A 56782-nucleotide genomic window follows, 5' to 3' on the forward strand; every position below is an offset into this window, starting at 1 on the left:
AGCATAGCAGCGGGGCCCTCCGGAGAGCTCCGAAACTAGGGGGGAAACCCGGCTCTATTCAACCAATCGGGTTAGCCGGCCCTGCGGATAATTTCAATGGTGAAAGTTTCTGTCTTTACACACGCCGGTCCTCGGCGCGCTACCGGCAGAAACGCAAAGGCATCCCGGAGATACCCGACGCATGGATTCGTCAGCCAACTCTTTGATCAACCCCGACGCCCGCATGGGCCTTGCCGGCGCGCAGCCCGGTGCGGGCGCGCCCGGCGCCGGCCAGCCCGGCGGCGCGGCGGACCTCGGCGCCCTTGGCGGCCTCGGGGGCAACGCCGGCGGCAATTTCGGCCAGCGCCTGTCCGGCCTCGCGCAGATGCGCGGCAACCCGCGCGCGCCGCTGATTTTCGCGGTCGCGCTGCTGGTCGCCGTGGTGGCGGGTCTGTTCCTGTGGTCGCGCCAGCCTGACTACAAGGTGCTGTACAGCAACCTGTCGGATCGCGACGGCGGCGCCATCATCACCGCGCTGCAGCAGGCCAACATTCCGTACAAGTTCTCCGACGCTGGCGGCGCGATCCTCGTACCGGCCGAACAGGTGCATGAAATGCGTCTGCGTCTGGCCTCGCAAGGTCTGCCCAAGAGCGGTTCGGTCGGTTTCGAACTGATGGACAACCAGAAGTTCGGCATCAGCCAGTTCGCCGAGCAGATCAATTATCAGCGCGCGCTGGAAGGCGAGCTGGAGCGCACCATCGAATCGATTTCGACGGTGAAATCGGCGCGTGTGCATCTGGCTATCCCGAAGCCTTCGGTGTTCGTACGCGACAAGGAAGCGCCGTCCGCGTCCGTGCTGGTCAACCTGCTGCCGGGCCGCGTACTCGACGAAGGCCAGGTCGTCGCGATTACGCATATGGTGTCGTCGGCGGTGCCGGACATGCCGGTCAAGGGCGTGACCATTCTCGATCAGGACGGCAACCTGCTCACGCAGCCGTCCAGCGGCAGCGGTCTCGATGCGTCGCAACTGAAGTATCGCCAGCAGATCGAACGCAATACCCAGCAACGCATCGACGCGATCCTCGCGCCGCTGTTCGGCTCGGGCAATGCACACTCGCAGGTGAGCGCGGACATCGACTTCTCGCGCAGCGAACAGACGTCCGAGAACTACGGCCCGAACGGCAATCCGCAGCAGGCGGCCATCCGCAGCCAGCAGTCGAGCACCGCCACCGAGTCGTCGCAGAGCACCGCGTCGGGCGTGCCGGGCGCGCTGTCGAACCAGCCGCCGCAACCGGCCTCGGCGCCTGTCAATGCACCGAACGGCGCAAGCGGCGGTGTTGCCAGCACGCCGCTCAGCGATCGCAAGGATTCGACCACCAACTACGAACTCGACAAGACCGTGCGCCATCTCGAGCAGCCGATGGGCGGCATCAAGCGCCTCTCGGTGGCCGTGGTGGTCAACTATCTGCGCGTGGTCGACGCCAAGGGTCACGTGACCATGCAGCCCGTCACCGCCGACAAGCTCGTCCAGGTCAATCAGCTGGTCAAGGACGCGATGGGTTTCGACGCGTCGCGCGGCGACACGGTCAACGTGGTCAACAGCGCGTTCACCACCGACGTCGATCCGAACGCGGATACGCCGTGGTGGCGCACGCCGGACATGCTCGCGCTGGCCAAGCAGATCGCGACCTATGTCGGCATCGGCATCGTCGCTCTGGTCCTCTATTTCGTGATGGTGAAGCCGGCCATGCGCCGCGCTTTCCCGCCGCCCGAGCCGGTCGCCGCAGCGCTGCCGTCGCCGGACGAGCCGATCCTGCTGGACGGCATTCCGACCGCCGAGCGCGCGGGCGGTACCGCCGCCGCCGACGCGGAAGCCGACAACGAATTGCTCGCGCTCGAAAACGCGAAACACAAATATGAGCGGAATCTGGAGTTTGCACGCAGCATCGCGCGCCAGGATCCGAAGATCGTTGCAACCGTCGTGAAAAATTGGGTGACCGATGAGCGCTGAAGGCGTAATGAAGAGCGCGCTCCTGCTGATGTCGATCGGCGAGGAAGAAGCCGCGCAGGTGTTCAAGTTTCTCGGACCGCGCGAAGTCCAGAAGATCGGCGTCGCCATGGCGGCAATGAAAAGCGTGACCCGCGAACAGATCGACGAGGTCCTGCAGGAGTTCGTGCGCGAAGCGGAACGGCACACCGGCATGTCGCTGGATTCGAACGAGTACATCCGTTCGGTGCTGACCAAGGCGCTCGGCGACGACAAGGCCGGCGTGATCATCGACCGGATTCTGCAGGGCAGCGACACGAGCGGTATCGAAGGCCTGAAGTGGATGGATTCCGCGGCCGTCGCCGAACTGATCAAGAACGAACATCCGCAGATCATCGCGACGATCCTCGTTCACCTGGACCGCGATCAGGCGTCGGAAATCGTCGCCTGTTTCACCGACCGGTTGCGCAACGACGTACTGCTGCGCATCGCGACGCTCGACGGCATCCAGCCCGCCGCCTTGCGCGAACTCGACGACGTGCTGACGGGCCTGCTGTCCGGCAGCGACAACCTGAAGCGCAGCCCGATGGGCGGCATCCGCACGGCGGCGGAAATTCTCAACTTCATGTCCAGCAACCATGAAGAAGGTGTCATCGAGAACGTTCGTCAATACGACGCGGAACTCGCGCAGAAGATCATCGACCAGATGTTCGTGTTCGAGAACCTGCTCGACCTGGAAGACCGCGCGATCCAGCTGTTGCTGAAGGAAGTCGAGTCCGAGGCGCTGATCATTTCGCTGAAGGGCGCGCCGCCCGCGCTGCGTCAGAAGTTCCTGTCGAACATGTCGCAGCGTGCAGCCGAACTGCTCGCCGAAGACCTCGACGCACGCGGCCCGGTGCGCGTCTCCGAAGTGGAAACGCAGCAACGCCGCATTCTGCAGATCGTGCGCAATCTGGCCGAAGGCGGTCAGATCGTGCTAGGCGGCAAGGCGGAAGATGCTTATGTCTGATCGGAACGTTACGGCGAAGGCGGGTCTGTCGGCGTATCAGCGCTGGGAGATGGCGTCGTTCGACCCCGTGCCGCCTGCCCCGCCCGAGCCCGAGATCGACACCGGCGCGCTGGAGGCCGAACTGGAACGTCTGCGCGACGCCGCGCATGCGCAGGGCATCGCGTCCGGTCACGTGGCCGGACAGGCCCTCGGTTATCAGGCGGGTTACGAGCAGGGTCACGCGCAAGGTTTCGAACAGGGCAGGATCGAAGCACGCGAAGAAGCCATGCGGCTCGTCGCGCTCGCCGAAACGTTCAAAGCCGCGCTCGACGGCGCGCAAGGCGCGATCTCCGAAACGCTCGTATCGCTCGCGCTCGATATCGCGCAACAGGTGGTGCGCCAGCACGTGCAGCACGACCCGACCGCGCTGATCGCCGCCGCGCGCGAAGTGCTCGCCGCCGAGCCGACGCTCGTCGGCGCGCCCGCGCTGATCGTGAGTCCCGCCGATCTGCCGGTGGTCGAGGCCTATCTGCTCGAAGAATTGCAAACGCGCGGCTGGACCGTGCGGACGGACCCGTCGGTGGAGCGTGGCGGCTGCCGCGCGCAAGCCAATTCGGGTGAAGTGGACGCCGGCATCGACACGCGTTGGGAGCGTGTCGCTGCCGCACTCGGCAAGGTGAGCACATGGTAAAGCCCACGCTCGAAGAAATCCGCGCCAGCGATCTGACGCCGCTCGAACGCGAACTGGCGCTCGCCTCGTTCGGCGCTGAGGCACTGGCGCAAGCGCCGCTCGCCGGCGCGGCGGAGCATGTCGCGGACGCCGCGCTGGTGTCGTGCGACGCGCAACGCGCGCCACACGCGCCATTCTCCGGCGACGCCGCAAGTGCGACTTCGAACGACGCTGCCCAGGCTTTCGGCCTGACAGCAGGCGACACCGGCGTGAGCCTCGACAATCCCGCGCTGGCCGCGGCGCAGGCAGTGCGCCAGACCATCGCCCACCCGCCGTACGATCCGGCGCTCGACACCAATCCGCACGTTCAGGTCTGGCGCGGCAAGCTCGACGCGTTGCGCGAGCGCAACGCGATTGCCAAGCCCATGCGCGCGTGCGGGCGTCTGACGCGCGCCGCCGGTCTCGTGCTCGAGGCGGTCGGTTTGCGCCTGTCCGTGGGCGCCGAAGTCATGATCGAATTGCCGCCGGGCAGTTCGCTGCCGATGGCCGAAGCCGAAGTGGTCGGTTTCTCCGGCGACAAGCTGTTCCTGATGCCGACCACCGAAGTGATCGGCCTGTTGCCCGGCGCGCGCGTCTATCCGCTCGAAAGCGCACCGATCGCCGACCCGATGGCGGGTGCCAAGCGTCTGCCCGTCGGCTGGGAATTGCTCGGCCGCGTGCTAGACGCGTCCGGCCGTCCGCTCGACGGCCTCGGACCGCTCGGCACGCACGCCGATGCGCCGCTGTCCGCGCCGGTCATCAATCCGCTGAACCGGGAGCCGATTCACAAGGTGCTCGACGTCGGCGTGCGCGCGATCAACGCGCTGCTCACCGTGGGCCGTGGCCAGCGCATGGGGCTCTTTGCCGGCTCGGGCGTCGGTAAATCGGTGTTGCTCGGCACGATGGCGCGCTACACCAGCGCCGAAGTGATCGTGATCGGCCTGATCGGCGAACGGGGCCGCGAGGTGAAGGAATTCATCGAGCAGATTCTCGGCGAGGAAGGTCTTGCGCGCTCCGTCGTGATCGCCGCGCCGGCTGACGTGTCGCCGCTTCTGCGGATGCAGGCCGCGTCGTATTCGACATCGCTTGCCGAGTATTTCCGCGACCAGGGCAAGCACGTGCTGCTGCTGATGGATTCGCTGACCCGTTACGCGATGGCGCAGCGTGAAATCGCCCTCGCCGTCGGCGAGCCGCCCGCGACGAAAGGCTACCCGCCTTCCGTCTTTGCGAAGTTGCCCGCGCTCGTCGAGCGCACGGGTAACGGACCGACCGGAGGCGGATCGATTACCGCTTTTTACACGGTTTTGACAGAAGGTGATGATCAGCAGGACCCGATCGCCGACTCCGCGCGGGCCATTCTGGACGGCCACATCGTGCTTTCGCGCTCATTGGCCGAAGCTGGCCACTATCCTGCTATCGACATTGAAGCGTCGATCAGCCGGGCGATGACCGCGCTGATCGACGATAACCATCTCGACAAAACGCGTATGTTCAAGCAGATGCTGTCGCGCTATCAGCGCAACCGCGACCTGATCAACGTCGGCGCGTATTCCAGCGGACGCGATGCGCTGCTCGACCGCGCCATTGCCCTCTATCCGCGGATGGAAGCATTTTTGCAGCAAGGTTTTCGCGAATGCGCGAACTTTGAACCGAGTCTCGAGATGCTGGACGCTCTGTTTGCCCAAGGAGGCTGACGATGGCGAAACACTTTCCGATCAAGACACTCATCGGCCTGGCTCAGGACGATGTGGACGCCGCGGCTCAACGGCTTGGCCGTGCGCAGCGCGAGCGCAACGACGTCGAGGCACAACTGAATGCACTCGTGCAGTACCGCGACGAATATCACGCACGTTTTACGGCGACTGCGCAAAGCGGGATGCCGGCCGGCAACATGCGCAACTTTCAGGCCTTTATCGACACGCTCGACGCCGCGATCGAACAGCAGCGCGGACTGCTGACGACGGCCAACGCGCGGGTGGAAGCGGCCAAGCCCGACTGGCAGCGTCAGAAGCAGAAGCTGGGATCGTATGAAGTGCTACAGGCGCGCGGCGAAGCAGCCGAGGCGCGCACCGTGGCACGACGCGATCAGCGCGATGCCGACGAGCATGCCGCCCGCATTCTGCGGATGCGCGCCGAAGGTGCGTGAAGAGCAGGAACCGCATGCGCCCTATGCCAGCAGGCGCCGCCCCGATTAACCCGAGAACCACACGCACGACGGATTGACAGGATTCCCTATGTCGCTTCTTCCACAGATCGGCTCGCTGCTCGGCTCGGCCAGCAGTACGTCCACTAACGCGGCCATGGCGGCCGCGGCCAACGCCAGGCCGTTCTCGCAGACTTTGCAGCAGAGCATCGAACAGCAGAATACGTCCGCCGCGCAAGTCGCCGCCCAGGCGCAGGCCCAGCAACAGGCTTCCAGGGCGTTTGCGGCGTCGCTGGCGGCTTCAGCGCCGTCCGCGTCCGCGCCGGCCTCCAGCGTGCACGACGCGCCGCCGCCCGCCGATGCAGCGGATTCGTCGACGAAGAGTGCGGACGACGCGAGCAGCAGCAAGGACACCGGCAGCGCGAGCAAAGCGGATTCGTCGGCATCGAGCGCCGCGTCGTCGGGTGCTTCGGCGTCGTCCGCCAACGCGCAGCAGGCTTCGACCGACAAAACCGGCGCGACGACGACGCCGAAGTCCGTCACTTCCAACGCGCAGGTCAGTGCAAACACGGCTGCTGCGGCGGCTGCCGCCGCGGCGGCGCAGGCTCAGGCGCAGGCGCAAACCCAGGCCGACGCCACGGATCCGACCGATCCGGCCGCGACCGATCCCGCAACGACGCTGGCAGACCTTGCCGGCGCGCTCGCCGACCCGACCACCGACGGGACGACCAGCACGACGCCGGGCAAGAAAACCACAGCGACTGATTCGAAATCCGGACAGGACGCCTTGCAGGCGGCCCTTGCAGCGCTGGCGCAGGCCAGCGGCCAGGGCGCGGTGCCCGCGCAGGCGCTTGCGAGCGGCGCGGCGGCGAACGCATCGGGAACGGCGGCTCTGAACAGTTCCAGCTCAGGACTGAGCGGATCATCGGACGACAAGACGCTCGCAGCCGGCCTGTTCGGTGATGGCAAGGGATCGAGCGCAACCAAAGCCGCGTTGACGGCCGCCGCTACGACGGTAGCCGATCCGGCCGCTGCGGCGGCGTCGAAAGCCGCATCTGACGCATTGGCGATGACGACCGCGGCTGGCGCGCAGCCTGGCGCGCTGACATCGTTCAAGACCGCTGCGGATGCCGCAACAGCGGCATTGGCTGCGGGCCAGGCGGCGGCCAGTGCCGCGAGCACAACAGCTGCGGCGCAGACGACCGGCACGGCTAGCGCCGCCGAAGCGTCGAATGCGCTGTCACCGCAGGTCGGATCGGGCGACTGGGAAGACGCGTTCAGTCAGAAGGTGGTGTTCTTGTCGAACGCGCATTCGCAGAGTGCGGAGTTGACCTTGAATCCGAAGGATCTCGGGCCATTGCAGGTGGTGTTGCAGGTGGCCGATAACCATGCTCATGCGCTGTTTGTGTCGCAACACCAGCAGGTGCGGGAGGCGGTCGAGGCGGCGCTGCCCAAGCTTCGTGAGGCGATGGAAGCCAATGGGATCGGGTTGGGGAGTGCCAGTGTCACTGACGGGTTTGGGACTGCCCGCCAGGGCGGTGGCGGGCAGCAGAGTGGGTCCGGGCGGTCGGGTGCCGGTTCTGATGCCGGTGGGGGCTCTTTTGCCGGCGGCACTCAGGAAGATGGCGCCATTGGCTCGGTGGCTGGTGTTGCCGTCCGGCGGACCGTCGGGATTGTGGATACGTTTGCCTGATTTTTTCCTTTCTGTTTCTTTTTGGCGCTTTTTTTTGGCCTTTTCTTGAGTTGCTTTTGGTCTATTGGCGTTGCCCCTGTGCGGGGCGGCACCTACTTCTCTTTGCCGCCGCAAAGAGAAGTAGGCAAGAGAAAGCGGCTCAAACCGCTAATTCTTAAGCGGGGCCACCAGCTCGCATAAGGCAGTGGCTCATCTGGAATCCGTGCTCCCGCACACTCCGCCTTTGTGACAAGGCAGTCATTCTTCCGGCGGCGCTTCGCGCGCCCTCGGGTACATCCCCCACCCATCGGTCTTTTTTGCGCCCTGGGCACGTTCAACCATCGGTTTTTGGCGCTTAGCCGACGTGAAGCCGATTGCCCCGCCGCCGCCCCACAGGTTTTCCTGGCAGACCGTCGACGGCGCACGTAGTGCGGAGTTGACGCGGATGGTGGCTGTGCCACGGCGTCAAGTGTGCAAGGGATCGTTCGTCGGTCGGACCACTGGTGGTTGCGGGACGGGGCGCCCACTTCGTGGCTGCCGGCGTGGGCCGCAAAGCGGGAGTGCCGCCCTGCACGGGGCAACGCCAATACCTCACCAACCATCCAGGAAAGGGCCGCCCCAACTCCGACAAAAACATGACCCCAATACTTAACAAAGCGCCGCGGGCACTCCCCCATACCAGGAGATAACCCCAAATAGCCCGTCTTTTCGACCCATCGCGGAGCGCCCAAATCAACAACAATCACCATCACCAGCACTAACGCCGACGCAAGAGCAAAGACCCTCATGGCATCCACGACCGCAAACCAGCAAGCCGCTCCCGCTTCCCCGGGCCCGATGAAGCGCATCATCCTGATCGCCATTATCGCGATCGTCGCCGCAGGCGCCGCCGGCGCGGGCGTGTGGTTCTTCATGGTCAAACGCGCGCCGGCCGCCGCCCATTCGGCTGAAGCAGCGCCAGCCCCGGCTGTCGCCCCCATCTTCTTCCCGCTCGATTCGATGACGGTCAACCTGCAATCGGACGACGGCCAGCAACACTTCCTGCGCATCGGCCTGACGCTCAAGCTCACCGACGCGAAGACCCAGCAGGACCTCACCGAACACATGCCGGAAGTGCGCAGCCACATCCTGCTCGCGCTGTCCAACAAGCGCCCCGAAGACCTCGCGCCGCTCGAAGGCAAGCGCGCACTCGCCGCCGAACTGAAGACGCTGATCGAACAGCCCACCGACAAGGGCGCCGCGCCGATCCACGTCCAGGACGTGCTGTTCACCGAATTCGTCGTGCAGTGACGCTGCTTCACGCTGACATCATCAACCGCCACGGACTGCACGAGGAATAAGGAATGGGTCACGAAGAGTTCATGTCCCAGGAGGAGGTCGATGCCCTCCTCAAGGGCGTAACCGGCGAGACCGACTCGGTATCCGAGCAGGCCACGCACACGGGCGTACGTCCGTACAACATCGCCACGCAGGAACGCATCGTCCGTGGCCGGATGCCCGGCCTCGAAATCATCAACGACCGTTTCGCGCGACTGCTGCGCGTCGGCATCTTCAACTTCATGCGGCGTTCGGCGGAAATCTCCGTGGGTCCCGTGAAGGTGCAGAAGTACAGCGAGTTCACCCGCAATCTGCCGATCCCGACCAACCTGAACCTGGTCCACATCAAGCCGTTGCGCGGTACGTCGCTGTTCGTGTTCGATCCAAACCTGGTGTTCTTCGTGGTGGACAATCTGTTCGGCGGCGACGGGCGTTTTCATACCCGCGTCGAAGGCCGCGATTTCACGGCGACCGAACAGCGCATCATCATGAAGCTGCTCAACCTGACGTTCGAACACTACGCCGCATCGTGGAAAAGCGTGCGTCCGCTGCAGTTCGAATACGTGCGCTCGGAAATGCACACGCAGTTCGCCAACGTCGCCACACCGAACGAAATCGTGATCGTCACGCAGTTCTCGATCGAGTTCGGCGCCACAGGCGGCACGCTCCATATCTGCATGCCGTACTCGATGATCGAACCGATCCGCGATGTGCTGTCGTCGCCGATCCAGGGCGAGGCGCTCGAAGTCGACCGCCGCTGGGTCCGCGTGCTGTCCCAGCAGGTGCAGTCAGCCGAGGTGGAGCTGACCGCCGACCTCTCGCAGGTGCCGGTCACATTCGAACAGATTCTGAACATGCGCAAAGGCGATGTTCTGCCGATCAGCATTCCCGAGCACATCACGGCGAAAGTCGATGGCGTACCGGTAATGGAATGCGGCTACGGAATTTTCAATGGTCAATACGCGTTGCGGGTCCAGAAGATGATCAGCGCAACCGACACGATGAAGGAAGGTGGATATGAGTGACCTGAACGCAAAGCCCGAGGCCGAACTGGCCGCCGCCGAGGCAATGCTGGCGGATACCGCGGGCGCCGCGGATGACGCGGCGATGGCCGACTGGGCCAGCGCGCTCGCGGAGCAGAACGACAACGACCAGGTCAGCCCGAGCGCGGCAGGCGTGTTCCAGCCGCTGTCGAAAGTCGAGCCGACGACGACGCGCAATGACATCGACATGATTCTGGACATTCCGGTTCAGATGACCGTCGAACTCGGCCGCACCAAGATCGCGATCCGCAACCTGCTGCAACTCGCGCAGGGTTCGGTGGTTGAACTCGACGGCATGGCCGGTGAACCGATGGACGTGCTGGTCAACGGCTGTCTGATTGCACAGGGTGAAGTGGTGGTGGTGAACGACAAGTTCGGCATCCGCCTGACCGACATCATCACGCCGTCAGAACGCATCCGGAAACTAAATCGATGAAACGCATTGCCCGCCGCGTCGCGCAGTCCGCCTCACACCTGCTGATGCACCCGCTCACGCACGCCACGACAGTCGCCAGGCTGACCGTCACGACCGCGCTAACGGGCGCGGCGGTCATTGCGCCCGTCGCCGCCCGGGCGGCGGATATCAACGCGGTGAACAACGCCGCGAAAATTGCATCGGGCGTGGGCGCGGGTTCGGCGGTTCCGGCGCTGGGCGTCAGCGCGGTGCTGCAAACCATCGTCGGCCTGCTCGTCGTGATCGGTCTGGTGTTCGGTTGCGCGTGGCTCGCTCGCCGCTTCGGCTTGCAGCCGGCCAATCGCGGCGGCCTCGTGAAGACGATCGGCGGCGCGTCGCTCGGCGGCAAGGAGCGCGTGGCGGTGGTCGAAATCGGCGAGACGTGGCTCGTGCTCGGCACGGCACCCGGCAATGTGCGCCTGCTGCACACCATGCCCGCGGGCTCGGCCGGACTCGATCAGGTGGCGCAAACGCAAACGGGCTCGGCAGCGCCACAAGGCGCCGCGGGCACGACCTTGCCGGGCACCTTCGGGCAGCGTTTTCGCGATGCGTTGAAAGGCGAGGTGGGCAAACGTTTCAACGGGCAAGGCAACGGGGTCCGGTAATGCAGTTCAGTTTCCCATCGGCGCGTCCCGCGCAACTTCTCCGCTCGTGCGGCTCTACCTCGAAAATGATGTCCAGCTCCGTTTCCGTTGTGCGTCGCGCTGCGCCCTACGCGTTGTCCATCGCGCTGCCCGCGCTGATGCTCGCGTTGCCCACGCTGTCGTTCGCCCAAACCGCCGGTCTGCCGGCGTTCAACACGAGCCCCGGCCCGAACGGCGGCACGACCTACTCGCTGAGCGTGCAGACGATGCTGCTGCTCACGATGCTGTCGTTCCTCCCGGCGATGGTGCTGATGATGACGAGCTTCACGCGCATCATCATCGTGCTCTCGCTGCTGCGCCAGGCGCTGGGCACGAGCACGACGCCGCCGAACCAGGTGCTGGTGGGCCTCGCGCTCTTTCTCACGCTGTTCGTCATGTCGCCGGTGCTCGACAAGGCCTACACGGACGGCTACAAGCCCTTCTCCGACGGCTCCATTCCGATGGAAACCGCCGTCAATCGCGGCCTCGCGCCGTTCAAGACGTTCATGCTGCGCCAGACCCGCGAAACCGATCTCGCGCTTTTCGCCCGCATTTCGCACGCCGCGCCGATGCAAGGTCCCGAAGACGTGCCGTTGTCGCTGCTCGTGCCGTCGTTCGTGACGAGCGAGCTGAAGACCGGTTTCCAGATCGGCTTCACGATCTTCATTCCGTTTCTGATTATCGACATGGTGGTCGCGAGCGTGCTCATGTCGATGGGCATGATGATGGTGTCGCCCGCCACGATCTCGCTGCCGTTCAAGCTGATGCTGTTCGTGCTGGTGGACGGGTGGCAACTGCTGCTCGGCTCGCTTGCGCAGAGCTTCGTTTAAGCGCGTTTGACGCGTTTCTATCAACCTTCATGCTTCCGGTTCCATTGCCATGAATTCAGAATCCGTCATGACGCTCGCCCATCAGGCCATGTACGTCGGCCTGCTGCTCGCGGCACCGCTGTTGCTGGTCGCACTCGTGGTGGGTCTCGTGGTGAGCCTCTTCCAGGCGGCCACCCAGATCAATGAAACCACGCTGTCGTTTATCCCGAAGCTGCTTGCCATCGCCGTGACAATGGTGATCGCGGGCCCGTGGATGCTGACGACCATGCTCGACTATCTGCGCCAGACGCTCACCAACATTCCGACGCTCGTCAACTGAGCGGCGCGCTGGCTTTAATCCACGCTTACCGCTGCCATGTTTTCGGTCACCTACGCGCAACTGAACGCCTGGCTCACCGCGTTTTTGTGGCCCTTCGTGCGGATTCTCGCGCTCATGGCCACGGCGCCCGTGTTCGGCAACCGCTCGCTGCCGATCCGCGTGAAGATCGGTCTCGCGGCCTTCATCACGATCATCGTCGCGCCCACGCTCGGTGCGCTGCCACAGGTCACCGTGTTTTCCGCCGAAGGCGTATGGATCATCGTCAACCAGTTCCTGATCGGCATTGCGCTCGGCGTGACCATGCAGGTCGTATTTCAGGCAATCAGCGCGACCGGTGATTTCGTGGGCCTCGGCATGGGTCTCGGCTTTGCGACGTTCTTCGACGCGCAAGCGGCCAGTTCGAGCCAGGTGCTGTCCAGCTACATGAACACCATCGCGATGCTGGTGTTTCTGGTGATCGACGGCCATCTGCAAATGATCAGCGCGCTGCTCGCGACATTTCAGTCCCTTCCGGTGTCGGCCAACATTCTCGGCGCAACCGGCTGGCGGACGCTGGCGAATTTCGGCAGCACGGTGTTTTCGGCCGGATTGCTGCTGTCGCTGCCGGTAGTGGCCGCGCTCCTGATCACCAACCTCGCGCTCGGCATCCTGAACCGCGCCGCGCCGCAAATCGGCGTGTTCCAGATCGGCTTTCCGCTCACCATGCTGATCGGCATGCTGCTTCTGCAACTGATGATCCCGAACATGATTCCGTTCTTTACCCGACTGTTCGACGTAGGCATCGACCAGATGGGGCGCGTGGCCGCAGGCTTGAGATAGCGCGCGCACCCGGCGGCGGCACGACCCGTTTTTCGTCAGACCGAAGCAAAGAGGGCGCAAACCGGCTTGCACCGGTTTGCGCCCTCTCCGTTTCTAAGACCCCTCCGTCTTTCCTGCCGTCAAGCTCAGTTCAGGTACTGGAACAGCGAGATGTTCTGGATCTTTGCAAACGCCTGTTGCGCCGCTTGCAGCGATGCCTGCGCCATCGTGTACTGACCGATTGTCTTGACCATATCGATCTGCGTCAGGTCGGCAAGATTGCTCGACGTCTGGAGCGTGTTGGTCTGCGTCACCGTCTGCATCGCCTGCACTTCCGATTCGCGGCCGCCCACCGTCGCCTGCGCCGTCACGACGTTGTTCATCGTGTTTTCGAGCTGCGTCATGCTGGTGGTCAGCGCGCTCTGGTAGCTGGCCATCGACGTGCCGCCCGCGATCGGCGTCTGCAGTGTGCTGATCAACTGGCTCAGATTGGCGAACACATCCATGCTGCCTTGCGTGGCGGGCGTGACGCTGAAGCTGTCGCCGGCGTTCGGCGCGCCGCTGATGGAAATCGACTGGCCGCCGAGCGTGATCGCCGAGCCCGCCGTGAAGGTTTGCGGACTGCTGGTGGTGGTCGTGCCGGTGGCCGGATTGGTCTGGCTCACCGTGTACGACGTTGCCGACGAGAACGAAATCTTGTACGTGTCCGCGTTGGTCGGATCGGTCGGGTTGTTCAGGCTAACGGTGCTGATGACGCCCGTGCCCGAGTTGCCGCTCGCGGCCGCCGGGACCGCGCTCGTGCCGACCGGCGCAACGCTGCCGAAAATCGCGATACCGTTATCACCCGTTTGCACCGTGTGCGCGTCGCTGATCTGCACGGACGGCGCGCCGCTGTCGCCTGCGTACGTGACGACGCCGGCCGCGTTCGTCGAATAAGGCTGCGCGGTACTTTGATAGCCCGCGAACAGGTAATTGCCTTGCGCGTCGCTGGCATTGGCGAGCGTCATCAACTGGCTGCGCAAGCCCTGCAATTGCGTGGCGATCGAGCCGCGGTCGCCGTTGTTCAGCGAGCCGTCGCCCGCGCGCAGCACGAGCGTGTGGATGCTTTGCAGTACGTCGGTGACGCTGCCGAGCGTGGAGTCTTCCTGCTGCAGCGAGGTGAGCGCCGTGGACTGATTGCTCGTGTACTGCGACAGCGAAGTCGCGGTGGAGCTCAGCTGCACGGCCTGCGCCGCGCCGAGCGGATTGTCCGAGGGCGTCGAAATGCTCACGCCGCTCGAAATTTCGGCATACAACTGCGACAGCTGAGCCTGCTGATCGCTCATCTGCGCCACGTTCATGGTGAAGTACTGCGTACTGGAGATGCGCATCGTCAACGCCTCACTGGAAGATGCCGAGTATCGTCTGGAACATGGTCTGCGCGGCCTGGATGACCTTGCTGTTCGCCTGATACAGCTGCTGGTACTGAAGCAGATTGGCTGCTTCTTCGTTGATGTTGACGCCCGAGACCGACTGTTGCGCGCTGGTGATCTGCGTCACCAGCGAGCTTTGCGCGGTGCTCGACGTCTGGATCTGATTGGTCTGGTTGCCGACCTGGTTCACATAGTTCGCGTAGGCGCCCGTCAACGTGATCGTGCCGCCGGACAACGATTTGGCGGTCGACAGATTCGACAGCGCCAGCGCGTTGCGGCCGTCGGTGGTGGCGCCGGTGTTCGGGCCGATGGTGAACGTGTCGCCTGCTGCGGGCGAGCCGCTGATCGTCACCGACACGTTGTTCATCTGGCCGGCCGTGCTGCTGTTGATCGTCAGCGCGGCGCCCGTGTTCGCCGAATACGGCACGACCGTCGTCGCGCTGGTGATCGGATACGTAGTAGCGGGCGAGCCTGCCACCGTGACCGTCGAGCCAACCGGGAAACCGGAAAGGCCCGTGCCGTTATACGTGAGCGTGGTGGTCGAGTTCGGCATCGTGTAGCCGGCCGTCACCATGCCCTGGGTGATTGAGCCCGTGCCGGTGTTGCTCGACGACTTGGCGGCCAGTACCGGTGACGCAGCGGCAATCGCCGACGCATCGGTAGTCGCGGTAGTGAAGCTGTTCAGCGCCCCACGCGTCGGTTCCACCGTGAACGAGTCGCCGGGGTTCATCGTGCCGGTGGTCGAGAAATTCAGGCCATTGATCGGCTTGCTGAGATCGGTTGCCGAGCCGACTACCGTGCCGCTCGAATTGTCGGTCAACGTGTAGGTGGTGCCGTTGTAGGCGAGCGTGTAATCGCCGGTGGTGGGCTGCGTGGAATCCGCAAACGACACATTCAGCGACGCGTTGCCCGTGTTCTGCGTATTCGCATAAACGGTCGGGCCGCCTACCGAGAAGAGCGCGCCGCCCTTGCTGCCGGAAAGCGTCACGCCCAGCGCGTTTTGCGCATTGACCTGCGACGCGAAGCTCACGGCGATTGCGCCGAGTTGCGCTTCGGCCGGGTCGAGTGTCTGGCTGCGGAACGCCACGAGGCCGCCGAGCGTGCCGCCGTCGATCTTGCTGTCCGGCAACGTTTGCGGCGCGGCGGCGGGATTGGCGCCGGCCTGCCCCAGATACTGCACCTGGAGTTCACTCGTGTCGCCCGTCGAAGGCGCCGTGCCGAGGTTGTAGCTGTTGGTCGAGGAAACGAGCGGCTGGCCGTTGCTCATGAACACGCTGTAGCTGCCGTTGGTGTTCACCACCTGCACGCCGACGAGTTGCGAAAGGTTCGACACGGCGAGATCGCGCTGGTCCATCAACTGGTTCGGCGGCTGGCCGCCCGCGCTCGCCTGCGCGATCTGGCCGTTCAGCTGCGCGATCTGCTGCGTGTAGCTGTTGATCTGCGAAACCGCGCTGGTGAGCTGCGTGTTCACGCTCTGGCGCAGCGAGTCGTATTGCTGACCCGCGGCGTTGATCTGGTCCGCGAGCGTCTGCGCGCTGCTCATCGCGGTCTGGCGGGTAGCCAGCGTCGACGCGTCGTTCGACACGTTCTGCATGCCGGTGAAATAGCTGGTGATCGCGCTCGACAGGCCGGCAGTCGGGCTGCCGATCGCGTTGTTCAGCTGCGAAATCATCGTGTTGTAGGTGGACAGCGAGCTGCTCGAACTCTGCGCGTTATTCAGCTCAGTGGTCAGATACTGGCTGTACTGGCGCGTCACGGTCGTGGTCGAGACACCCTGCGGCAAATAGCCGGAACCCGTGTACTGGCCCGTGCTTTCCGCAAAGACCGGCGTTTCGATGGTGTAACCCGGCGTCGATGCGTTGCTGATGTTCTGGCCGGTCGTCGTGAGACCCCACTGGGCTGCGTTCAGTCCACTGAGGCCGAGATTGATGAGGTTGCTCGACATGCGTCATCCTGAAGGGCGACACCGTACACATGCCGCCGCGTTACTTTGAACATCTGTTTAACGGCCTCGGCGACGAAATATTAAGGCCGTCCGGGGTGCGTCTACCTGTCAGCGCACGAGTGAGCGGCGCTTCATTTCGAGCTGCGTAATCAGCCGTTGCAGCGTGTTTTCAGCGCTGCCCGGCAGTGTCAGAAAGCGGAATCCCAACTGGTAACGCTGGGTGCCGTTCGGCAACGCGAGAGAACGGTGCGACACCAGTTGCAGATCGAGCGCCAAACGTCCCAGCGAGCCGAGCGTGAGTTCGCAATCCGGGAGCCGCGTGCCCATCGGCAGTTCGGCCACGCGATCGTCCGCCGTGCGCATGCCCACGCCGCCGAGCGACAGGTCATGCACTTCGAAGCGGAACGTGTCGCCTTCCGGCAGGCGGCCCGAGCACATGTACGGGTCGAGAATCGGGGCGTCGACGCGGAAGTACTCGCGACGCTGCACGTAATACAGCACATCGGGAAAGTCGGCCTCGAACGCGGGCAATCCTTCGAAACGTGTCTCGCGCGGCGTGGCGGTGGCGAACTCGACGCGCACGCCGTCCGGCGCCGCGTGGAATTGACAGCGCGGCGCGCCGAGCAATCCTCTGTTCTGCTCGGGCAACGCGCCCCAGTCGAACGTGAAGGTGCGACCACGCACGTCCACGTCGAGCAGACGCGTTACCAGTTGACCGTCTGCATACTCGGCGGTGAGAAAATCGCCGCGATTGACAAGGTTGCGCAACTGAACGCCGATTTCAAGCGGATTGCGCCGGCCGAAATCGTTCTCGATGTCTTCCTGCGGGGCGGGCGGCTGGCCGTGCGCGCTGATCTGGCCGTTCGACTGATTCATATCCATGAGCTTGCCGGTATGCTTGTTCTCGCGGGCGCGTGCCAGGCTCCTGCTGGGGCTTTCACGCGGTCTTCGTCGAAGCCGCCGCACGCGCATTTAACCGGACATTACAACGATTTCCGGTATCGGGTCTAACTCGTTAGCGGCATCGCCCCGTCAAAATTTAGGGGAATCAAATGAAATATTTGCCGCAAACGTTCAAATCCGAACCTCTCGCGCGGGTGGACCGGCCGCCCGTGGGCAGCCGGCCTCGTCCGTCTTGTTATGCACCTGGCCCCGTCGCGTGCATGCTGTCTGGAGAAAATAATTCGAACTGCGTGATGATCTGAAACGCGATTGAATGTTGTCTTGAGACCGGGTTCTGGCGGGCGCTTCTGAACCGTCTTAACGGCAACTCAGCCCATCTTCTGCATGATCGACATCAGCTTTTTCGCGTAATGCGGGTCGGTCGCGTAGCCCGCGCGCTGCATGCCGTTCGCAAAGCCGTTGACGTCATGCGCGGAATTGATCACCTGCGCATAGCGCGGGTTGCTTTTCAGAAGACTCGCGTAGTCCGTCATGGCTTCCTGGTAGGAGTCGTACGCGCGGAATTTTTCGACCGTGCGTTGCGGCTTGCCATTCACGTATTCAGTGGTGACGGTCGACACGGTCTTGCCCGTCCAGTCGCCGCTTGCCTTGATGCCGAACACGTTGTGGCTGGTCGAGCCATCGCTCTTCTTGATCTCGCTCTTGCCCCAGCCCGATTCGAGCGCGGCCTGGCCGATGATGAAGCGCGCCGGAATGCCGGTCGCGGCACTCGCGGCCTGCGCCGGTGCGGCGAGCTTGTCGACGAACGCGTCGATCTTCGGCGAGCTGCCGTCGCCCTTGAGCGGCGGGGTCAGCGCGCTGTTCGCGGAGTAGCCCTTGCCCGTTGCGAGCTGCCCGTTAGCCTGCGCATTGCCGTACGCTTTGGCCAGCGCGTTGAGCGCGGCAGTCTGCCCTTCGTCGCCACCGCTTCCGCCGCCAAGCGCGTTGGCCATGCCGACGAGTCCGCCCGCGCCGCCGGCGCTCGAACCGCCACTCACCTGCATGCCCTGATTGCGCATCAACTGCTTGAGCATGGCGTCGGCCACGCCGACACCCTTCTGTGAAAGCTGCTGCGACAACTGCTGATCCATCATCGAGGTGAAGGTCGCACTGTCGTGTGAATCGAACGGACCATCCTGTGGCGTCGCATCGCGCATGCTCTTGAGCATCATCTGCGTGAAGACCGCGTCGAACTGCTGCGCGGCCATTTTCATGCCGGCTTGCGGCGACGCCTTCGCTTGTGCGCTCAGCCTGGCGAAACCTTGCACGTCGAGCGCGAAGCGCTGGGTCAGGTCGTTCGCCGAAGCGGCGGAATTGGTCGTATCCGAATTCATCCTGTGTCGTCCTTAGATGATTTCCAGGTCGGCGCGCAGAGCACCCGCCGCTTTCATGGCCTGCAGGATCGACATCAGATCCGCGGGCGTTGCACCGAGTGCATTGAGCGCCTTCACGACTTCGGCGAGATTCGCGCCGGCGGTCACGAGTTTCAGCGCACCGTTGTCCTGCTTCATCTGAATCTGCGACTGCTTGGCGACCACCGTCTGGCCGTTCGACAACGCGCCCGGCTGGCTCACCACCGGTTGCGTATTGATCACGACCGACAGATTGCCGTGCGCGACCGCGCAGCTCTGCAACGTGACCATCTGGTTCATCACGATCGAGCCGGTGCGCGCGTTCAGGATCACCTTCGCGGCGGCTTGCGCCGGCTTGACGTCCAGGTTTTGCAACTGCGCCATGAAGGCGACCTGCTGCTCCGGATCGGTCGGCGCACGCAGTTGAATGGTGCGGCCGTCGAGCGCGGTAGCCGTGCCGCCGCCAAACGCGTTGTTCACCGCCGCCACCACGCGCTGCGTCGTGTCGTAGTCCATTTCATTCAGGTCGAGCTGCATCGTGCCCGCTTGCGATACCGACGTCGGCACCGAGCGTTCGACGATCGCGCCACCCGCAATGCGGCCGGCAGCGAGCGTATTCACCTGCACCTTGCTGCCGTTCGCGCTGGCGCCCGCGCCGCCGACGGCGAGGTTGCCCTGGCCGAGCGCGTACACCTGGCCGTCCGCGCCCTTGAGCGGCGTGAGCAGCAGCGTGCCGCCGCGCAGGCTCTTTGCATTGCCGAGCGACGACACGGTGATGTCAAGCTGTTCGCCGGGACGCGCGAACGGCGGCAGCACCGCCGTCACCATCACGGCGGCGACGTTCTTCAACTGGATGTTCGACAGCGACGATTGCGAATTGCTCGAACCCGCGGCCTGGTTGTTGATCGAGATGCCGAGGTTCGCCAGCATGTTGGCGAGCGTCTGCGTGGTGAACGGCGTTTGTGTGGTTTGGTCGCCCGTGCCGTCGAGACCGACGACGAGACCGTAGCCGATCAGCGGGTTGTCGCGCACGCCCTGAATCTGCACGAGGTCTTTCAGACGTTCGGCGTGAGCGGGCGTAGCCGCCGGCAGCGCCGCACAGGCGAGCGCGAATACGGCGAAAGCGCGGCAGAACAGCGCGAATCGTGCAGAAGACGCAGCGGTCGGGCGAACGATGCGGCGCGAACGGAAGAAGACGGTACGCATGATCACCACGGCGACACGTTGAGGAAGAAGCGCTGCAGGAAGCCCATGTTCTCGGCCTCGTCCATGTAGCCCTTCGCGGAGTATTCGATCTTTGCGTCGGCCACCTGCGTGGAGTACACCGCGTTCAGGTTCGAGATCGTGTTGGGATTCACCACGCCCGAGAAGCGCACGAATTCGTTGCCCTGATTGATCAGCATCTGCTTCTCGCCGCTCACGACCAGGTTGCCGTTCGGCAGTACGCCGGTCACCGTGACGGTAATCACGCCGCTGAACGTGTTGGAAGCATTCGCGCCGCCCGTCGCCGCGAACTTGTTGGCGCCGTTCGCGCTCAGGTTCGTCTTGCCGAACAGGCCGCCGAGGAAGCCGGCGGTCGGCACGTCGAAGTTGGTATTGCCGCTGCGGTTGACGCCCGCGCCGGACGACTTCGTCGCATTGACATTTTCCTGGATCACGATCGTCAGGATGTCGCCGATGTTGCGCGGCCGCTGGTCTTCGAAAAGCGGGCGACCTGCGTAGCCGGGGTTGTAGATCGAACCCGGCGACTGCATCGCCGGCGGCATGGGCGGCAGCGCGGTCATGGGCTGCTGCGTGATCGGCTGCTTCGGCACGAGACCGCAGCCGCCCAGCGCGGCGAGCAGCGTGAGCTGCACGAGCGCCTGAGCGGTGCGCGAGTGAACCGGATGACGAGTAAGGTGCGACATCTTCATAACCGCCTGTTAATTCCCAGTCCGTCCAGCTTTAAACCTGCATCTGGCTGAGGGTCTGCAGCATCTGGTCGGACGTGGTCACGGCCTTGCTGTTGATTTCGTAAGCGCGTTGCGTCTGGATCATGTTCACCAGTTCCTGCACCACGTTCACGTTCGATGCTTCCACGTAGCCCTGATTCAGCGTACCGGCGCCGTTCAGGCCGGGCTGCGCGACGTTCGGCGCGCCCGACGAAGCGGTTTCGGAGAACAGGTTTTCGCCCTTCGCGTCGAGACCGGCCGGGTTGATGAACGTGGCGATCTGCATGGAGCCGAGCTGCTGCGTCGCGGTCGAGCCGGAGGTCGTGATCGACACCGAGCCGTCGCTGCCGATCGTCAGCGAAGTGGCGTTGTTCGGCACCGTGATCGCCGGAATCACCTGATAGCCGCTCGAAGTCACGAGCTGGCCTTGCGCGTTGGTCTGAAACGATCCGTCACGCGTGTAGGCGGTGGTGCCGTCGGGCATCTGCACCTGAAAAAAGCCCTGACCGTTAATGGCGACGTCTTTCGAGTTGCCGGTCTGTTGCAGATTGCCCTGCGTGTACAGACGTTCGGTCGCGACCTGTTGCACGCCGGTGCCGAGCTGGATGCCGGACGGCAGTTCGGTGTTCTGCGTGGAGTTCGCGCCCGGCTGACGGACGGTCTGATACAGCAGATCCTCGAACACCGCGCGCGAGCCCTTGAAGCCATTGGTGCTGACGTTCGCGAGGTTGTTCGAAATCACGTCCATCTGCGACTGTTGCGCATTCATGCCGGTTGCGGCGATGTAAAGTGAGCGATTCACAATTCTTCCTTTGTGCCGGCCGGCGCGTAGGCCGGTCCATGCAACGTAATGGCAGCGCCTGGGCGCCGTTAGCTGAAGCTGAGCAGCTGGTTGGCCGACTGATCGTTCTTGTCGGCGTTTTCCAGCAGCTTGGTCTGCATCTGGAACTGGCGCGCGTTGGTGATCATCGAGACCATCGCGCTCACCGGATTCACGTTGCTGCCTTCCAGCGAGGCAGGCGCGAGCGTCACGGCCGGATCGGCGTCGGCGGCGTTGCCGTCGCCGGTGCGAAAGAGGCCGTCGTCGCCACGCGTCATGGTTTGCGGGTCCGGGTTCACCAGTTTCAGCTGATCGACCGTCACGACGGCGGTGGGCGGATCGCCCGGCGTGAGCGCCGAGACTGTGCCGTCCTTGCCGATCGTGATTTCCGCGCCAGGCGGCACCGAAACCGGACCGCCGTTGCCGAGCACCACCTGATTCGTCGCGTTGACCAGCTGGCCGTTTTCGTCGACGTGCAGGTTGCCGGCGCGCGTATAGGCTTCGCCGCCATCGGCGGTTTGCACGGCGAGCCAGCCCGGACCCTGGATCGCCACGTCGAGCGGATTGCCCGTCTGCTGGATCGGCCCCGGCGTGTAGTCGGCGCCCGGCGTCGACGACAGCACGAAGGTGCGCGTGGTGTCGTCGTTGACCGAACTGCCGTCGCCGAACGACATCGGCACGGCACGGAAAGTCGCCAGTTGCGCGCGAAAACCGGTGGTCGATGCATTGGCCAGGTTGTTCGCGACGATAGCCTGCTGTTCGAGCGCTTGCGTGCTGCCCGACATCGCGGTGTAGATCAGCCGATCCATGGTGGGTGGTTCCTGGTCTCTTACAGGTTGATCAGGGTCTGGTCGACGGTCTGCTGCGTCTTGATCGTCTGCGCGTTTGCCTGATAGTTGCGCTGCGCGGTGATCAGATTCACCAGTTCGCTCGTCAGATCGACGTTCGAGTTTTCCACTGCGCCGCCTTGCAGCACGCCGTGATTGGTCGAGCCCGGCGCGGAGATCTGCGCGACGCCCGAAGCCGAGGTCTGCTGGAACTCGTTGTTGCCGAGGTCGATCAGGCCGTTCTGGTTCGAGAAGTTCGCCAGCACGATCTGGCCGAGGGCCGCCGTCTGCTGGTTCGAATAGTTGCCCGTCAGCGTGCCGTCGGCGCCGATCGAGAAGCTCGTCAGCGTGCCGGCTGCATAACCGTCGGGCTGCAGCGTGTTCACGCCGTCCTTGCCGCCGTATTGCGTCGTGCCCCCGATGTTCAGCGTGATTTTCTGCGGCGTCGACGAACCGTCCGTGGTCGGGATCGAGAAGTTGTACGCGAACGGCGTCGCGGTGGCGTTGCCCGAAGCGTCGGTCGTGCCGAGCAGCGTGCCCGACGAGTTGAAGTTCGCGTGGCCGACCAGTTGCGCCGTGCCTGTCGACGTGCCGGCGTAGACGTTCCACGTACCGGCCGCGGTCTTCGCGAAGTACATGTTGACCGTCTGCGAGCCGCCGAGCGAGTCGTACACCGTCGTGCTGGTCGAGTAGTTGTAGGTGGTCGAGCTGTTCTGGTTGAAGGCGACCGGCGTCGGCGCAACCGCCACGCTGTCGCCGGTGACCGGCGTGCCGTTGAACGTGATCGACTGGCCGTTGCCGAGCGGGATCGACGAGCCTGCGGCGTACGTGCCGGTGGTCGACGTGCCGAGCGTGTTGTCCGTCACCGTGTAGTCGGTCGCGCTCGTGAACTTGACGGTGTAGTTGTCGTTGTTCGTGCCCGAAGCCGTATTCGTGATGGTCGCGCCGGTCGTGGAAAGCGTGCTGCCCGTGCCGAGCGTCGGCGTGACGGTCGGCGTGCCGAGCATCAGCGCGTCCTGTGCGTTCAGGTTCAGGCCGGCCGCGATCTTGGTCGTGGCCTGCGGTGCGATGTTCGCGGTCGGCACGGTCAGCGGCACGGTTTGCGCTGTGTTGATGATGCCCGAGCTGTTCGCCGCATAGCCCATCAGTTGCAGGCCTTCGGCGTTGGTGATGTTGCCGTTCTTGTCGAGCTGGAACACGCCGTTGCGCGAGTACACCAGCGAGCCGTTGTTCGACAGCTGGAAGAAACCGTTGCCGTTGATCGCGACGTCGAGCGCCTGGTTGGTGCTCGTGATCGTGCCTTGCGAGAACTGCTGCTGCACTTCCGCGAGTTTCGTGCCGATGCCGACCTGGTTGCCCACGGCGGTGGCGACCGAATTCGCGTACATGTCGGCAAATTGCGCGGCGCCGCTCTTGAAGCCAACCGTATTCGCGTTGGCAATGTTGTTGCCGATCACGTCGAGATCGCTCGACGACGCCGACAAACCACTCAAACCTTGCTGGTAACCCATGACGGTCTCCGTATCTGGAAAGTCTTGACTGACTGAATCTGGTTCAAAGGATCGCGGCGACGCTCGTCAGCCCGACGGTCGTACCGTTGGACAACACGAGACCCGGCGTTCCGCCTGTCTGCTGGACGACGCTTTGCACCGTCGCACCCGTGAGCGTGGTGGCCGTTGCCTGCTGGCCGTTGATCGTGCCGACCGCGCTGATCGTGTACGTGCCGTCGGGGAGCGTCGCGCCGGTCGTGTCGGTCGGCGTCCAGCCCACCGGAATCGTGCCGGCCGACTGCTTGCCGAGGTCGATCGTGTTGACGATCTGACCGGACGAGTTCTTCACGACCACTTGCAGATCGCTCACCGAGTTGGCGAGCTGCACGCCGAACGAGCCGGCCTTGCCGCTTGCCACCGACACCGAGCTTCCCGGCGCGAGCACGGTCGAGCCGATCAGCAGCGCGGCTTGCGACTGCTGGCCTGCCGACATCTGCGTGGCGAGCGAGGTAAGCGTCGTGTTCAGCTGGCTGATACCCGATACCGTATTGATCTGGGCCAGCTGCGAAGTCATCTGCGAGCTGTCCATCGGGTTGGTCGGGTCCTGGTTTTTCAACTGCGCGACGAGCAACTGCAAAAACGTATTCTGCAGATCGGTCGCCGAGGTGCCCGACGTGCTGCTGGTGGAACTGGTCGAGCTGGAAGCGCCCGAAGAGCTCGAAGCGCTGCTCGTGCCGTTCATCGTATCGAGCAGCGTCTGCGAAACGGTCGTGCCGGCGCTGCCGATGGTGGTATTGGTGGTCAAGGAGCTCTCCTCAGTTTCCGATCGTGAGCGTTTTCAGCATCAATGTCTTGGCGGTGTTCAGGGTCTCAACGTTCGCCTGATATGAGCGCGAAGCCGAGATCATGTTGACCATCTCCTGCACCGGGTCCACGTTCGGCAACGTGACATAACCGTCCGAATTGGCAGCCGGGTTACTCGGGTCGTAGGCGGTTTTCATCGGCGTCGGATCGTCGATCACGCCGGTCACCTGCACGCCGCCCACCTGCTGGCCGGACGCGCTGCGCGCGCCGCCGAGCGGGTTCACCGCGAACACCACCTGCTTGGCCTTGTACGGCTGGCCGTCCGGTCCCGTGGTGCTGTCCGCGTTGGCGAGGTTCGACGCCGTCACGTTGAGCCGTTGCGATTGCGCCGACATCGCGGAGCCTGCAACACCAAAAATATTCATCAGGGATGACATCTCTCTTCACCTCTCCAGCTACCGCCGGTTCGACCGGCTTCACGTTAATTCCCGTAGCGATTGTTTTTTCGTACTGCCGAGTCTGTCGCCGTGGCTTCTTAGGAGCCCGACTGGATCGCCGACAACATCGTCTTGATCTGGTTGGACAGCACCGTCATTCCCGATTCGAAATGAAGCGTGTTGTCCGCGAACTGCACGCGTTCCGTGTCGATGTCGACGGTGTTGCCGTCGAGCGCGGGTTGAGTCGGAATGCGGTACTGCAGGTTGCCGTAGTCGTCGGACGTGCCGCCGGTCGGCGTGAGCGTCGCCTTGCCGGCCATGTGGCCCGGCTCGGTCGACACCATCGACATGCCGCTCGTCACGCCGGCCGGCTGCGTCATCGCGAGCGTCGAACTGTTCGACGCCGCGGTGCCCGCGCCGCCCGTGGTCTTTTTCAACGCACCGGCAAGCGATGTGGCGAAGTCGACGTCACGCGCCTTGTAGTTGGGCGTGTCGGCATTCGCGATATTCGACGACAGCAATTCCTGGCGATAAGCGCGTACATCGAGCGCCTGGCGTCCAAAGGCGAATTCGGCATCGAGTTTGTCCAGCATAAGAATCTCCGGAGAACGTTCCCGAGGCTTCCCGTGCGGACCTCGCTTGAGGACTGCGTCAGGCGGGAAGGCCTTTTTGCATGAGGAGCATCTTATGGGCGGCACGCAAGTACCAATCGGACGAATAACCGGGAAAGGGGGCTTCTATTCAACGTTTGCGCAAAGGAGGCGCTCACTAGAATGCAAGGCGTACCGATGCATTTGTGGAGAACCGCGATGAACCAGCTCACCTACGACCCGACGCACCACGCGCACCGCGCGGCGGCGCAGCGCATGGGTGTGGCTGGCGCGCGCCGCCAACCGGGTCTGCTGATGCGCCTTTTTGCAAGCATGACGCTGTGGGTCGCGGGCGGCATCGTGCTGGTGCCGGTCGCGACGAGAGCGCAGGAAGCAGGCAGCGGTCCGATCGTCATTCCCGGTCCGGCTGAACAGAATCCGGCCGCGTTGGCTGCGCTGGCCGAACATATGCAAGCCGCACCGACCCAACGTGCAGGGTCCGCCGCGACGCTCGCCGCCGCGACCGCACAGTCGTTGACGCCGGGTTCGTCAGCGCGCGACGCCGACGCCTTCACGCGCGCCGCCAATGGCAGCGGCTCGATCGTCATTCCAGGCACGGCCGAGCCCGCCGCCGCGCCGCAGATGATCCGCACCAGCTTCAAACCCGACGCGAATGGCGTCGTGACCCTTCCCGCGCCGGGCGCGGCCCATCCGAACGCCTATGGCGCGCAAGCCGTCGCGCGCGTCAACATCGTGCCGGGCTCGCGTGATGTCGTGCCGGTGGTGGTTGCGCCGGCGTCGCCACAGAACGGCGCGCGTCCGGCCGCTGGCGTACAGCCGGTCGCCGCCAATGCGCCGATGAGCGCGTCCGCTGGCTTCGATACGCTGGCTTCGCGCGGCGAACCGCCGCAACTGGGCGCGAACGGCAAGCCGATCGTCACGCGCGCGGCGCTCGCCCCCAATTCCACCGTAGCGACGGTAACGCCGGTGCCCTCCGCCGTCGGCCGTATGGCTGCACCGCGCCAGCTCGCGCCGACCGCCGCGCAAGCTGTTGGTCAACCCGGTGTACAACCCGTTGCTCAAACCGTTGCTCAACCCGTTACACGCGCCGTCGCACAGCCTGTCGCACGCGCCGTCGCGGGGACGCCGTCGGCGCCGCTGCCCGGTCAGCAAGACCCCGAAGCGATCCGCAGCGTTGCGCTTGCGTTCCTTCAACAGCAGTCCACCGGCTTGCCCGGCACCGTCGAGATCAGCGTCGCGGCCGCCTTTCCGCGCGGCCTTGCGGCATGCACGGGCCTTGTGCCGTTCATGCCGAGCGGCGCGCGCCTGTGGGGCCGCACCACCGTCGGCGTGCGCTGCGCCGGCGAGCATCCATGGACGATCTATCTGCAGGCGCGCATCTCGCTGCACGCGACCTACTATCTCGCCGCCCGCGCAATGGCACCCGGCGAAGTCCTGAGCGCCGCCGATCTGGTTGCGCGCGACGGCGACCTGGCCGGACTGCCGCAGGCCATCGTGACGGACCCTTCGCAGGCCATCGGCTCGGTCACGCTCACGCGGGTCGCCGGCGGCATGCCGCTACGCCGCGACATGCTGAGGAGCGCGTCGGCGGTGTCGATCGGACAGACGGTACGCGTGGTCGCGGCGGGCGAAGGCTTTGCGATTTCCGCCGAAGGCAGCGCAATGAACAATGCGTCGCCGGGTCAGCAGGTGCGGGTGAAGACGGCCAACGGCCAGATCATTTCCGGCATCGTGAAGGACGGCGCCACCGTGGAGATCCAGCTGTGACACGGCGGCATCCGGGCAGCGGCAACGCGATGCGTGCGTCATCGAGCGCATGGCGCCCCGCCGCCGGCGCCTGCACGAATGACACGGGCCGCGCGAGCGCTCCCGAACGACTCAAAGGGCCGGAACGGCTTGAATTGCAAGGACAATCCTCGAACGATTGCGCTAAAGTTTTGATCGGCGCTTGCCGTTATCAGGATCAAATCGTTCAGGAAGCCCATCGTGAAAGTCGATTCCTCATCCAATCCGAATCTGCCGACGTTGAAAGACGCTGTGTCCCGCTCGCAACCAGGCGACGCGAGCACCGCGAACACCAGCGCGCAGACCGCGAGCACTGCCTCGCCGACTCCTACCAGCGGTTCGGGCGACGCCAGCGTCAGCCTGTCGGGTCTGTCGCAGCATCTGCGCAGTCTCGCGGCGTCCGGCTCGGCCGATATCGATACGGCGCATGTCGCGTCGATCAAGCAGGCCATCAAGGACGGCACGCTGAAGATCGACTCCGGCAAGATCGCCGACGGCGTGCTGAACACCGCACGCGACCTGTTGAGCAGCAAAACCTCGTCGACCGGCAACTGATCGACGCATCGAAGTACGGTGAAGTGCCGGGCGGCATTCGACCAACCCGGCTCGTGGCATCTGCGCGAGCCGTCGTGTTCAGCGAGTTGTTGACATGAAAGACGCCCTGCTTGCCACTCTCACCGAGGAATATTCGGCCGTCGAGGCATTCGCCTCGATCCTCAAGCTCGAAACCAAAGCGCTGACCGCGTTGTCACCGCTCGAGCTGCTGCCGTCGATCGTCGAGCAGAAAACCGAACTGATCGGCGCGCTCGCCAAGCTGGAAGCCACGCGCGACGGACTGCTCGCGCAAATGGGCCTGCCTCGCGGCTGGTCCGGCATGGAACTGGCCGCGGCGTCCGACGCCCGGATCGCCGATCAATGGTCGCTGCTGCAAAAAGCCGCCGACCGTGCGAAGCGCACCAATACCAGCAATGGCGAACTGATCCGTGTGCGCATGGACTACAACCAGCGGGCTCTGACGGCGCTGCAGGTTGCCGTGCCGCAAAAGGTCGGGTTCTACGGACCGGACGGCCGTATCCCGGCGCGCGCCGCGGTGTGAAAAAGCCCTGACCGCGCGGCCGGTTGGCACGCGGTTCGGCTTGTGATTCAGAGGGTTGGGAAAGGGTTCGTCATCTGACGAGCCCTTTTGTCTTTCAGGCACGCGTGTCGATGAACTGGGTCGAAGCCGACTCGCGACCTCGCATACCTGATGGCATCCCGAAGCAGGCGGCCTTGACGCGGGTGTGCCGGTTATATCCGGCGGCTTTTCAGCTGGCTGATCGTCAGGAAGAAGCCTACGCGAAAGCGAAGGCGGCGGTCGAAGAGCATCTGGATGCTGCTGCTCGACGAGGGACTACCGGCGGATGGCAGTCGCTCGCGGTGCATCGTCGGAACCTCGACAATACGGATTCCGGGTGGTGGGGTCATGCCACGCGCAACGTTACCGCCTTGAAGCGGGCGGCACGCATCGACGTCTCGCTGACCGACGCGCTGGCGTATGAAATCGACGCCTGCGCGCAAGCGCGCGTGATGTCGCGCACCGCCTGGCTGACGGTGGCCGCCGAAGCTAGCGGTGGCTGCCGAACACGGAATGGCTGACGCCTGACAGTGCGGCAAGCCACGCGGACGCATATCGCGCCGCCCGACTTTCGCCCGACTTTCGCCCGACTTTCGTCCGACCGCCGCCCGACTCTCGTCGGCCCGCGGCCCGAGTTCCGCTCAAGCGCCGCCTGGCAAACGCCTCGCCACCGCCTGACCTTACCCAGCCACCGCGCGTATCCGCTTCAGGTCGTCTCGGCGTTTGCCCACGCCATTTCACGCAGGCGCGTGCGCAAGCGCGCCACTGCCTGGCTGTGCAGCTGACACACCCGCGATTCGCTCACTTCCATCACCGCGCCGATTTCGCGCAGATTCATGCCGCGTTCGTAGTACAGCGACATCAGCAGCTTTTCGCGTTCCGGCAGACGGTCGATCGCCTCGACGAGCGCCGAGCGCAGGCTGTCGTCGAGCAGCGCCGACAGCGGGTCCGAATGATCGACGCAGTAACGGTCGAGAAACGGTTCGTCGTCGGCGGAACGGTCGAAGTCTTCGTAGTAGATCAGCTGGCTGCCGTGCAGATCCTGAAGCATCGACTGATACTCGTCGAGCGGCATCTTGAGATGATCGGCAATTTCCGTTTCGCTTGCCGAACGGCCCAGATTCTGTTCGACCTTGTGCACCGCCGTTTCCACTTCGCGCGACGTGCGCCGCAAGCTGCGCGGCAACCAGTCGTTGCTGCGTAGCTCGTCGAGCATGGCGCCGCGAATCCGCTGGCTCGCGTAAGTCTCGAATTGCGCGCCCTGATCTTCCTTGTAGCGGCTTGCCGCATCCAGCAGACCAATCATGCCGGCCTGGATCAGATCGTCGAGATCGACACTCGCCGGCATCTTGGCGACGAGTTGCAAGCCGAGGCGGCGCACGAGCGGTGCGTACTTCGTCAGAACTTCGGCCTGGGAAATTTTTCCCTGAGCGTTATACATCGTGCTCCCCTTGTCCTTGTGCCGCCACTCAGGCGTGCTGCGCAGACGGTTGGTCGGCGTGTTGCGCCGCTGTAACGGTCGCAGGCGCCATCCAGGGCGTTTGCGACGACATCGCTGGCCGCATCGGCCAGTACTGCAATTCGGCTGCGAGATGCCGGAAGTCGCGCGCAGCCGGTGTCGACGGAAATGCATCGACGACACAACGCGACAACTCCTGGGCTCGCGCCATCCGCACATCGGCGGCAATGCAACCGGCGTCTTCCAGCGCCACGGTCAGGTAGCGCCCGGCCACGCCGGCCAGGTTTGCAAAAGCGGTATGCGCGTCCTCCACGCTCTGCACGTGGTTCACCAGCACGCGGAACTGCGCGATGGCGTGCGCGTAGTGCAGACGCTTCATGCACGCGTAAGCGTCGGTGATCGCCTGCGCGGCGACGCGCGTGACGATCATCACGTCATGCGCCTGCGCGGCAAGCGGCGACAGATGACCCTGCGGGTCGAGTTGCGCGTCGATCAGCACGACGTCGGCCGAGCCGTGCAGCACCACACCGAACTGCGCGGGCGTGTACCCTTCGCGGTTCGGGCGCGGCGCGGCCAGCACGGAAAATCCGAGCGGGTGTTGCGCAACCGCGCTTTCGAGCGTCATGTCGCCGCGCATCACCGCCGCGAAGCTGCCCGCGCCACGCAGGCCGCCGAGCATCATGCCGACTGACCGCTCGCCGAGGCATTCGTCGATGACGAGCACGTCCTTGCCTTGCTGGGCGAGTGCGGCGGCAAGGTTCACCACCGTCGTCGTACAGCCGACGCGGGCCGAGCCGCCGGTCACCGCGATCACGCGCGAGCCGGCACGCGCCAGCATGCGCCGCAGTCCTTCCGCCTGATCCCGAATGAGCTTATCCAAAGCGGACCTCGTGCAATTCAGCCGTGGAGCGCGCGGACAGCGCGGACAGCAACCCGGGAATGTCGTCTTCTTGCGGCACGAATGGCGAGTGATCGCGCGGAATACAGAACGCGCTCTTGATCAGGAATCTCTTTGTCGCCACGTACAGGTTTTCCGGCACCTTCTGACCGGTCGACACGTAATGCACCGGCAGCTTGTAGCGGATCACCGTATCGAGCACGCCGCCCAGATTGGTGGCCTCGTCGAGCTTGGTCAGAATGCAGCCGGCGAGCGGCTGTTGATCCGGCGCGCGGTGGTACGCCTGCACGACTTCGTTGAGCGTGTCGCCGTGGCTGGTTGCGTTCAGCAGCAGCAGACGCTGCACGGGCTGGCCCGCGCGGCACAGCATCGCGATCTGGTCGGACACGAGGCGATCGCGCTGGCTCATGCCGATCGTGTCGATCAGCACGATGTGCTTGTTGCGCAGTTCGGAGAGCGCGAGTTGCAGATCGGCGCTGTCTTTCACCGCGTGTACCGAGACGCCGAGGATCTTGCCGAAGATGCGCAGTTGTTCGTGACCGCCGATCCGGTAGCTGTCGGTGGTGAGGAGCGCCACCTTGCTGGCGCCAAAGCGCATCACGCAGCGCGCGGCAAGCTTGGCGGTGGTCGTGGTCTTGCCGACGCCTGTCGGGCCCATCAGTGCGAACACGCCGCCGCGCTCCATCAGCGCGTCTTCGTCTTCCATCACCGGCAGGTTCGATTCGAGCACCGAGCGCACCCAGTCCATGCCGCCGTCGAGGTTGTCGACCTCGTCCGGCAGCTTGTCGACCATCATCTGCACGAGCTGCGCCGAGAAGCCGGCAGCGAACAGGCGCTTGGTGAGCGACGCGCGCGTCGGGTTGCGACGTTGACGATCGCCCCACATCAGACCGGCGAAATGTTCTTCCATCATCCCGCGCATCGACGACAGTTCGCTCATCACGGTGTCGTTGACCACCTGCTCCATGCGTGCCTTGATCGCTTCGGCGACGGAGGCCGGCGAGCGGCTGTCGTCGCTCGAAACCGGGGCGGCGGCGGGCGGGTTCTTTTGCGCGGCGCGGCGGGCGGCAACCTGCGCGGCTTCGCGGGCCCAGTCGGGCGCGTCGGCGGCCTGCGGCGCGGCAAAGCGCGCTGCGCTCATACGCGGCTCGACGGCGGAGCCAAGGCCTCTTGCCATCGCGGCGGCCGGCGTCATCGCAGGACGCGCGCTGTGCTCGCCGTCTTCCTGCTGCCCGGCGATACGGCGGGCGTGATCGATCAGCCAGGGATTCGATTCGGCCATCGTACGCGGTATGTCGGCGGCAGCGGCAGCCGCCGACGGCCTCGCCGTGCCCGTCGCGACACCGGCGGCCTTCAGCAGATCGGCGCGGATGTCGTCGGTGAGACGCGTTGCAGCAGCACGCGCGCTCGACTTCTCAATCGTGATGGGCTGCGCGCCATGCGCGGCGCCGGACCTGGACGCAACCGGCTGCGCATTTGGCAGACCCGGCAACGCGGCCTTCGGCGCGGCAGCAGGAGCAGCGCCCGGTGCGGATTCGTCTTCGCTATCGTCGTCGTTCGAGTCCGCGTTCAGCGCGTTCCCGGTGCTATCGCCGCCCGCTTCCGGGCTCGCACCGAATACCGACGAGAACACGTCGGGCATCCCGCTCGCGTACGGATTGCCCTGCATCGGCTGCGCGGCGGGCATGGCACGCGGCGTCGCGCTCGCGGCTTGCGCGGCGGCGTTCATCGGCATGGCTTGCGGGGTGCCGGCGCCATGGCGTGGAACCTTCGGCGTGATGGCGGCGAGGTCGCTGTCGGCGAGGGCGACGATTTCGACACTGCCGTCGCCCATTACATGATTGGACAGCACGACTGCATCCGCGCCCAAAGCTTCGCGCACGAGACGCAGCGCATCACGACTGGTAGCACCGACAAATTTACGAATGTTCAAGCTGGACCCCCGACGAAGAAAACGGACTAACGGACCGGCGATATACCGCTTCCCATTGAGATCATTATTGCGAAACACGTCGAGCGACGATCGATGGATAAAGACCGTTAAAACTGGGCAATTCGAACGATGGAAACGCGCCGCACGTTTGCCACCTGTCTTTATCAAACCCGGCTTTACACGACGTCATTCGGCACGCCGACCCGGCAGGCGCGTACGGCGAGCTGCGCGCCGCGTGGCGACCAGACGTACAAAATGAAAACCGGCGCTCGAAGAGCGCCGGTAAAAACGCGTGGCATGGTTCAAAGCCGCGCTGACTATCCGCTGAAACAGCGAGGCTAGCCGCGCGCGCCGATCAGATTGACGACCTTGATGTTGCGCGTATCGGGTACTTCCGCATACGACAGCACCTTCAACTGCGGCAGGCTGCGGCGCAGGAAGCGCGCGAGCATCGGCCGCAACGCATGCTGTACGAGCAGCACGGGCGCGAGCGCGAGGTTTTGCTGACGCGTCATCGCCTTCTGCGTTTCAGTCAGCAACGTGTGCGCGAGGCCCGGTTCGAGGCCCGGATTCGTGCCCGTCGAAAGCGCTTGCGACAGCACCCGTTCGAGGTTCGAATCGAGGCCCATTACCTGCATGTCGCCGGTGCCGGGGAACCACTGCTGCGTGATCGCGCGACCCAGCGCGAGACGCACGGCAGCGGTCAGATCGTGGGCGTCGGTGACCTTCGGCGTGTGTTCGGACAGCGCTTCGAGGATCGTGCGCATGTCGCGGATCGGCACGCCTTCTTCCAGCAGGTTTTGCAGCACCTTCTGCAGCGTGGTGAGCGGCAGCGTCTTCGGCACCAGATCGTCGACGAGCGACGGCGTGTCTTTCTGCATGCGTTCGAGCAGTGCCTGCACTTCGCGGCGGCCCAGCAGTTCGGACGCATGCGTGACGACCAGGTGATTCAGGTGCGTCGCCACGACGGTGCTCGAGTCGACCACCGTGTAGCCGTACACCTGCGCCTGTTCGCGCAGATTCGTGTCGATCCAGATGGCCGGCAGACCGAACGCCGGGTCTTGCGTCGGCGTGCCCGGCAGCGCGGCGGACACCTGCCCCGGATTGATGGCGAGCCACTGGCCCGGAAACGCTTCGCCGACGCCCACTTCGACGCCCTTCAGCGCAATGCGATAGCCGTTCGGACGCAATTCCAGGTTGTCGCGAATATGAATGACCGGCGGCAGGAAACCGATTTCCTGCGCAAACTTCTTGCGAATGCTTTTGATCCGCTTGAGCAGTTCGCCGTCCGAGTTCTTGTCGACGAGCGGAATCAGCCGGTAGCCCACTTCCAGGCCGAGCGTGTCGATCATCGTCACGTCGTCCCAGCTTGCTTCGGTGTTTTCGACCGGCGCGATCGCGGCCGGCGCGACATCGACGAGCGCGTTGGTGTTCTTGCGTTCCGCGGCGCGCTTTTTCATCGTGCGGCCGAGCTGGATCAGACCGCCGCCGAGCACCAGAAATGCGAAGTGCGGCATGCCGGGAATCAGACCCATCAGCACGAGAATGCAGCCCGTGATCATCAGCACGCGCGGGTTCGTGAATAGCTGGCCGGTAAGCTGCGTGCCGATGTCTTCGTTCGTCGCCACACGGGACACGATCACGCCCGCGGCGGTCGAAATCACGAGCGACGGAATCTGCGCGACGAGGCCGTCGCCGATCGTCAGCAGTGTGTAGTTCTTGCCCGCGGACGCGAAGTCCATGCCGTGCTGAACCATTCCGACGATCAAACCGCCGAAGATGTTGATCACCATGATCAGCAAACCGGCGATCGCGTCGCCGCGCACGAACTTGCTCGCGCCGTCCATGGAGCCGTAGAACTCGGCTTCCTGCGAGACTTCCGCGCGGCGCTTGCGGGCCTGTTCCTCGTTGATGAGGCCGGCGTTCAGATCGGCGTCGATCGCCATCTGCTTGCCGGGCATCGCGTCGAGCGTGAAGCGCGCGGACACTTCCGCGATCCGCCCCGCGCCCTTGGTGATCACCATGAAGTTGATCACCATCAGAATGATAAAGACGACGATACCGACCGCGAAGTTGCCGCCCACGAGAAAGTGGCCGAACGACTCGATTACCTGACCGGCCGCGTCGGGGCCAGTGTGGCCTTCGAGCAGCACGACCCGTGTGGACGCCACGTTCAGCGAGAGGCGCAGCAGCGTCGAGAACAGCAGCACGCTCGGGAAGGCGGCGAAGTCGAGCGGCTTCATCGTGTACATGCTGACGAGCAGCACCATCACGGAAAGCGCGATGTTGAAGGTGAACAGCAGATCCAGCAGGAACGGCGGCAACGGCAGGATCATCATGCCGAGGATCATGCAGATCAGCACCGGCCCGGCGAGGGCGCGCAAATTGGTGCTGCTCAAGGCGTCGGGCCGTCGAGCGAGGATACCGGCGCGAGCGTTCATGCGGAGGCTCCTGAGGTGTCGTCGTTATCTGAATTTACAGCGGGGTTGAGGGTGTCGGCGGCTTCCTGATCGGCTTCATCGTCCGATACGCCGCCCTTGTCGAGTTCGGGCGGCACGTCGAGGCCGGTCGGCGCCATCGGCACGGCGCCGCCTTCGGTCTTGAAGCGCCGCAACTGGTAGACCCACGCGAGCACTTCGGCCACCGCGCCATACAGCGGGCCCGGAATCTCGCGATTCAGCTCGACGTTGTGATAGAGCGCCCGCGCGAGCGGCGGCGCTTCGAGTAACGGCACATTGTTTTCGGCGGCGATCTCGCGAATCCGCGCGGCCACCAGGTTCACGCCCTTGGCGACCACCTTCGGTGCGCGCATTTCGCCGTCGGTGTATTGCAGCGCAACGGCGAAGTGCGTCGGGTTGGTCACCACCACGTCGGCCTTCGGCACGTTGGTCATCATGCGGCGGCGAGCAATCGCGCGCTGCTGCTGGCGAATCCGGCCCTTCACGTGCGGATCGCCTTCGCTTTCGCGGTGTTCGCGCTTCACCTCTTCCTTGGTCATGCGCAGTTTCTTGTGGAACTGCCAGAGCTGGTACGGCACGTCCATCGCGGCTACCACGAACATGCCCGCCACCGTCATCCCGCAGCACACCGCAATCAGGTGCGTCGTATTGGCGAGTGCGATTTGCAGCGGCTGCGTGGCGAGCGCAAGAATCTCCTCGCGACGGTTCCAGATCGCGGTGCCGCCAATCACGCCGACCACCAGCGTCTTCGCGAGCGACATGCCGAGCTGGATGGGACCGTTGATCGAAAAAATCTTGCCGAGACCGGCAATCGGATTGAGGCGGTCGAACTTGGGTTCGAGCCCTTTCGCGGAAAACAGCCAGCCGCCGAGCGCCATCGGCGCAAGCAGCGCAGCGGCGCCGGTAAAGCCGAGTATCGGCAGCAGCGTGTAAAGGCCCTCGCGGCTCGCGGCGCCCGCGCCGATCATCATCCGGCGGGTTTCGAACACCGCGCCGTGATCGAACGTGAGGGCCTCGCGCAGCATGCTCTCCAGATGGTCGCCGATGCTGCCCGACATGCCCCACACGCCGAAGAAGCCCGCCGCCAGCAGTGCAAACGTGGACAGCTCCCGTGAACGCACGATCTGCCCTTCCTCGCGCGCCTTTTGCAGGCGCCGGGGAGTGGCTGATTCGGTTTTTTCGAGGTCGCTATCCTCTGCCACAAACGCTCTCCAGTCGGCCGAGGCACGATGCCTCTTTTCAGTGAGAGCGATTATTCCTGCTCGACGCAAGCGCCGATCGGCGGATAAGGGCGGAGAAAGGGGGGTATTTCGAGGGATGAAACGACCGGCGCACCGGGCGCCCACGCGCATTGGCGCGGGCGCCGGCGATTCACGCGCCGGTCGGGGACTCGGTAATCAGAAGCCTACGTACGGCAACTGCGCGCCGCCGAGCAGGGTCTGGTCGATCCCGTAGTACACGTAACGCCCATAGAAGAACGGCAAACCGAGGTCGAAGCTGCTGTTGCCGCTGATCTGCCCCGCGAGGTCGTTGAACGCGTAGTTACTGCCATTGCTGAACAAGGTGGACGCGCTCAGGATGCCGATGCTCTGGGTTCCCGTGACGGTGCTGTTCTCGCCCGAGAGCGTCACTGTCCGGGTTTGCGCGGAGGTCGGGCAATAGAAGCCCGAATAATTACTGCCGCACAGCGCGAGCGTGCTATCGGAGAAGAAGTACGCATTCGAACCCGAGTCCAGGAACGCCTGCACTGGCGCGCCGTTGAACACGCTGTTGTTCAGGTCGCCGTAACTGTCGGTCGTGTACTTCTGCGTCCCGCCGAACGTGTTGTTTGACTGCGTGCCGACCCCGAAGACCAGCGTGCCGGCCGCCGACGCCTGCCCCGTGTTCGAGATTGGCGGCATCTGGACGATGACACCGTTGTTGTCTGTGGCAAATTTGGTGACGGGGTTGGTCACCTGCTGGACGAGCGGCACCGCGGTCCGCTGGCATGACGTGCCGTTCGGGCACGCGTAGTAGTTGCTGTAGGTCGCGGCCGTGGTGGCATTGGCACAGGTCACACCACAGTCGTACGGTGCCGTGCCGATGCCGAGAATGCCGTTGGCGCCCAGGTCGCTGACCGTATTTTCAGCCGAGCCGCTGCCACAGCCGCTTGGCACCGAAGCCGTGCCCAGGTCGCCGATGATCTGCAGCGGCACAGGCGCCGTGGTGGTTTCGCTGCCAATCCGGACGGTGGCGTTACGCACCGAGCCCCACGTGTAGCCGTCGGCGAACGTCGCGCACTCGGCCACCTGTGCGCCAGTGCTGGTGGTCACGTTGGTCAGCGTGTTGAGCAGCGATGCATTCAGCACCGATCCGACCACTCGCAAGCCGAACGAACCCGTGTCCACCTGAATGTTATTGATGGTCTGGCAATTCGTGTTCGTGTTGGGCTGACAGATCGTGACGCTCACTGTCGGAATGTTGATGACGCTGTTTGCGCCGGTCCCGACCGTAATCGGCGTGGTGTTCGCCGCCGTTGCAGCGATCGGCTGCTGGGTTGGGCTCGCGGGCAATGAGCCGCCGTTCAGGGCGTTCGGGTTGCTATTGCCGGAACTGGAGCCGGAGCTGCTGCTGCCGCCTCCACCGCCTCCGCCGCCCCCACCCCCGCCGCACGCGGTCAGCACGGAAAGCAGCAACACGGCCGCCATGGCCTGAACCCAGTTTTTGGGCGTGATAGTACTAAGCATGGTTCGCATCGTCGTCCTCGCCATTACTGGATGTCGGAACCGCTGACGCCAGCGGGTAGCGCGGGAGGAAGGTACGCCTGGCCGCGGAACGCGCCCATATGGCCACCGGAATGCACCACGAGGCTGCTCTGGGCGACCGTGACAGGTCCGTGGCCGCCGCCGCGCGCCGCGCGCGCGGCTTTCACGCCGGCAACGTACTGCGGAAAATAGCTGCCGAGCAGGTCGTCGAGGTTCGGCAATTGCGGGCCATGCCACGCGATGCCGAACACGGAGCCGTCGGCGGCGAGATATTCGTGCACGACCGTGCCGTTGCCGAACGTGGTTTCACGCACGGTGTACGAAGCGGCCGGGGTCGACGCTGAAGAATCCGAAGCGCTGGCCGAAGCGGCGGTGGTAGCGGAATGCGCAACACCCTGACTGGCGCCGGCAGGCTGTACCGTGCGCGATGAAACCGACGCATCCGCCGGCGGCGTCATTGGCGCGCCGCCGAGTCCTGCATAAGCGGACTGCATGGTCGATAAGGAAAAGGGTAATGCTAGCGCCGTGACAATCCCGGCGCGACGTACACAACTCCACATGTCGAGGCTCCTCCCAGACTGCAACTCGCCTCGCGCCTCCTGCTTTGCGCGAGCCGGCTGCATTTACGCAGATCATACGGCACTGCCGCGATCGCCCGTGCGAGGTAATGTTGACCTCACCGTGCGACCGGCCGGTAAGTGTTTTCCCGAAGCGCCGTGCCGCTGCTTGAGCCCGTAGTATGCCTGTGGTTTGTGTCGACAGACAGTCAACCGCTCGCGAACGTGCGGCTGACTCGACCTTACTTATGCTTACTGCCTTGGATCTGGCGGCTTTTTTAAAGGCCGCCCGACGGGTCAAAAACCGAGGCTCGCCAACAGATCGTCGACCTGCGACTGATCCTGCATCACATCCGGTTTGCTTTCCGGATTGATCTGCGGACCGTTCAGCAGATGTTCGGGGCTGCCCGTCGACGACGGCTCCGCCGCCAGCGCCGCCGCGTTCGCCGCGAACTGCTCGCGCCGTTCGAGCGCGATATTCTCGACCAGCACGCCGAGCAGTTGCTGCTCGATCAGGTACACGACGTCCGTGATCTTCTTGATCACCTGGCCGGTCAGATCCTGGAAGTCCTGCGCCAGCATGATTTCCATCAGCTGCGCATTGGTCGCGCTGGTCGCGTCGGGCACGCCGCGCAAGAATGCGCGCGTGTCGGTCATCAGCGCGCGGACTTCCGCACGTTCGATCGGCGCCGCGAACCACTGCTCCCAGCGCGCGTCGAGTTCGTTCGCGTCTTTATGCAGTTGTTCCTGGATCGGCTTCGCGACGTCGATCGACGAAAGCACGCGCTCGGCGGCCTGTTCGGTCATCGTCGCGATGTATTTCAGACGGTCGCGGGCATCGGGCACGGCTTCGGCCGCGCGCTCGACATGTTTGTCGAGCCCGAGTTCACGCATCGAGTCGCGCAGCGTGCGCGTCAGTTGGCCAATGCGGGCGAGAATGCGGTCGGACGCGAGGTCGCCGTTCTCGTTGACCGCCTCGGCGCCAGGCGCTTGGGTCGGCAGAGTCACGTCAGCTCCCGGCTTTCGCCATCTTTTCGAGAATCTTGTTCAGCTTCTCGTCGAGCGTCGCGGCCGTGAACGGCTTGACGACATAACCGCTCGCGCCGGCTTGCGCCGCCGCGATGATGTTTTCCTTCTTCGACTCGGCCGTCACCATCAGCACCGGCAGATGGGAGAGGTTGGCGTCGGCGCGGATTTCCTTGAGCATCGCCAGACCGTCGAGGTTCGGCATGTTCCAGTCGGAGATCACGAAGTCGAAGGCGCCGCCACGCAGACGCGCGAGACCGGCCTGACCGTCTTCCGCTTCGTCGACGTTCCCGTACCCGAGCTCTTTCAGCAGATTGCGAACGATCCGGCGCATCGTCGGAAAGTCGTCAACTACCAGAATCTTCATTCCCTTATCCATTTCATTCCCTTTGCATGATTCATGGTGCGGCGCTTCATTGCAGTTAATCGACGCCTCAAACCAGCGCTTGCGAACTCGCGCCTCAATTCGTGCCGGGCGGCGTCATACCCGCTGAACCCGATCGCCCATCGACGACAAGCGCGCCATCACGCGCCGGCTCATCTCCGGCAGTGACGCGATCTCGTCCGCCGCCCCGAGTGCAATCGCTTCGCGCGGCATGCCGAACACGATGCAGCTCGCCTCGTCCTGCGCGAGGGTGTACGCCCCCGCCTTTTTCATGTCCAGCAGCCCGGCCGCGCCGTCGCGTCCCATTCCGGTCAGAATCACGCCGACCGCGTTCTTGCCCGCATGTTGCGCGGCGGAGCGGAACAGCACGTCCACCGAAGGCCGATGCCGGTTCACCGGCGGCTCGTCCGACAGGTGGGCGATGTAGTTCGCGCCACTGCGCGCGAGCAGCAAATGCGCGTGACCAGGTGCGATGTACGCATGTCCGGGCAGCACACGTTCGCCGTGCTCTGCCTCTTTAACGGTAATTCGGCACAAACCATTGAGGCGTTGCGCAAAAGATTTTGTGAAACCCGGCGGCATATGCTGCGCGATCAGCACCGCGGGCGCATCGGGCGGCAGCGGCACGAGGACTTCACGGATCGCTTCGGTGCCGCCCGTCGATGCTCCGACGATGATCAGCTTCTCGGTACTGAGCAGCGGATTATTGAAGAGCGGCGCGTTGCCGGCCGGCGCATGTGCGGCCCCGGCGGACGCGTGCGCCGCGTGGTGAACCGGCGCGGCCTGGCGCACGCGTGCGCGGGCCGCGGCGCGGATTTTGTCGGCAAGCTTTTCCGAATACTCGAGCATGCCGTCGCGGATGCCGACTTTCGGCTTCGTGACGAAATCGACCGCGCCGAGTTCAAGCGCGCGCAGCGTGATTTCGTTGCCGCGTTCCGTCAGCGACGACACCATCACCACCGGCATCGGCCGCAAACGCATCAGCTTTTCCAGAAAATCGAGGCCGTCCATGCGCGGCATTTCGACGTCGAGCGTCAGCACGTCCGGATTGTGCTGCTTGATCAGCTCACGCGCGACGAGCGGGTCGGGCGCGGTCGCCACGACGGTCATGTCCTGCTGGCCGTTGATGATCTCGGTCATCAGGCTGCGGATCAGCGCCGAATCGTCGACGCACAGTACTTTGATCTTTTGCACAGCGCTCACGCCTCCTCTGTGGTTCTGGCGTTGTTCGGATGACTGGGACGCGGGCCTGCGGCGAACAGCTCGATTCTGGGTTTGGCAGCGGCTGACGACGAAAACAGTTCCACCTTCGGACGCGCCGGCGCAGGCGTCGAAAACAGTTCGACCCGTTTGCGCGCCGCGGCGAGCCGCTCGGCGCGCGCTTCGGCGCTCTGCCGCACGAGCGCCTGCTCGCGCTCGGCCACGCCCGCTTCCTGTTGCAGACGAAGCTTTTTCACCATCACCTGGCCCGTGCGTGGCATGAACGCGACCTTGCGCGGATGCGACCCCTGCAGGTCTTCGGCGACGATGCGGATTTTTTCGAGCGCGAGATAGCGGCGCACGAATTCCGAATTGCGGTCGCCGATGTTCATCGTCGTCATGCCGGCGAGCACCGCGCCGCCGCCGAACACCTTGGCTTCGAACCGCTCGCGGCGGCCGCCGGCCTTGATCAACTCGTTGATCAGCACTTCCATTGCGTACGCGCCGTAACGCATCGAATCCGATGCGGCGTGGCCGACTTCCGCGCCGTCGTCGGGCAACATGAAGTGATTCATGCCGCCAATACCCGCCAGCCGGTCCTGGATGCAGGCCGCCACACAGGAACCCAGCACGGTGACGAGCACCATGTCTTCATGCGTGGTGTAGAACTCGTTTGGCAACAGCTTCACGCCGGGGCGCTGGAAGTGGTTGTCGTAATACAGGTTGGTGGCAATCGGCAGGCGGCTCATGCGGCGACTCCGCTCGCCATCTCACGCGTCGATGCGCGCGATGGCTCGCGTGCGCCGACGGCGTCGCGCGTGAGTTCATACACCGTCTGGCCGCGCAGCTTGAATGCCTGCGTGACGTACGTGAAATTTTCCGAGTGGCCGGCAAACAGCAGGCCGCCCGACTTCATCAGCGGCTCGAAGCGCGCGAGCACCTGCGCCTGCGTCGGCTTGTCGAAATAGATCATCACGTTGCGGCAAAAAATCGCGTCGAACTGCGTGCGCAACTGGTAATCGCGGTCGGTCAGATTGAGCTGCTCGAAGCGCACCAGCGCGCGCACTTCCGGGCGGACCTTCACGAGGCCGGCGTGCGCGCCGGTGCCTTTCAGGAAAAAGCGCTTCAGGCGTTCCGGCGACAAGTGCTTGACCTGGTCGAACTGGTACATCCCGGCGGCGGCTTTGGCGAGCACCTGCGTGTCGATGTCGGTGGCCAGCACCGTCGCCTGGCGCGCGCCGCTTTCTCCGAGGGCTTCGATCAGCGTCATCGCGATCGAATAGGGCTCCTCACCCGTCGAAGCCGCCGAGCACCACACAGAAACCGGCTGAGCGCGACGCCGCACGAAGTCGGCGAGAATCGGGAAGTGATGCGCTTCTCGAAAAAACGCGGTCAGGTTGGTGGTCAGTGCGTTCGTGAAGGCTTCCCATTCGGCCGGGTCGTTTTCCGCTTCGAGCAGATCCAGGTAATGCCTGAACGTATCGAGGCCGCGAGCGCGCAGCCGCCGCGCGAGACGGCTGTATGCCATGTCGCGCTTGTGATCCGACAGCGAAATGCCCGCGCTGCGATGAATCAGTTCGCGAATGCGGGCGAAGTCCGCCGACGTGAATTCGAAATCCCGTGCCGTGTCTCCGCCTCTGACCGTGTCTTGCCGGTCAGGACGTTGTTGTGTGCGCGTTGCCATCATGTGTGTTCCTGCCTGCAATACGAGCCATCCCGCGCCGCGACCGTAACGTGTGCTCCGGCGCAGGGGATTGGATTCGCGGGGTCGCGCCCGCCCGCGAGTGCTACTGACACGCAGTCGGCTCGCGACACGCTCTCGGAGCGTGCTTCGATGATTCGCCCGTCGTGCAGCGAGATGTCGAATGACCGCATGTCGTGGTGTGCCTGTTCAGTGTCTGTCTGGTGGTGGTTCGGTGAGCGTCAGAAGGTTTCCCAGTCCGCGTCCGATCCCGCCGCAACGGTATGCGCCGCGCCAGCACGCCCCGCCGTTTCGGACGAAGCAGACGGCGACGTGCGCCCCGACTTCGGCTTCAGCGTCGGCTCGGTGCGTGCGGCGGCGCTGCCGTGCGTGGCCGGCGCCGTCGCGACATTCACGGCCGCATTCACCGCCGGTGCGACAGCCGCCGTGCCGGCGTTGCCGCCCTGAGCGGCAGCAGGCGACGGAACCTTTTTGCCCGGCGCGCGCTTGCCGACGAACGCGCGCGATGCCGCCGGCGCGTTGGCGCCCACCGTGCCGCGCGTTCCACCCGCCACCTTCCACACACTCACCACGGCCTGCAACTGACGCGTCTGATCTTCGAGCGACGCGGCCGCAGCCGCCGCTTCTTCCACCAGCGCGGCATTCTGCTGCGTGACCTCGTCCATTTGCACCACCGCGCGATTCACCTGTTCGATGCCGCCCGACTGCTCTTCGGACGCCGCGCTGATCTCGCCCATGATGTCGGTCACGCGCCGCACGGCCTGTACGATCTCGTCCATCGTCGTGCCCGCGCGGCCGACCAGCGCCGAGCCGCTTTGCACCTTGTCGACCGAGTCGCCGATCAGTTCCTTGATTTCTTTCGCGGCGCTCGCGCTGCGTTGCGCGAGGCTGCGCACCTCGCCGGCCACGACCGCGAAGCCGCGACCCTGTTCGCCTGCCCGCGCGGCTTCGACCGCCGCGTTCAGCGCGAGAATATTCGTCTGGAACGCAATGCCTTCAATTACGCCGATGATGTCGACGACCTTGTTCGAGCTGCTGGCAATGTCCTGCATCGTCGTCACGACCTGGCTCACGACGTCGCCGCCGCGCGTGGCGATGTCCGACGCGTTGACCGCCAGCTGGCTCGCCTGCCGGGCGTTCTCCGCGTTCTGACGCACGGTGCCGGTGAGCTGCTCCATGCTCGACGCGGTTTCCTGCAACGACGCCGCCTGCTGCTCGGTGCGCTGCGACAGATCGGTGTTGCCCATCGCGATTTCGCGTGCGCCGGTGTCGATCGATTCGGTGCTGCTGTGGACCGCTTTCACCATCGTCGCCATGCTGTCCTGCATGCGCTTGATCGCGGCGAAGAGGCGCCCGATTTCATTGCGGCTGGACACCTCGATCGTCTCGGTCAGGTCGCCCGACGCGATTCGCTCGAAGCACCCGGTCGCATCGGCGAGCGGCTGCACGATCAGGCCGCGCAGCGCGAAGCGGATACCCGCCACGAGCAGCAGTGCGATGGCCGTGAGCGCGGCGATCAGCGTGGTCATCAGCGAGATGTTCGCCTGCGCGCCCGTTTGCTGATCGACGGCGCTTTGCTGCAACGCCTTGACGACGGCCGAGGCCGCGCCGTCGTACGCGATGAACATCGGGCTGATCTTCGTATCGGCGATAGCGTGGTACGCCGCCATATCGTTCGCGTTCAATGCGGCGAACTCAGGATCGACGCCGTCACGCATCACGCTCGTGCGTTTGGCAAGCACGTCGTCGAGCAGCGCCTGGTCGATGCCCTGCTTGGGCGCATCGAGATAAAGCTGCCAGCTCTGGTTGCCTTTGGTCAGCAACTCCTGCGCACGGTCGATCGCTTTTTTCGCCTCGTCCGCATTGCCCGCGGCCGAGAGCGTGTTGAAGCGATCCACCGCGAGGCGTGAGCGCAACAGATAGGCGGAAGCATCGTCGAGGGCGTGAATCGCCACCAGATCGCCGCGCGAAATACGATCGAGCGAACCGCTCGCGCCGCGCAGCGCAGTGAGGCCCAACACGCCGACCACCACGGTCAGCGCCACCAGAATGATCGCCACCACGGTCAGCGATGTACGAATCGACCACCTGCTCAGCATCTCGATGCTCCCTGTTTCAAACTATCAGAAGTGCCGCCGCCGTCAGACGCCGAGCGTTTCGATCAGCGCCATTTCGCGGCTGGTCATCAGCTTTTCGATGTCCATCAGAATCAGCATGCGGCCGTCGACGGTGCCGAGTCCCGTGAGGTACTCGGTCGTCAGCGTCGCGCCGAATTCCGGCGCCGGCATGATCTGGTCCATCGCAAGCGTCAGCACGTCGGAGACGCCGTCCACCACCATGCCGACCACGCGATGCGCGACGTTCAGAATGATCACCACCGTCTGATGGTCGTACTCGACACGCCCCAGATGAAACTTGATGCGCATGTCCACGATCGGCACGATGATGCCGCGCAGATTGATCACGCCCTTGATGAAATCCGGCGCATTCGCGATTCGCGTGACGTTGTCGTAGCCGCGGATTTCCTGCACCTTGAGAATGTCGATGCCGTACTCTTCGGCGCCGAGCGTAAAGACGAGGAATTCCTGACCGCCGGCGTCAGCCTGCTGCGCGTCGCGACGGCCATGCATAGCGCTCACGTTCGCGACGCTCGAATTGATGGATTGGACTTCTGCCACGTTAGCCCCCAAACGGTTGGGATGAAATAAATTGAAGGAATGTCATGCGAGGCTCATCGCGCCATGCGCGTTGCGCGATTCGCGGTTCAGCGCGGCCACATCCACGATCAGCGCGACACTGCCGTCGCCGAGAATCGTGGCGGCGGAAATGCCGTGCACCTTGCGGTAGTTCGTTTCGAGGTTCTTCACGACCACCTGCTGCTGGCCCACCAGTTCGTCGATCAGCATCGCAAAGCGGCGCCCCTCGGTCTGCATGATGGTGACGATGCCTTGCGTCGGTTCGTGCTTCGCGTCTTCGACGTTGAACACTTCGTGCAACGCAACGAGCGGCAGATATTCACCGCGCACGCGCACCACACGCTCACCGTTGGCGATCGTATAAATATCTTCGGCTCGCGGTTGCAGCGACTCCATCACGAAGTTCAGCGGCAGAATGAAGATCTCGTTGCCGACCTTCACCGACATGCCATCGAGAATGGCGAGCGTGAGCGGCAGCACGATGCGCGTGGTGCTGCCCTTGCCGGCATGCGAGGTGATTTCCACGTGACCACCCATCGACTGGATGTTGCGCTTCACCACGTCCATGCCGACGCCACGGCCGGAGACGTCCGTCACCTGCTCGGCCGTCGAGAAGCCCGGCAGGAAGATCAGGTTCCAGACTTCTTCGTCGGACATCGACTCGCTGACCTGCATGCCCTGCTTGGCCGCCTTCGCGAGAATCTTGTCGCGGCGCAAGCCGGCGCCGTCGTCGCTGACCTCGATGACGATGTTGCCGCCATGATGGGCCGCCGAGAGAACCAGCTGCCCGGTCGAAGCCTTGCCCGCTGCGCGCCGTACTTCCACGGTTTCGATGCCGTGGTCGAGACTGTTGCGCACGAGGTGCGTCAACGGATCGATGATCCGCTCGATCAGGCTCTTGTCGAGCTCGGTCGCCTGACCGAACGTGACGAGCTCCACTTCCTTGCCGAGTTTCGCCGCGAGATCGCGCACGAGACGCGGGAAGCGGCTGAACACGTAATCCATCGGCATCATGCGGATCGACATCACCGCTTCCTGCAGATCACGTGCATTGCGCTCCAGTTGCGCCATGCCGTTAAAAAGCCGGTCGTGCAGCGCCGGGTCGAACGTGCTGGTGGTTTCGGCAAGCATGGCCTGCGTGATCACCAGTTCGCCGACCAGATTGATCAGCTGATCGACCTTTTCCACGCCGACGCGAATCGAGCTGCCTTCCGCGCCGCCCGCTGCTGCTGCCGGACGCGCGGCTGCCTTGCGGTCCGTTTCAGCGGGTGCCGAAGCGCCCGTTGCTGCCGGCGCGGCGGCCGTGTTCGCCGCCGGCGCGCTGGCGGCCGTTGCGGGTTGAGCCGCAGCCTGCGCGGATGCGCCCGTCGCGTCGAACAGACCCTGTGTAGGTTTGGCGGGTGCAGCGGTGCCGGCCGCCTGTGCCGGCGATGCTGCGTGGCCCGTCTGAATCGTTTGTACTGCCTGTGCTGCTTGCGCCGGGGACGACGGTTCAGCGTCGGGCGTTCCAGGTTCGCCTTGCTGATCGCCGTCCGCCGGCGCGGTGCCGCGGCCGATCACGATCTGACTTTCGTCGATCACGAAACAGCACACGGCGATGATGTCGTCGGTGGTCACATCGGTCTGGAGCCACAGCGTCAGATCGCCGCCGCTTTTGACCTGCCCAACGATATTCCCCAGGTTGCCGAGCTCTTCGGCCAGCAGTTCCTGGTCCTTCTCACCCACGCCCCGTAGCGTAATTTTCAGATGAGGTCCGGCGCCGTCGTCGTTACCGCCGATGGCGCCGGCGTTGGCCGCTTCGCCGGTCTGCGCCGGTTCGCCGCCTGTCCATTCGCCCGCTACCTGCACCGCCTGTTCGACGACGTGCTCCGGCGCGCTGCCGTTTGCTACCACTTCCTCCACCGCCTGTACGGCTACTGCCGGCGCAGTGGCGGCGGCGCCCTGACGGCTCTCCGCGTGCAACTGTTCGAGCTTCGCGCAGATCGCTTTGGCCACGGCGACGTCCGGCTCCGCGCTCGCGCGGTAATCGGCGAGCTGGCCCGACAGCACGTCCTTGGTTTCGAGGAACGTGTCGATCATGTCCTTGCGCAGCACGAGTTCGTTATTGCGTGCGCGATCGAGCAGGGATTCGAGAATGTGGGTCGTTTCCGTCAACGCGGTAAAGCCGAACGTCGCCGCGCCACCCTTGATCGAATGCGCCGCGCGGAAAATCGCCGCGAGGTCCTCCGGGTCCGGATTGGCGAGATTCAGATTGAGCAGCAACTGCTCCATCTGCGCGAGCAGTTCATCCGCTTCGTCGAAAAACGTCTGATAGAACTGAGTGATATCGAGTGTCATGCCTGGGTCACCGCGAGATTTTCTGTCTAGGCTTGGGCTGCCAAGCCGCCGCGTCGAAAGCTTGTGAAACGTGTCATAGGGTTGGCGCCGATTCCGGCGCTCATGCGTGGTCCTGTTCCGCTAACGCCGCCACCAGTTCGGTCAGCATGTCGGGGTCGAGCGGCTTTTCGATCCAGCCGGTCGCACCCGCCGAGCGCGCCGCAGCCTTGAACGGCTCGCCCGATTCCGTCGTGAGGACGAGGATGGGCGTCGCCTGGTAGGCCGGATTACCGCGCAGCTCGGCGATCAGATCGAGGCCGGTCTTGCCCGGCATGTGCTGGTCCGTCAACACGAGGTCGAACGACATGGCGAGCGCGTTTTCAAGCCCTTCGTTGCCGTCCGCCGCGAGCGTCACTTCGTAGCCGGCCGTCGTCAACGTTGCGCCCAGAAGCTGCCGCATCGATGCCGAATCGTCGATTGCCAGGATGTGCCTGATCATGAAAACCTCTCGCTGCGCCTGTTTCATGGATCGCCCGTGCGGTTCGCGCCTGCCGTGCGCGTGGACCGCAAGGGCCGATCGCTGTTCGTTACTGAGCCGCCGGCGCATTCGCCGGCACCTTCGGCGCCGCCGTCACCGGCGGCGCAATTCTTTGCAGCAGCGGCTTGGAGCCGGCCGCGTCGTCCGACAAAGTCGTCGTCGTGGAGTCGTCGTGGTTAAGCGCGTCCTCCGACCTTCTGTTCAACACGATCACGCTGATGCGGCGGTTTTCCGGGTCCATCGGGTCCGCCTTGTTCAGGTTCTGCGTCGACGCGAGGCCGAGCACGCGCATTACCTTCGCTTCGTCCATGCCGCCGGCGATCAGCTCACGGCGCGACGCATTGGCGCGGTCCGCGGACAGTTCCCAGTTGCTGTAGCCTTTCTCGCCGCCCGCATATTGCGCGGCGTCGGTGTGCCCCTGCACGATGATGCGGTTCGGCACGTCGTTCAGCGTGTGACCGATTTCACGCAGGATGTCGCGCATATACGGCTCGACCTGATCTTTCGCGGTGGCGAACATCGGCCGCTTCTGCGAATCGACGATCTCGATGCGCAAGCCCGTCAGCGTCGAGTCGATACGGATCTGCTGCTTGAACTGGCGCAGCACCGGGTTCGCTTCGATCGCGGCCATCAGCTTGACCTGCAGATCGTGCAGGCGAGCCTGCTCACGGCGCTCGAGTTCTCCCTGCAACTGCTTCATCGAGTCTTCGTCGTTGTGCGAGGCGCTGTGCGCCGATCGGCTGTTCGCGCCGTCCGTCGCACGTGTCACGCCTTGTGCGTCCGTCGAGATGTCGCGGCCGCCGCCTTTAAGGATGCTCGAATCTTCCGCGCTGCGATCGCCGCCCCACAGCGTGATCTTCAGCGGCTGGTTGAAGTAGTCGGCGATCCCGCGCAACTGCACCGTGGACGCCGAACTCAGCAGCCACATGAGCAGGAAGAACGCCATCATCGCGGTCATGAAGTCCGCATATGCGAGCTTCCACGCGCCGCCGTGATGCCCGGATTTCTTCGGCGCGACGCGCTTGACGACGATGGCGCGGTCTTTGTCCTTGCTCATGGCTTCGGTCCCGGGCGCCGGTTATTTGGCCTTGACGCGGCGCACGTGCTCTTCCAGCTCGGCGAACGACGGGCGTTCGGTCGAGAAGAGCACCTTGCGGCCGAATTCGACCGCAATGGCCGGCGCGTAGCCGTTCAGGCTGGCGAGAATCGTCACCTTGATGCACTGAAACATCTTGGTGGACTCGGTCACGCGCTGTTCGGCGACGCTCGCGAGCGGGCCGATCAGGCCGTAGGAAAGCAGAATGCCGAGGAAGGTGCCGACCAGCGCCTGGGCGATCATCTCGCCGAGCACGGCAGGCGGCTTGTCCGCGGAAGCCATGGTGTGCACCACGCCCATGACGGCGGCCACGATGCCGAACGCCGGCATCGCGTCGCCGACCTTGTTCAGCGCGTGAGCGGGCGCCTCACCTTCGTGGTGATGTGTTTCGATTTCCTCGTCCATCAGGCTTTCGATTTCGAACGCATTCATGTTGCCGCCCACCATCAGACGCAGGTAGTCGGTCAGGAATTCGACGATGTGATGGTCGGCGAGAATCTTCGGGTACTGCGTGAAAATGGGACTCTTCGACGGGTCGTCGATGTCCGCTTCCAGCGTAAGCGTGCCTTCCTTGCGCGCCTTCGCGAGCAGGACGTACAGAAGCGCCATCAGCTCCATGTACACGTCCTTGTTGTACTTGGCCCCTTTGAACAGGGTCGGGAGGACGCGCAGCGTCGCCTTGATGGTCTTCATTCCGTTGCCGAGAATGAATGCGCCGACTCCGGCGCCGACGATCATCAGCACTTCGACGGGCTGCAGCAACGCGCCGAGATGGCCGCCTTCCAGCGCGTAACCGCCGAAAACGGACAACAGCGTCACGAGTGATCCCACGAAAATCAGCACTGCCGAGCCCTCACAAAGAAGCGACGGTGACCGTCGTTAATCTGGTTTACGGCAAGCAGTCGGAAAACTTTGGTGGAAAAGCGGGACGCAGCGGCGGTGTCAAACGGAGGGGGCAGGCGTTCGATACAAGCTGCCGGCGCAGGGCCCGTGCGGCCCGACAGGCAAGCCGGGCGGCCTGTAGCGGCCGCCCGCTGGCGGCCGTCCTGCCCGATAAATCAGGCTTCGAGGGCGGCGAGATGCTCGCGGGCGCGGGCGTCGGCAAATTTCTTTGTCTTACCGGCACGCGACGGCGGCTGGCACAGCCCGCAGACGAACGCGTGCTGCGGGTCGTGCGCGTGCGCGACAAAATGGCCGCCGCAGCGGCAGCAAGGGGTCAACTGCAGCATGCCGGAATCGAAGAAACGTACCAGCGTCCATGCGCGCGTGAGGCTGAGCACGGGCTCGTCGCCGTGCAGCTGCACGTGTTCGAGATAGAGCCGGTAGCTCTTCACGATCGACTGGATCGTTTCGCAGCCGCCGTGGTCCGCCATGAAGCGGTAGATGTTGTAGAACAGCGAAGAGTGAAAGTTCGGCTGCCAGGTCATGAACCAGTCGGTCGAAAAAGGCAGCATGCCCTTGGGCGGCGATACGCCTTTCAGCTCCTTGTAAAGCTTGATGAGCCGGTCGCGCGACAGGCTCGTTTCGGCTTCGAGCAACTGCAAGCGTGCGCCGAGTTCGATCAGCCCGATTGCCAGGGTTATTTCCTTGACTTCGAGCACTACACTTTTATAGGCCATACGCTGGCGCTGCTCCCGCACTGAACGACGCTAATGTGAAGTCTTGCCTGCCGTCAGCCGAGTTGCTCGACCGGCTGGCTTGCCATCAGGATCGCGGAGTGCGCCTGGGCAACGGCGCTCGACTTCTCTTTGTCCGCGAGCGCGGACAGCACGGCATGGTCGTCGAAACGGAAACGGCACAACATCTGGTTGGACGCCGCGAGCTTGACGGTCTGGGCGAGCGAAAGATTGGCGAGCACTTCTGCCAGCTCGTCCGAAATTCCCATGCGGAACATGCCGACTGGCTTGTCCTCTCGCAGGAGACGCTGCGCGAGGAGGAGATAGGACAGGTTCACTTCTCTGATCTCAGCGAGCATTTCGCTTGTCGCGCTCATGATTTCCCCGGGGTCTGTCTGGCTGGTCAGGCCGTTTGCGAAACGTTTGCTCGAACGCGCGCACTACATCCGCACGAATCGGCTCGTTTGTGGTCTTGCCAGCATTGTGTCGAAAGGGACAGCGAACGAAAATCGGACAGACACCTCGCCTGCGTGACGGATTAATCCGTCATTCGTGTAGGAATTTTTCCTACACGCGTGGACAAAAATGAAGGTGTGGGGCTGGGAGCGCGCGGGCGGACATGTAAGTTGTGTCCTGACGGCGTTACAACCTGGCGGCAAGATTTGAACCGAAAGGTGAGCAACCTTGGCTCGGCGTTCGCACCGCTCGGACGATGAGCGTCGATTATAAGGGCGTTTTCATATCCCTGTAACGAAGCGGGTGAAGCGATTGCGGTCCAGCCCTCATTCAGAGCAGGCTCAGCGTTTGCTATAGAGATGCGCGGCGTTGGGTCACCAGCCTGGTAGCGCAACCCAGACGGCGGAGATACGCGTTTTTTTGACCTGTAACGCGGCATGTTTCGCGCTGTAACAACGTTAAGCGTTTGAAAAACAACTCGAATTGGCCCGGCTGATCCCGATAATGAACGCTAAGGGATTACCCGATGCAGGTTCGGAGCACCCCCGGGCGGCGGCTTACCGCGCCCAACCGTCCGTCAGGCATTCGCTCTTCGCTCTTATTGAGCGCCATTGTGCGAGGCCGTTTCTGATTAGGAGAAATTATGCGAATCGCACAAATTGCGCCGTTGTATGAAGCCGTTCCGCCGAAACTTTACGGTGGCACCGAACGTGTCGTGTCCTACCTGACCGAAGCGCTGGTTGACCTCGGCCATGACGTCACGCTGTTCGCAAGCGGCGACTCGGTGACCTCCGCCAATCTCGAAGCTTGCTGGCCGCGCGCGTTGCGTCTTGATCCGACGATCCGCGACGCGCTCGCGCCGCATGTGCTGATGATGGAAAAGGTGCGCAAGCTCGCGCATGAATTCGACGTGCTGCATTTCCATCTCGACTACATGCCGTTCCCGCTATTCACGACAATGGATACGCCGTTCGTGACGACACTGCACGGCCGGCTCGATTTGCCGGAACTGCAGCCCGTGTTCGACGCGTTCTCCCATGTACCGGTGGTGTCGATCTCAGACTCGCAGCGCGCGCCGTTGCCGCAGGCAAACTGGCTGAACACCGTTTATCACGGTCTGCCGGAACAACTGCTGACGCCGCAGGCGCACAAGAAGCCGGAGTACCTCGCATTCCTCGGCCGGATCTGTCCGGAAAAGCGCGTCGATACCGCTATCAAGATTGCTGCTCAAAGCGGTCTGCCGCTGAAGATCGCTGCGAAAGTCGACAAGGTCGACCAGGAATACTTCAAGCGCGAAATCGAACCGCTGCTCTCGATGGCACACGTGGAATTCGTCGGCGAGATCAACGAGGCGCAGAAGCCGGAGTTTCTGTCGGGCGCCAAGGCGCTGCTCTTCCCGATCGACTGGTCGGAGCCGTTTGGCCTCGTGATGATCGAATCGATGGCCTGCGGCACGCCGGTGATCGCGTTCAATCGCGGCTCGGTGCCTGAAGTGATCGACCACGGTGTGACGGGCTACATCGTCGAGGACGTGCAAGGCGCGGTGGCCGCGCTGCAACGGCTGGACGAACTTTCGCGTACGGAGATCCGCGCTCAATTCGAACGGCGGTTCAGTTCGAAGACGATGGCGCAGAACTATGTGGACGGCTATTCGACATTGATTGAAGCAACGCGCCGCCCGGTATTGCGCCAGGTTGCAATGGGCTAACGCGGAAAGCCGGTAAAGGCACAGGCGTTGAAAGCGTTTTTGCGACTAAACGCCTGTCGCTTCGGCCAAGCGCTGGATCGGTATTTCATCTCCAAGCTAATTGATGGACAATAATGTCCGCTTTTAGTGCCAATCGTTTTTGCGAGTATCGGGCCGGAATCGTCCGACGCGTTGTATTGAAAAAAGCCGCCATCCCAGGCGGCTTTTTTAAACGCATGTGGATGCGCTTCCATCACGCTTATTCACGCGTTAGCGCGCTAACGCGAATCCGTGTAAGCGATGCATCTCCATTCGGTTTTGTCACTTGCGCGATCGTGTCATGCGCTGCCAATCAAAAACCGTTCACGATTCTTGCCGACAATCCATTTAGGTGGCTTGCCGCGACCGCTCCACGTATTGCCTGATTTGGGATCCTGATACTTCGCCGGCAGCGGCGCCTTCTTGGGCGGGCGTCCACGCTTGGCGGCGACCGCAAAACCGAGGTCCTGCGCTGTCAGACTGTATTCAGCGATCTTTTGGCGGATGTCGGCTATTACGTTGTCAATTTCGGTGCGCCGTGCTTCTTCTGCCTGTGCCTGCAGTTTGGCAATTTGCGCTTTGAGGTCGGCATATTGAGACATCGGGTTCTCCCCTTTCGGAACTCATTGGCTCGCAGACTAACTGCAATTATAAAAATCCGCAATGGCCACTATTACCGATTTAGCCGGTTATCTTCTGATAATAAATAAATGCGAATGAATTGTTCAGCGGCATCTATATCCTTTAATAACCCGTCATGTGGCGGCAGGCATTGACAATTCTTGACAACGAATTCGGCCGCCTATCCCTAGAATTGGGCACCGGGCATGTTTCCGCGAAAAAGCGAGGCATGCCATAGGGCGTATCAATTTTTTTAGGAATACCGATCATGCGGTTGTCAAAACGCCTCGCCGCCGAACTCTTCGGCACATTTTGGCTCGTGCTCGGCGGCTGCGGCAGTGCCGTCCTTGCCGCGAGTTTCGCCGGCCCTGTTCACGGTCTCGGCATTGGCTTCGTGGGCGTCTCGCTTGCGTTCGGCCTGACGGTCCTGACCATGGCCTATGCGATCGGCCATATCTCCGGCTGCCATCTGAATCCCGCAGTGAGTGTCGGCCTGACCGTTGCGGGCCGGTTTCCGGCGCGTGACCTTCTGCCGTACATCGCGGCACAGGTCGTCGGCGCGGTGCTGGGCGCGACCGTGCTCTGGCTGATTGCATCGGGAAATTCGCAGTTCGACCTCGTGGCGGGCGGCTTCGCCAGCAACGGTTATGGCGAGCGTTCGCCGGGCCATTACTCGCTTCTTTCGGCGTTCGTCTGCGAAGTGGTGATGACCGGCTTTTTCCTGTTTGTGATTCTCGGTGCAACCGACAAGCGCGCGCCGGCAGGCTTTGCGCCCATTGCGATTGGCCTGTGCCTCACATTGATCCACCTGATTTCGATTCCCGTCACGAACACGTCGGTCAATCCAGCGCGTTCCACCGGGCCGGCGCTGTTCGTCGGTGGCGCAGCGGTCGATCAGCTCTGGCTGTTCTGGGTCGCGCCTTTTGTCGGTGCGATCATCGCAGGCATGCTGTATCCGCTGCTTGCCGAGAGTCGTCGCGCCAATAAGCAGGAACTGGCGCTCGAATAATGGCGGTCACCGTATAAAGATACGGGCAGAACGGGCGCCGCGGCGCCCGTTTTTCTTCGTCCGGTTTTTCGCCTTTTTTGTCCTCCTTATTGGCGGCGATCTGAGCCGCGATGCGTTCCGATCTGCCCCAAGGTAGCAACTCTCGCCCCGCTGCTAGAATCGTGCGACTTCCCAGGCTCGCACAGGTGCTACCGATGAACCGTTTTCGCGCATTCCTGCAGATCGCCGCGCTCTGCGTCGGCGGTCTGTGTGCAAGCCTCGCGGCTTTACCGGGCGCGTATGCAGCGGCCAGCAATATCGAAACATTAATCTTCGTGCGACACGGCGAGAAGCCGGCGCAGGGCTACGGCCAGCTCAATTGCCAGGGGCTTAACCGTGCGCTTGCATTGCCCGCAGTTATCGCCGCGAAGTTCGGCAAGCCGGATGCGATCTACGCACCCGATCCCGGCCAGCAAAAGAACGATAACGGTCACCCTTATTACTATGTCCGGCCACTCGCCACGATCGAACCGACGGCGATCCAGTTCCAGATGCCAGTGCAGACGCCATACGGCTTTGCCCAGATCGATCAGCTCAGCACGGCGCTCGTCAATCCTGCCAACCGCAATAAGCTGATCGTGGTGGCATGGGAGCACAAACTGATCGTCAAGCTTTTGCGACAGATAATGACCGCCCACGGCGGCAACGCGTCCGACGTGCCGCATTGGTCGAGCAGTGATTTCGACAGCATTTATATCGTTCGTCTGGACTGGCAGAACGGCGTCGCGAAAGCCAGTTTCAAACATGACACCCAAGGGCTCAATGGCCGGGCAACTGATTGTCCGTGCGCGGCCCTGCCTGCCGCGACGTCTGCGTCGTCAGCGCCAGCAGCCCGCGCGACGGATTAAATCCGTTATACAGATGTAAGTTGCAATTACGCGCGGCTATACGTTGATTTATTGGCACTGCGCCGTGTTCATTCGCTCCCACCAAAGCGGAATGGGCAATCCGTTGGCAGGCGGCGCTTCGAAGAAAATCAAGCAGGGCCTCCCCCCGCATGAAATGCCTCTCTAAATGCTTTCAGCACGAGGCAAATGCTTGCAGTCCGTAACATCTGGTCGCAGTCATCGCGTCCCGGAATGCGTACATTGAACCTGTGCGACGAACCCGTCGCGTCATTCGCGACCTACGTTGCAAGAGGTCGGAGAGCGCCCCAAGGCGCTGACTCTGGTCACACAGGAGAGAACAACATGAAACGCATCGTCACTCACTTGCTGGTTGCCGCCGGACTTGCTGCTGGCGCGTGCGGAGTCGCGCAGGCGCATACGGATCTCAATATTGGGCTGTCGCTCGGCGCGCCGGTTTATAGCCAGCCGGCGCCGGTCTACGCTGCGCCGCAACCGGTCTATTACGGTTACGGCGGCTGGGACCATCGTTATGATCACCGTGACTATGACCGCTACCACCGTGGCTGGGATCACGACAACCACGGCTGGGGACATGACGACCGGGGCGATCGCCGCGGCGGATGGCATGGCTAACTTCTGACTGCGCCATTCTGACCGCGCCAGGTCCCGCTCAGTCGCCGGCGACATGACAGACGGCCGGCATTCACGTCAGTGAGTGCCGGCCGTTTCCATTCCGGACATTACTGTGCCAGTTCGTCGCTCAGCGAGAAAAGCTTGCGAAGGTGATGCGCAACGCCAGCTTCAAAGTTGTTGCCAATGCGGGGCACGTTCGGCAGACGGGTTATGAGGTCGGGATTGGCGTTGTTCATCATGAATGGATGGCCTGCTGTTTCCAGCAGGTCGATGTCGTTCATGTTGTCGCCGAACGCCACACACTGGGACGCGTCCACGCCGAGCAGACCAAGCACGATCTGTAACGCGCGTCCTTTCGATACGTTGGACGTCATCACTTCGAGACAGTTGGGTAATGAGTAGGTGACATAGAGCGCGTCGCCGAATTCACGCTCGAGATTCGCCGAGATGTGCGCGAGGTCGGCGGGGTCGCCAATGTAGAGCACCTTTGCAA

At 63.7% G+C, this 56782-nt stretch carries 56 protein-coding genes (1 of these 56 running past the window's edge); 21 read left to right on the forward strand and 35 right to left on the reverse strand.

The window, feature by feature from the left end:
- The first annotated feature begins 181 nt into the window (after positions 1-181).
- The 13 genes from fliF (at position 182) to fliR (ending at position 12883) form a co-directional block, all read left to right on the forward strand.
- The gene (fliF, locus tag AAGS40_RS14490) at positions 182-1990 is read left to right on the forward strand and encodes a flagellar basal-body MS-ring/collar protein FliF (RefSeq protein ID WP_345812157.1); all 1809 of its coding nucleotides are present in this window, start codon (positions 182-184) and stop codon (positions 1988-1990) included.
- Positions 1980-2975, forward strand: a complete 996-nt coding sequence (fliG, locus tag AAGS40_RS14495; protein ID WP_345812158.1) for a flagellar motor switch protein FliG — start codon at positions 1980-1982, stop codon at positions 2973-2975. Before fliF ends, fliG begins: the two co-directional genes overlap by 11 nt.
- Positions 2962-3645, forward strand: a complete 684-nt coding sequence (fliH, locus tag AAGS40_RS14500) for a flagellar assembly protein FliH (RefSeq protein ID WP_345812160.1) — start codon at positions 2962-2964, stop codon at positions 3643-3645. Before fliG ends, fliH begins: the two co-directional genes overlap by 14 nt.
- Positions 3639-5357, forward strand: coding sequence for a flagellar protein export ATPase FliI (fliI, locus tag AAGS40_RS14505; RefSeq protein ID WP_345812162.1), 1719 nt, complete (start codon positions 3639-3641; stop codon positions 5355-5357). Before fliH ends, fliI begins: the two co-directional genes overlap by 7 nt.
- A gap of 2 nt (positions 5358-5359) precedes the next feature.
- Positions 5360-5809 carry a flagellar export protein FliJ gene (gene fliJ, locus AAGS40_RS14510; RefSeq protein WP_345812164.1) on the forward strand — a complete coding sequence of 150 codons (450 nt, stop codon included), beginning with the start codon at positions 5360-5362 and terminating at the stop codon, positions 5807-5809.
- A gap of 88 nt (positions 5810-5897) precedes the next feature.
- A complete protein-coding gene (locus tag AAGS40_RS14515) occupies positions 5898-7499 on the forward strand; it encodes a flagellar hook-length control protein FliK (RefSeq protein WP_345812165.1) in 1602 nt (533 codons plus the stop codon).
- A 765-nt stretch (positions 7500-8264) separates the two neighbouring features.
- Positions 8265-8768, forward strand: coding sequence for a flagellar basal body-associated protein FliL (fliL, locus tag AAGS40_RS14520; RefSeq protein WP_345812166.1), 504 nt, complete (start codon positions 8265-8267; stop codon positions 8766-8768).
- A gap of 53 nt (positions 8769-8821) precedes the next feature.
- Positions 8822-9820: a flagellar motor switch protein FliM gene (gene fliM / locus AAGS40_RS14525; RefSeq protein ID WP_345812167.1), complete on the forward strand. Its 999-nt coding sequence runs from the start codon at positions 8822-8824 to the stop codon at positions 9818-9820.
- A complete protein-coding gene (gene fliN, locus AAGS40_RS14530) occupies positions 9813-10274 on the forward strand; it encodes a flagellar motor switch protein FliN (RefSeq protein ID WP_345812168.1) in 462 nt (153 codons plus the stop codon). The genes fliM and fliN overlap by 8 nt, the downstream gene beginning before the upstream one ends.
- Positions 10271-10897, forward strand: coding sequence for a flagellar biosynthetic protein FliO (gene fliO / locus AAGS40_RS14535; RefSeq protein WP_345812169.1), 627 nt, complete (start codon positions 10271-10273; stop codon positions 10895-10897). The genes fliN and fliO overlap by 4 nt, the downstream gene beginning before the upstream one ends.
- 65 nt (positions 10898-10962) lie before the next feature.
- A complete protein-coding gene (gene fliP / locus AAGS40_RS14540) occupies positions 10963-11745 on the forward strand; it encodes a flagellar type III secretion system pore protein FliP (RefSeq protein ID WP_345812170.1) in 783 nt (260 codons plus the stop codon).
- A 49-nt stretch (positions 11746-11794) separates the two neighbouring features.
- Complete coding sequence (gene fliQ / locus AAGS40_RS14545; protein ID WP_345812172.1) at positions 11795-12064, forward strand: flagellar biosynthesis protein FliQ; 270 nt, start codon at positions 11795-11797, stop codon at positions 12062-12064.
- A 36-nt stretch (positions 12065-12100) separates the two neighbouring features.
- Positions 12101-12883, forward strand: coding sequence for a flagellar biosynthetic protein FliR (gene fliR, locus AAGS40_RS14550; RefSeq protein ID WP_345812173.1), 783 nt, complete (start codon positions 12101-12103; stop codon positions 12881-12883).
- Between the two features lie 125 nt (positions 12884-13008).
- Here the strand turns inward: fliR and flgL are convergent, their stop codons facing one another.
- The 12 genes from flgL to flgB all read right to left on the reverse strand — a co-directional run bounded on the left by flgL (position 13009) and on the right by flgB (position 25415).
- Complete coding sequence (gene flgL / locus AAGS40_RS14555) at positions 13009-14232, reverse strand: flagellar hook-associated protein FlgL (protein WP_345812175.1); 1224 nt, start codon at positions 14230-14232, stop codon at positions 13009-13011.
- 10 nt (positions 14233-14242) lie between these two features.
- Positions 14243-16219: a flagellar hook-associated protein FlgK gene (flgK, locus tag AAGS40_RS14560; protein ID WP_345812176.1), complete on the reverse strand. Its 1977-nt coding sequence runs from the start codon at positions 16217-16219 to the stop codon at positions 14243-14245.
- Between the two features lie 108 nt (positions 16220-16327).
- Entirely contained in the window at positions 16328-17101 is a 774-nt protein-coding gene (locus AAGS40_RS14565; protein ID WP_345812178.1) for a flagellar regulator YcgR PilZN domain-containing protein, read from the reverse strand.
- A 389-nt stretch (positions 17102-17490) separates the two neighbouring features.
- Positions 17491-18495, reverse strand: a complete 1005-nt coding sequence (gene flgJ / locus AAGS40_RS14570; RefSeq protein ID WP_345812179.1) for a flagellar assembly peptidoglycan hydrolase FlgJ — start codon at positions 18493-18495, stop codon at positions 17491-17493.
- 12 nt (positions 18496-18507) lie between these two features.
- Positions 18508-19719 carry a flagellar basal body P-ring protein FlgI gene (locus AAGS40_RS14575; RefSeq protein WP_345812180.1) on the reverse strand — a complete coding sequence of 404 codons (1212 nt, stop codon included), beginning with the start codon at positions 19717-19719 and terminating at the stop codon, positions 18508-18510.
- A gap of 2 nt (positions 19720-19721) precedes the next feature.
- Entirely contained in the window at positions 19722-20420 is a 699-nt protein-coding gene (gene flgH / locus AAGS40_RS14580; protein ID WP_345812181.1) for a flagellar basal body L-ring protein FlgH, read from the reverse strand.
- A gap of 37 nt (positions 20421-20457) precedes the next feature.
- The gene (gene flgG / locus AAGS40_RS14585; RefSeq protein ID WP_345812183.1) at positions 20458-21246 is read right to left on the reverse strand and encodes a flagellar basal-body rod protein FlgG; all 789 of its coding nucleotides are present in this window, start codon (positions 21244-21246) and stop codon (positions 20458-20460) included.
- 68 nt (positions 21247-21314) lie between these two features.
- Positions 21315-22073 (reverse strand): flagellar basal-body rod protein FlgF, encoded by a 759-nt coding sequence (gene flgF / locus AAGS40_RS14590; protein WP_345812184.1) that lies wholly within the window; start codon positions 22071-22073, stop codon positions 21315-21317.
- A gap of 20 nt (positions 22074-22093) precedes the next feature.
- A complete protein-coding gene (locus AAGS40_RS14595; protein ID WP_345812185.1) occupies positions 22094-23602 on the reverse strand; it encodes a flagellar hook-basal body complex protein in 1509 nt (502 codons plus the stop codon).
- Positions 23603-23645: 43 nt separating this feature from the next.
- Complete coding sequence (locus tag AAGS40_RS14600; protein ID WP_345812186.1) at positions 23646-24386, reverse strand: flagellar hook assembly protein FlgD; 741 nt, start codon at positions 24384-24386, stop codon at positions 23646-23648.
- Between the two features lie 10 nt (positions 24387-24396).
- Positions 24397-24822 (reverse strand): flagellar basal body rod protein FlgC, encoded by a 426-nt coding sequence (gene flgC / locus AAGS40_RS14605; protein WP_345812187.1) that lies wholly within the window; start codon positions 24820-24822, stop codon positions 24397-24399.
- Positions 24823-24920: 98 nt separating this feature from the next.
- Positions 24921-25415 carry a flagellar basal body rod protein FlgB gene (flgB, locus tag AAGS40_RS14610; RefSeq protein ID WP_345812188.1) on the reverse strand — a complete coding sequence of 165 codons (495 nt, stop codon included), beginning with the start codon at positions 25413-25415 and terminating at the stop codon, positions 24921-24923.
- Positions 25416-25631: 216 nt separating this feature from the next.
- Here flgB and flgA point away from each other — a divergent pair, with 216 nt between their 5' ends.
- From flgA to AAGS40_RS14630, 4 genes are all read left to right on the forward strand, one after another.
- The gene (gene flgA, locus AAGS40_RS14615; RefSeq protein WP_345812189.1) at positions 25632-27200 is read left to right on the forward strand and encodes a flagellar basal body P-ring formation chaperone FlgA; all 1569 of its coding nucleotides are present in this window, start codon (positions 25632-25634) and stop codon (positions 27198-27200) included.
- A 219-nt stretch (positions 27201-27419) separates the two neighbouring features.
- Positions 27420-27773: a flagellar biosynthesis anti-sigma factor FlgM gene (gene flgM, locus AAGS40_RS14620; protein WP_345812190.1), complete on the forward strand. Its 354-nt coding sequence runs from the start codon at positions 27420-27422 to the stop codon at positions 27771-27773.
- Positions 27774-27867: 94 nt separating this feature from the next.
- Positions 27868-28314: a flagellar protein FlgN gene (locus tag AAGS40_RS14625; RefSeq protein WP_345812191.1), complete on the forward strand. Its 447-nt coding sequence runs from the start codon at positions 27868-27870 to the stop codon at positions 28312-28314.
- A gap of 110 nt (positions 28315-28424) precedes the next feature.
- Positions 28425-28853 (forward strand): type II toxin-antitoxin system HicB family antitoxin, encoded by a 429-nt coding sequence (locus AAGS40_RS14630; protein WP_345812192.1) that lies wholly within the window; start codon positions 28425-28427, stop codon positions 28851-28853.
- Positions 28854-29038: 185 nt separating this feature from the next.
- Here the strand turns inward: AAGS40_RS14630 and AAGS40_RS14635 are convergent, their stop codons facing one another.
- From AAGS40_RS14635 to flhD, 20 genes are all read right to left on the reverse strand, one after another.
- Positions 29039-29773, reverse strand: coding sequence for an RNA polymerase sigma factor FliA (locus tag AAGS40_RS14635; protein ID WP_345812193.1), 735 nt, complete (start codon positions 29771-29773; stop codon positions 29039-29041).
- A 28-nt stretch (positions 29774-29801) separates the two neighbouring features.
- Positions 29802-30671, reverse strand: coding sequence for a MinD/ParA family protein (locus AAGS40_RS14640; RefSeq protein WP_345812194.1), 870 nt, complete (start codon positions 30669-30671; stop codon positions 29802-29804).
- Complete coding sequence (gene flhF, locus AAGS40_RS14645; RefSeq protein ID WP_345812195.1) at positions 30664-32622, reverse strand: flagellar biosynthesis protein FlhF; 1959 nt, start codon at positions 32620-32622, stop codon at positions 30664-30666. The genes AAGS40_RS14640 and flhF overlap by 8 nt, the downstream gene beginning before the upstream one ends.
- Before the next feature lie 338 nt (positions 32623-32960).
- Positions 32961-35063 carry a flagellar biosynthesis protein FlhA gene (gene flhA / locus AAGS40_RS14650; protein WP_345812196.1) on the reverse strand — a complete coding sequence of 701 codons (2103 nt, stop codon included), beginning with the start codon at positions 35061-35063 and terminating at the stop codon, positions 32961-32963.
- Positions 35060-36283 (reverse strand): flagellar biosynthesis protein FlhB, encoded by a 1224-nt coding sequence (gene flhB / locus AAGS40_RS14655; RefSeq protein WP_345812197.1) that lies wholly within the window; start codon positions 36281-36283, stop codon positions 35060-35062. The genes flhA and flhB overlap by 4 nt, the downstream gene beginning before the upstream one ends.
- Before the next feature lie 195 nt (positions 36284-36478).
- Entirely contained in the window at positions 36479-37816 is a 1338-nt protein-coding gene (locus AAGS40_RS14660) for a DUF3443 domain-containing protein (RefSeq protein ID WP_345812199.1), read from the reverse strand.
- Between the two features lie 14 nt (positions 37817-37830).
- Positions 37831-38385, reverse strand: a complete 555-nt coding sequence (locus AAGS40_RS14665; protein ID WP_345812200.1) for a DUF2844 domain-containing protein — start codon at positions 38383-38385, stop codon at positions 37831-37833.
- 294 nt (positions 38386-38679) lie between these two features.
- The gene (gene cheZ / locus AAGS40_RS14670; protein ID WP_345812201.1) at positions 38680-39390 is read right to left on the reverse strand and encodes a protein phosphatase CheZ; all 711 of its coding nucleotides are present in this window, start codon (positions 39388-39390) and stop codon (positions 38680-38682) included.
- A gap of 1 nt (position 39391) precedes the next feature.
- Positions 39392-39787 (reverse strand): chemotaxis response regulator CheY, encoded by a 396-nt coding sequence (gene cheY / locus AAGS40_RS14675; RefSeq protein ID WP_345812202.1) that lies wholly within the window; start codon positions 39785-39787, stop codon positions 39392-39394.
- Between the two features lie 102 nt (positions 39788-39889).
- Positions 39890-40987 (reverse strand): chemotaxis response regulator protein-glutamate methylesterase, encoded by a 1098-nt coding sequence (locus AAGS40_RS14680; RefSeq protein ID WP_345812203.1) that lies wholly within the window; start codon positions 40985-40987, stop codon positions 39890-39892.
- A 5-nt stretch (positions 40988-40992) separates the two neighbouring features.
- Positions 40993-41742, reverse strand: a complete 750-nt coding sequence (gene cheD, locus AAGS40_RS14685; RefSeq protein WP_345812204.1) for a chemoreceptor glutamine deamidase CheD — start codon at positions 41740-41742, stop codon at positions 40993-40995.
- Positions 41739-42680, reverse strand: coding sequence for a CheR family methyltransferase (locus tag AAGS40_RS14690; RefSeq protein ID WP_345812205.1), 942 nt, complete (start codon positions 42678-42680; stop codon positions 41739-41741). The genes cheD and AAGS40_RS14690 overlap by 4 nt, the downstream gene beginning before the upstream one ends.
- Before the next feature lie 236 nt (positions 42681-42916).
- On the reverse strand, positions 42917-44794 hold the full coding sequence (locus AAGS40_RS14695) for a methyl-accepting chemotaxis protein (protein ID WP_345812206.1): 1878 nt from the start codon (positions 44792-44794) through the stop codon (positions 42917-42919).
- A gap of 42 nt (positions 44795-44836) precedes the next feature.
- On the reverse strand, positions 44837-45373 hold the full coding sequence (locus tag AAGS40_RS14700) for a chemotaxis protein CheW (RefSeq protein ID WP_345812207.1): 537 nt from the start codon (positions 45371-45373) through the stop codon (positions 44837-44839).
- Between the two features lie 42 nt (positions 45374-45415).
- A complete protein-coding gene (gene cheA, locus AAGS40_RS14705; RefSeq protein WP_345812208.1) occupies positions 45416-47728 on the reverse strand; it encodes a chemotaxis protein CheA in 2313 nt (770 codons plus the stop codon).
- Between the two features lie 100 nt (positions 47729-47828).
- Positions 47829-48206 (reverse strand): response regulator, encoded by a 378-nt coding sequence (locus tag AAGS40_RS14710; protein ID WP_345812209.1) that lies wholly within the window; start codon positions 48204-48206, stop codon positions 47829-47831.
- A gap of 88 nt (positions 48207-48294) precedes the next feature.
- The gene (gene motB / locus AAGS40_RS14715; protein ID WP_345812210.1) at positions 48295-49302 is read right to left on the reverse strand and encodes a flagellar motor protein MotB; all 1008 of its coding nucleotides are present in this window, start codon (positions 49300-49302) and stop codon (positions 48295-48297) included.
- A 21-nt stretch (positions 49303-49323) separates the two neighbouring features.
- Positions 49324-50184, reverse strand: a complete 861-nt coding sequence (gene motA, locus AAGS40_RS14720; RefSeq protein WP_345812211.1) for a flagellar motor stator protein MotA — start codon at positions 50182-50184, stop codon at positions 49324-49326.
- Positions 50185-50399: 215 nt separating this feature from the next.
- Positions 50400-50960 (reverse strand): flagellar transcriptional regulator FlhC, encoded by a 561-nt coding sequence (flhC, locus tag AAGS40_RS14725; protein WP_345812213.1) that lies wholly within the window; start codon positions 50958-50960, stop codon positions 50400-50402.
- 53 nt (positions 50961-51013) lie between these two features.
- Positions 51014-51334: a flagellar transcriptional regulator FlhD gene (flhD, locus tag AAGS40_RS14730; protein ID WP_345812214.1), complete on the reverse strand. Its 321-nt coding sequence runs from the start codon at positions 51332-51334 to the stop codon at positions 51014-51016.
- A gap of 722 nt (positions 51335-52056) precedes the next feature.
- Here flhD and AAGS40_RS14735 point away from each other — a divergent pair.
- The gene (locus tag AAGS40_RS14735) at positions 52057-53121 is read left to right on the forward strand and encodes a glycosyltransferase family 4 protein (protein WP_345812215.1); all 1065 of its coding nucleotides are present in this window, start codon (positions 52057-52059) and stop codon (positions 53119-53121) included.
- Here AAGS40_RS14735 and AAGS40_RS14740 read toward each other — a convergent pair.
- On the reverse strand, positions 53118-53354 hold the full coding sequence (locus AAGS40_RS14740; protein ID WP_345812216.1) for a hypothetical protein: 237 nt from the start codon (positions 53352-53354) through the stop codon (positions 53118-53120). The genes AAGS40_RS14735 and AAGS40_RS14740 overlap by 4 nt on opposite strands.
- 84 nt (positions 53355-53438) lie before the next feature.
- Positions 53439-53741 carry an H-NS histone family protein gene (locus AAGS40_RS14745; RefSeq protein ID WP_345812218.1) on the reverse strand — a complete coding sequence of 101 codons (303 nt, stop codon included), beginning with the start codon at positions 53739-53741 and terminating at the stop codon, positions 53439-53441.
- A 287-nt stretch (positions 53742-54028) separates the two neighbouring features.
- Here AAGS40_RS14745 and aqpZ point away from each other — a divergent pair, with 287 nt between their 5' ends.
- The 3 genes from aqpZ to AAGS40_RS14760 all read left to right on the forward strand — a co-directional run bounded on the left by aqpZ (position 54029) and on the right by AAGS40_RS14760 (position 56289).
- Positions 54029-54769 (forward strand): aquaporin Z, encoded by a 741-nt coding sequence (aqpZ, locus tag AAGS40_RS14750; RefSeq protein WP_345812220.1) that lies wholly within the window; start codon positions 54029-54031, stop codon positions 54767-54769.
- A gap of 194 nt (positions 54770-54963) precedes the next feature.
- Complete coding sequence (locus AAGS40_RS14755; RefSeq protein ID WP_345812221.1) at positions 54964-55656, forward strand: histidine phosphatase family protein; 693 nt, start codon at positions 54964-54966, stop codon at positions 55654-55656.
- A gap of 342 nt (positions 55657-55998) precedes the next feature.
- On the forward strand, positions 55999-56289 hold the full coding sequence (locus tag AAGS40_RS14760) for a PXPV repeat protein (RefSeq protein ID WP_345812223.1): 291 nt from the start codon (positions 55999-56001) through the stop codon (positions 56287-56289).
- 107 nt (positions 56290-56396) lie between these two features.
- Here AAGS40_RS14760 and AAGS40_RS14765 read toward each other — a convergent pair whose 3' ends face one another.
- Positions 56397-56782: the 3' portion of a Cof-type HAD-IIB family hydrolase gene (locus tag AAGS40_RS14765; protein WP_345812224.1), read on the reverse strand. It continues 436 nt past the right edge of the window; 386 of the gene's 822 nt are visible here — the last part of the coding sequence; the start codon falls outside the window, past its right edge; the stop codon is at positions 56397-56399.

Origin of the sequence: Paraburkholderia sp. PREW-6R (assembly GCF_039621805.1) — a bacterium.
In the GTDB taxonomy this organism is placed as follows: domain Bacteria; phylum Pseudomonadota; class Gammaproteobacteria; order Burkholderiales; family Burkholderiaceae; genus Paraburkholderia.

Bases quoted from the DNA above. Each gene is read 5' to 3' on its own strand.
- cheY (WP_345812202.1), bottom strand. From the start codon at position 39,787: ATGGATAAGGGAATGAAGATTCTGGTAGTTGACGACTTTCCGACGATG.
- fliO (WP_345812169.1), top strand. From the start codon at position 10,271: ATGAAACGCATTGCCCGCCGCGTCGCGCAGTCCGCCTCACACCTGCTG.
- AAGS40_RS14710 (WP_345812209.1), bottom strand. From the start codon at position 48,206: ATGATCAGGCACATCCTGGCAATCGACGATTCGGCATCGATGCGGCAG.
- flgJ (WP_345812179.1), bottom strand. From the start codon at position 18,495: ATGAATTCGGATACGACCAATTCCGCCGCTTCGGCGAACGACCTGACC.
- fliG (WP_345812158.1), top strand. From the start codon at position 1,980: ATGAGCGCTGAAGGCGTAATGAAGAGCGCGCTCCTGCTGATGTCGATC.
- AAGS40_RS14690 (WP_345812205.1), bottom strand. From the start codon at position 42,680: ATGATGGCAACGCGCACACAACAACGTCCTGACCGGCAAGACACGGTC.
- flhD (WP_345812214.1), bottom strand. From the start codon at position 51,334: ATGAGCGCGACAAGCGAAATGCTCGCTGAGATCAGAGAAGTGAACCTG.
- flgK (WP_345812176.1), bottom strand. From the start codon at position 16,219: ATGTCGAGCAACCTCATCAATCTCGGCCTCAGTGGACTGAACGCAGCC.
- AAGS40_RS14755 (WP_345812221.1), top strand. From the start codon at position 54,964: ATGAACCGTTTTCGCGCATTCCTGCAGATCGCCGCGCTCTGCGTCGGC.
- flhA (WP_345812196.1), bottom strand. From the start codon at position 35,063: ATGAACGCTCGCGCCGGTATCCTCGCTCGACGGCCCGACGCCTTGAGC.
- flgH (WP_345812181.1), bottom strand. From the start codon at position 20,420: ATGTCGCACCTTACTCGTCATCCGGTTCACTCGCGCACCGCTCAGGCG.
- AAGS40_RS14665 (WP_345812200.1), bottom strand. From the start codon at position 38,385: ATGTGGAGTTGTGTACGTCGCGCCGGGATTGTCACGGCGCTAGCATTA.
- fliJ (WP_345812164.1), top strand. From the start codon at position 5,360: ATGGCGAAACACTTTCCGATCAAGACACTCATCGGCCTGGCTCAGGAC.
- fliN (WP_345812168.1), top strand. From the start codon at position 9,813: ATGAGTGACCTGAACGCAAAGCCCGAGGCCGAACTGGCCGCCGCCGAG.
- flhC (WP_345812213.1), bottom strand. From the start codon at position 50,960: ATGGCCTATAAAAGTGTAGTGCTCGAAGTCAAGGAAATAACCCTGGCA.
- cheD (WP_345812204.1), bottom strand. From the start codon at position 41,742: ATGAGCCGCCTGCCGATTGCCACCAACCTGTATTACGACAACCACTTC.
- flgB (WP_345812188.1), bottom strand. From the start codon at position 25,415: ATGCTGGACAAACTCGATGCCGAATTCGCCTTTGGACGCCAGGCGCTC.
- AAGS40_RS14625 (WP_345812191.1), top strand. From the start codon at position 27,868: ATGAAAGACGCCCTGCTTGCCACTCTCACCGAGGAATATTCGGCCGTC.
- AAGS40_RS14565 (WP_345812178.1), bottom strand. From the start codon at position 17,101: ATGGATATGAATCAGTCGAACGGCCAGATCAGCGCGCACGGCCAGCCG.
- fliR (WP_345812173.1), top strand. From the start codon at position 12,101: ATGTTTTCGGTCACCTACGCGCAACTGAACGCCTGGCTCACCGCGTTT.
- AAGS40_RS14695 (WP_345812206.1), bottom strand. From the start codon at position 44,794: ATGCTGAGCAGGTGGTCGATTCGTACATCGCTGACCGTGGTGGCGATC.
- AAGS40_RS14630 (WP_345812192.1), top strand. From the start codon at position 28,425: ATGAACTGGGTCGAAGCCGACTCGCGACCTCGCATACCTGATGGCATC.
- AAGS40_RS14760 (WP_345812223.1), top strand. From the start codon at position 55,999: ATGAAACGCATCGTCACTCACTTGCTGGTTGCCGCCGGACTTGCTGCT.
- AAGS40_RS14595 (WP_345812185.1), bottom strand. From the start codon at position 23,602: ATGGGTTACCAGCAAGGTTTGAGTGGTTTGTCGGCGTCGTCGAGCGAT.
- AAGS40_RS14515 (WP_345812165.1), top strand. From the start codon at position 5,898: ATGTCGCTTCTTCCACAGATCGGCTCGCTGCTCGGCTCGGCCAGCAGT.
- flgC (WP_345812187.1), bottom strand. From the start codon at position 24,822: ATGTCATCCCTGATGAATATTTTTGGTGTTGCAGGCTCCGCGATGTCG.
- fliM (WP_345812167.1), top strand. From the start codon at position 8,822: ATGGGTCACGAAGAGTTCATGTCCCAGGAGGAGGTCGATGCCCTCCTC.
- fliF (WP_345812157.1), top strand. From the start codon at position 182: ATGGATTCGTCAGCCAACTCTTTGATCAACCCCGACGCCCGCATGGGC.
- AAGS40_RS14660 (WP_345812199.1), bottom strand. From the start codon at position 37,816: ATGCGAACCATGCTTAGTACTATCACGCCCAAAAACTGGGTTCAGGCC.
- fliQ (WP_345812172.1), top strand. From the start codon at position 11,795: ATGAATTCAGAATCCGTCATGACGCTCGCCCATCAGGCCATGTACGTC.
- cheA (WP_345812208.1), bottom strand. From the start codon at position 47,728: ATGACACTCGATATCACTCAGTTCTATCAGACGTTTTTCGACGAAGCG.
- AAGS40_RS14745 (WP_345812218.1), bottom strand. From the start codon at position 53,741: ATGTCTCAATATGCCGACCTCAAAGCGCAAATTGCCAAACTGCAGGCA.
- fliP (WP_345812170.1), top strand. From the start codon at position 10,963: ATGATGTCCAGCTCCGTTTCCGTTGTGCGTCGCGCTGCGCCCTACGCG.
- flgF (WP_345812184.1), bottom strand. From the start codon at position 22,073: ATGGATCGGCTGATCTACACCGCGATGTCGGGCAGCACGCAAGCGCTC.
- fliI (WP_345812162.1), top strand. From the start codon at position 3,639: ATGGTAAAGCCCACGCTCGAAGAAATCCGCGCCAGCGATCTGACGCCG.
- AAGS40_RS14575 (WP_345812180.1), bottom strand. From the start codon at position 19,719: ATGCGTACCGTCTTCTTCCGTTCGCGCCGCATCGTTCGCCCGACCGCT.
- AAGS40_RS14735 (WP_345812215.1), top strand. From the start codon at position 52,057: ATGCGAATCGCACAAATTGCGCCGTTGTATGAAGCCGTTCCGCCGAAA.
- motB (WP_345812210.1), bottom strand. From the start codon at position 49,302: ATGAGCAAGGACAAAGACCGCGCCATCGTCGTCAAGCGCGTCGCGCCG.
- flgL (WP_345812175.1), bottom strand. From the start codon at position 14,232: ATGCGCATCTCCAGTACGCAGTACTTCACCATGAACGTGGCGCAGATG.
- AAGS40_RS14635 (WP_345812193.1), bottom strand. From the start codon at position 29,773: ATGTATAACGCTCAGGGAAAAATTTCCCAGGCCGAAGTTCTGACGAAG.
- AAGS40_RS14740 (WP_345812216.1), bottom strand. From the start codon at position 53,354: ATGGAAGCGCATCCACATGCGTTTAAAAAAGCCGCCTGGGATGGCGGC.
- flgA (WP_345812189.1), top strand. From the start codon at position 25,632: ATGAACCAGCTCACCTACGACCCGACGCACCACGCGCACCGCGCGGCG.
- fliL (WP_345812166.1), top strand. From the start codon at position 8,265: ATGGCATCCACGACCGCAAACCAGCAAGCCGCTCCCGCTTCCCCGGGC.
- aqpZ (WP_345812220.1), top strand. From the start codon at position 54,029: ATGCGGTTGTCAAAACGCCTCGCCGCCGAACTCTTCGGCACATTTTGG.
- fliH (WP_345812160.1), top strand. From the start codon at position 2,962: ATGCTTATGTCTGATCGGAACGTTACGGCGAAGGCGGGTCTGTCGGCG.